Origin of the sequence: Nostoc sp. (genome assembly GCF_036917195.1) — a bacterium.
In the GTDB taxonomy this organism is placed as follows: Bacteria; Cyanobacteriota; Cyanobacteriia; order Cyanobacteriales; family Nostocaceae; genus Nostoc.
The window spans coordinates 57,672-115,342 of record NZ_JBALDG010000039.1 but is presented as its reverse complement, the minus strand read 5'-3'; the positions used below and the strand labels follow the sequence as shown (position 1 = coordinate 115,342).

At 41.8% G+C, this 57,671-nt stretch carries 49 protein-coding genes and 1 tRNA gene (2 of these 50 cut by a window edge); 25 read left to right on the top strand and 25 right to left on the bottom strand.

Features of this window, described 5'->3' with window-relative positions:
- Positions 1-1,526 carry the 5' portion of a GAF domain-containing protein gene (locus V7K40_RS13965; protein ID WP_334960474.1) on the bottom strand. The gene continues 1,042 nt to the left of window position 1, outside the view, so the window shows 1,526 of its 2,568 coding nt (coding positions 1-1,526); it begins with the start codon at positions 1,524-1,526; its stop codon lies beyond the left edge, outside the window.
- A gap of 241 nt (positions 1,527-1,767) precedes the next feature.
- On the opposite strand from V7K40_RS13965, the gene V7K40_RS13960 reads away from it, so the two are divergent.
- The gene (locus V7K40_RS13960; RefSeq protein WP_334960473.1) at positions 1,768-3,636 is read left to right on the top strand and encodes a tetratricopeptide repeat protein; all 1,869 of its coding nucleotides are present in this window, start codon (positions 1,768-1,770) and stop codon (positions 3,634-3,636) included.
- A gap of 232 nt (positions 3,637-3,868) precedes the next feature.
- Here the strand turns inward: V7K40_RS13960 and hisG are convergent, their stop codons facing one another.
- On the bottom strand, positions 3,869-4,513 hold the full coding sequence (gene hisG, locus V7K40_RS13955) for an ATP phosphoribosyltransferase (RefSeq protein ID WP_334960471.1): 645 nt from the start codon (positions 4,511-4,513) through the stop codon (positions 3,869-3,871).
- A gap of 76 nt (positions 4,514-4,589) precedes the next feature.
- On the opposite strand from hisG, the gene rppA reads away from it, so the two are divergent.
- Positions 4,590-5,309 (top strand): two-component system response regulator RppA, encoded by a 720-nt coding sequence (rppA, locus tag V7K40_RS13950; protein ID WP_334960624.1) that lies wholly within the window; start codon positions 4,590-4,592, stop codon positions 5,307-5,309.
- Between the two features lie 296 nt (positions 5,310-5,605).
- Here rppA and V7K40_RS13945 read toward each other — a convergent pair whose 3' ends face one another.
- The 7 genes from V7K40_RS13945 to miaA all read right to left on the bottom strand — a co-directional run bounded on the left by V7K40_RS13945 (position 5,606) and on the right by miaA (position 13,933).
- A complete protein-coding gene (locus V7K40_RS13945) occupies positions 5,606-5,962 on the bottom strand; it encodes a hypothetical protein (RefSeq protein WP_334960468.1) in 357 nt (118 codons plus the stop codon).
- A gap of 202 nt (positions 5,963-6,164) precedes the next feature.
- Positions 6,165-6,236 (bottom strand) — tRNA-Lys (locus V7K40_RS13940).
- Between the two features lie 62 nt (positions 6,237-6,298).
- Positions 6,299-8,545 carry a GAF domain-containing protein gene (locus tag V7K40_RS13935; RefSeq protein WP_334960466.1) on the bottom strand — a complete coding sequence of 749 codons (2,247 nt, stop codon included), beginning with the start codon at positions 8,543-8,545 and terminating at the stop codon, positions 6,299-6,301.
- A 363-nt stretch (positions 8,546-8,908) separates the two neighbouring features.
- Complete coding sequence (locus V7K40_RS13930; protein ID WP_334960464.1) at positions 8,909-9,472, bottom strand: hypothetical protein; 564 nt, start codon at positions 9,470-9,472, stop codon at positions 8,909-8,911.
- Positions 9,472-10,719, bottom strand: coding sequence for a glycoside hydrolase family 10 protein (locus tag V7K40_RS13925; RefSeq protein WP_334960462.1), 1,248 nt, complete (start codon positions 10,717-10,719; stop codon positions 9,472-9,474). Before V7K40_RS13925 ends, V7K40_RS13930 begins: the two co-directional genes overlap by 1 nt.
- Positions 10,720-11,238: 519 nt before the next feature.
- A complete protein-coding gene (gene glcD, locus V7K40_RS13920) occupies positions 11,239-12,711 on the bottom strand; it encodes a glycolate oxidase subunit GlcD (protein WP_334960460.1) in 1,473 nt (490 codons plus the stop codon).
- A gap of 316 nt (positions 12,712-13,027) precedes the next feature.
- Positions 13,028-13,933: a tRNA (adenosine(37)-N6)-dimethylallyltransferase MiaA gene (miaA, locus tag V7K40_RS13915; RefSeq protein WP_334960622.1), complete on the bottom strand. Its 906-nt coding sequence runs from the start codon at positions 13,931-13,933 to the stop codon at positions 13,028-13,030.
- A gap of 182 nt (positions 13,934-14,115) precedes the next feature.
- On the opposite strand from miaA, the gene gyrB reads away from it, so the two are divergent.
- Both gyrB and rpoD read left to right on the top strand, forming a co-directional pair.
- Positions 14,116-16,053, top strand: coding sequence for a DNA topoisomerase (ATP-hydrolyzing) subunit B (gyrB, locus tag V7K40_RS13910; protein WP_334960459.1), 1,938 nt, complete (start codon positions 14,116-14,118; stop codon positions 16,051-16,053).
- A 1,897-nt stretch (positions 16,054-17,950) separates the two neighbouring features.
- Entirely contained in the window at positions 17,951-19,117 is a 1,167-nt protein-coding gene (gene rpoD / locus V7K40_RS13905; protein ID WP_273766849.1) for an RNA polymerase sigma factor RpoD, read from the top strand.
- A 117-nt stretch (positions 19,118-19,234) separates the two neighbouring features.
- Here the strand turns inward: rpoD and V7K40_RS13900 are convergent, their stop codons facing one another.
- Positions 19,235-19,420, bottom strand: a complete 186-nt coding sequence (locus tag V7K40_RS13900) for a chlorophyll a/b-binding protein (RefSeq protein WP_104904897.1) — start codon at positions 19,418-19,420, stop codon at positions 19,235-19,237.
- 807 nt (positions 19,421-20,227) lie between these two features.
- A complete protein-coding gene (gene gyrA, locus V7K40_RS13895; RefSeq protein WP_334960457.1) occupies positions 20,228-22,777 on the bottom strand; it encodes a DNA topoisomerase (ATP-hydrolyzing) subunit A in 2,550 nt (849 codons plus the stop codon).
- 284 nt (positions 22,778-23,061) lie between these two features.
- Between gyrA and V7K40_RS13890 the strand changes: the two genes are divergently transcribed.
- Positions 23,062-23,466 (top strand): response regulator, encoded by a 405-nt coding sequence (locus V7K40_RS13890; RefSeq protein ID WP_334960455.1) that lies wholly within the window; start codon positions 23,062-23,064, stop codon positions 23,464-23,466.
- A 205-nt stretch (positions 23,467-23,671) separates the two neighbouring features.
- On the opposite strand, the gene V7K40_RS13885 is transcribed toward V7K40_RS13890, so the two are convergent.
- On the bottom strand, positions 23,672-24,550 hold the full coding sequence (locus tag V7K40_RS13885; RefSeq protein ID WP_334960453.1) for a tetratricopeptide repeat protein: 879 nt from the start codon (positions 24,548-24,550) through the stop codon (positions 23,672-23,674).
- 145 nt (positions 24,551-24,695) lie between these two features.
- On the opposite strand from V7K40_RS13885, the gene V7K40_RS13880 reads away from it, so the two are divergent.
- The 8 genes from V7K40_RS13880 to V7K40_RS13845 all read left to right on the top strand — a co-directional run bounded on the left by V7K40_RS13880 (position 24,696) and on the right by V7K40_RS13845 (position 34,929).
- The gene (locus tag V7K40_RS13880) at positions 24,696-25,334 is read left to right on the top strand and encodes a TetR/AcrR family transcriptional regulator (protein ID WP_334960451.1); all 639 of its coding nucleotides are present in this window, start codon (positions 24,696-24,698) and stop codon (positions 25,332-25,334) included.
- 303 nt (positions 25,335-25,637) lie between these two features.
- On the top strand, positions 25,638-26,189 hold the full coding sequence (locus tag V7K40_RS13875) for a hypothetical protein (RefSeq protein ID WP_334960449.1): 552 nt from the start codon (positions 25,638-25,640) through the stop codon (positions 26,187-26,189).
- Between the two features lie 101 nt (positions 26,190-26,290).
- Positions 26,291-27,892: an efflux RND transporter periplasmic adaptor subunit gene (locus V7K40_RS13870; protein WP_334960447.1), complete on the top strand. Its 1,602-nt coding sequence runs from the start codon at positions 26,291-26,293 to the stop codon at positions 27,890-27,892.
- Between the two features lie 31 nt (positions 27,893-27,923).
- The gene (locus V7K40_RS13865) at positions 27,924-29,195 is read left to right on the top strand and encodes an ABC transporter permease (protein ID WP_334960620.1); all 1,272 of its coding nucleotides are present in this window, start codon (positions 27,924-27,926) and stop codon (positions 29,193-29,195) included.
- 56 nt (positions 29,196-29,251) lie between these two features.
- On the top strand, positions 29,252-29,923 hold the full coding sequence (locus V7K40_RS13860; protein WP_334960445.1) for a VOC family protein: 672 nt from the start codon (positions 29,252-29,254) through the stop codon (positions 29,921-29,923).
- 178 nt (positions 29,924-30,101) lie between these two features.
- Positions 30,102-30,773, top strand: a complete 672-nt coding sequence (locus tag V7K40_RS13855) for an ABC transporter ATP-binding protein (protein WP_273766836.1) — start codon at positions 30,102-30,104, stop codon at positions 30,771-30,773.
- Positions 30,774-30,870: 97 nt separating this feature from the next.
- Positions 30,871-32,304, top strand: coding sequence for a TolC family protein (locus V7K40_RS13850; protein WP_334960442.1), 1,434 nt, complete (start codon positions 30,871-30,873; stop codon positions 32,302-32,304).
- 1,065 nt (positions 32,305-33,369) lie between these two features.
- Positions 33,370-34,929, top strand: a complete 1,560-nt coding sequence (locus tag V7K40_RS13845) for a GMC family oxidoreductase N-terminal domain-containing protein (RefSeq protein ID WP_334960440.1) — start codon at positions 33,370-33,372, stop codon at positions 34,927-34,929.
- A 167-nt stretch (positions 34,930-35,096) separates the two neighbouring features.
- On the opposite strand, the gene V7K40_RS13840 is transcribed toward V7K40_RS13845, so the two are convergent.
- The gene (locus tag V7K40_RS13840) at positions 35,097-37,358 is read right to left on the bottom strand and encodes a cation:proton antiporter (RefSeq protein ID WP_334960438.1); all 2,262 of its coding nucleotides are present in this window, start codon (positions 37,356-37,358) and stop codon (positions 35,097-35,099) included.
- Positions 37,359-37,715: 357 nt separating this feature from the next.
- Positions 37,716-38,534, bottom strand: coding sequence for a methyltransferase domain-containing protein (locus V7K40_RS13835; protein ID WP_334960436.1), 819 nt, complete (start codon positions 38,532-38,534; stop codon positions 37,716-37,718).
- A gap of 6 nt (positions 38,535-38,540) precedes the next feature.
- Here V7K40_RS13835 and V7K40_RS13830 point away from each other — a divergent pair, with 6 nt between their 5' ends.
- The gene (locus V7K40_RS13830; RefSeq protein WP_334960434.1) at positions 38,541-39,302 is read left to right on the top strand and encodes a class I SAM-dependent methyltransferase; all 762 of its coding nucleotides are present in this window, start codon (positions 38,541-38,543) and stop codon (positions 39,300-39,302) included.
- Between the two features lie 111 nt (positions 39,303-39,413).
- Positions 39,414-40,106: a Uma2 family endonuclease gene (locus V7K40_RS13825; RefSeq protein WP_334960432.1), complete on the top strand. Its 693-nt coding sequence runs from the start codon at positions 39,414-39,416 to the stop codon at positions 40,104-40,106.
- Between the two features lie 24 nt (positions 40,107-40,130).
- Here V7K40_RS13825 and V7K40_RS13820 read toward each other — a convergent pair whose 3' ends face one another.
- Entirely contained in the window at positions 40,131-40,406 is a 276-nt protein-coding gene (locus V7K40_RS13820) for a hypothetical protein (protein WP_334960430.1), read from the bottom strand.
- A gap of 43 nt (positions 40,407-40,449) precedes the next feature.
- Complete coding sequence (locus tag V7K40_RS13815; RefSeq protein WP_334960427.1) at positions 40,450-40,917, bottom strand: VOC family protein; 468 nt, start codon at positions 40,915-40,917, stop codon at positions 40,450-40,452.
- A 77-nt stretch (positions 40,918-40,994) separates the two neighbouring features.
- Here V7K40_RS13815 and V7K40_RS13810 point away from each other — a divergent pair, with 77 nt between their 5' ends.
- Both V7K40_RS13810 and V7K40_RS13805 read left to right on the top strand, forming a co-directional pair.
- Positions 40,995-41,498: a DUF4385 domain-containing protein gene (locus tag V7K40_RS13810; protein WP_334960425.1), complete on the top strand. Its 504-nt coding sequence runs from the start codon at positions 40,995-40,997 to the stop codon at positions 41,496-41,498.
- A 114-nt stretch (positions 41,499-41,612) separates the two neighbouring features.
- On the top strand, positions 41,613-41,834 hold the full coding sequence (locus V7K40_RS13805) for a hypothetical protein (RefSeq protein WP_334960423.1): 222 nt from the start codon (positions 41,613-41,615) through the stop codon (positions 41,832-41,834).
- A 141-nt stretch (positions 41,835-41,975) separates the two neighbouring features.
- Here V7K40_RS13805 and V7K40_RS13800 read toward each other — a convergent pair whose 3' ends face one another.
- Positions 41,976-42,170, bottom strand: coding sequence for a DUF433 domain-containing protein (locus V7K40_RS13800; RefSeq protein WP_334960421.1), 195 nt, complete (start codon positions 42,168-42,170; stop codon positions 41,976-41,978).
- On the opposite strand from V7K40_RS13800, the gene V7K40_RS13795 reads away from it, so the two are divergent.
- Both V7K40_RS13795 and V7K40_RS13790 read left to right on the top strand, forming a co-directional pair.
- Entirely contained in the window at positions 42,086-42,568 is a 483-nt protein-coding gene (locus tag V7K40_RS13795) for a DUF433 domain-containing protein (protein WP_334960419.1), read from the top strand. The two genes, V7K40_RS13800 and V7K40_RS13795, sit on opposite strands and share 85 nt — an antisense overlap.
- The gene (locus V7K40_RS13790; RefSeq protein ID WP_334960417.1) at positions 42,568-42,924 is read left to right on the top strand and encodes a DUF5615 family PIN-like protein; all 357 of its coding nucleotides are present in this window, start codon (positions 42,568-42,570) and stop codon (positions 42,922-42,924) included. Before V7K40_RS13795 ends, V7K40_RS13790 begins: the two co-directional genes overlap by 1 nt.
- 50 nt (positions 42,925-42,974) lie before the next feature.
- Here the strand turns inward: V7K40_RS13790 and V7K40_RS13785 are convergent, their stop codons facing one another.
- The 4 genes from V7K40_RS13785 to V7K40_RS13770 form a co-directional block, all read right to left on the bottom strand.
- Positions 42,975-46,442 carry a CHAT domain-containing protein gene (locus V7K40_RS13785; RefSeq protein ID WP_334960415.1) on the bottom strand — a complete coding sequence of 1,156 codons (3,468 nt, stop codon included), beginning with the start codon at positions 46,440-46,442 and terminating at the stop codon, positions 42,975-42,977.
- 58 nt (positions 46,443-46,500) lie between these two features.
- Positions 46,501-47,520 carry an aldo/keto reductase gene (locus tag V7K40_RS13780; RefSeq protein WP_334960413.1) on the bottom strand — a complete coding sequence of 340 codons (1,020 nt, stop codon included), beginning with the start codon at positions 47,518-47,520 and terminating at the stop codon, positions 46,501-46,503.
- Between the two features lie 182 nt (positions 47,521-47,702).
- Positions 47,703-48,038 (bottom strand): c-type cytochrome, encoded by a 336-nt coding sequence (locus V7K40_RS13775; RefSeq protein ID WP_334960411.1) that lies wholly within the window; start codon positions 48,036-48,038, stop codon positions 47,703-47,705.
- A 55-nt stretch (positions 48,039-48,093) separates the two neighbouring features.
- Entirely contained in the window at positions 48,094-48,318 is a 225-nt protein-coding gene (locus V7K40_RS13770) for a hypothetical protein (RefSeq protein WP_273766817.1), read from the bottom strand.
- Between the two features lie 191 nt (positions 48,319-48,509).
- Here V7K40_RS13770 and V7K40_RS13765 point away from each other — a divergent pair, with 191 nt between their 5' ends.
- Entirely contained in the window at positions 48,510-49,310 is an 801-nt protein-coding gene (locus V7K40_RS13765) for a histidine kinase (RefSeq protein ID WP_334960409.1), read from the top strand.
- 334 nt (positions 49,311-49,644) lie between these two features.
- Here V7K40_RS13765 and V7K40_RS13760 read toward each other — a convergent pair whose 3' ends face one another.
- From V7K40_RS13760 to V7K40_RS13745, 4 genes are all read right to left on the bottom strand, one after another.
- A complete protein-coding gene (locus V7K40_RS13760; protein ID WP_334960407.1) occupies positions 49,645-49,836 on the bottom strand; it encodes a YqaE/Pmp3 family membrane protein in 192 nt (63 codons plus the stop codon).
- Between the two features lie 127 nt (positions 49,837-49,963).
- Positions 49,964-50,362: a phage holin family protein gene (locus V7K40_RS13755; protein WP_298904809.1), complete on the bottom strand. Its 399-nt coding sequence runs from the start codon at positions 50,360-50,362 to the stop codon at positions 49,964-49,966.
- A gap of 257 nt (positions 50,363-50,619) precedes the next feature.
- Positions 50,620-50,961, bottom strand: a complete 342-nt coding sequence (locus V7K40_RS13750) for a 2Fe-2S iron-sulfur cluster-binding protein (RefSeq protein WP_334960404.1) — start codon at positions 50,959-50,961, stop codon at positions 50,620-50,622.
- A gap of 13 nt (positions 50,962-50,974) precedes the next feature.
- Positions 50,975-53,134 (bottom strand): Tex family protein, encoded by a 2,160-nt coding sequence (locus V7K40_RS13745; RefSeq protein ID WP_334960402.1) that lies wholly within the window; start codon positions 53,132-53,134, stop codon positions 50,975-50,977.
- 569 nt (positions 53,135-53,703) lie between these two features.
- On the opposite strand from V7K40_RS13745, the gene V7K40_RS13740 reads away from it, so the two are divergent.
- The 5 genes from V7K40_RS13740 to V7K40_RS13720 form a co-directional block, all read left to right on the top strand.
- Positions 53,704-54,042, top strand: coding sequence for a hypothetical protein (locus V7K40_RS13740; RefSeq protein WP_334960400.1), 339 nt, complete (start codon positions 53,704-53,706; stop codon positions 54,040-54,042).
- A gap of 1,303 nt (positions 54,043-55,345) precedes the next feature.
- Positions 55,346-55,561: a hypothetical protein gene (locus V7K40_RS13735; RefSeq protein ID WP_334960398.1), complete on the top strand. Its 216-nt coding sequence runs from the start codon at positions 55,346-55,348 to the stop codon at positions 55,559-55,561.
- A gap of 309 nt (positions 55,562-55,870) precedes the next feature.
- Positions 55,871-56,254: an EamA family transporter gene (locus V7K40_RS13730; RefSeq protein ID WP_334960396.1), complete on the top strand. Its 384-nt coding sequence runs from the start codon at positions 55,871-55,873 to the stop codon at positions 56,252-56,254.
- Between the two features lie 60 nt (positions 56,255-56,314).
- Positions 56,315-56,644 (top strand): EamA family transporter, encoded by a 330-nt coding sequence (locus V7K40_RS13725; RefSeq protein WP_334960394.1) that lies wholly within the window; start codon positions 56,315-56,317, stop codon positions 56,642-56,644.
- A gap of 86 nt (positions 56,645-56,730) precedes the next feature.
- A protein-coding gene (locus V7K40_RS13720) for an NAD(P)/FAD-dependent oxidoreductase (RefSeq protein WP_334960392.1) crosses the window boundary here: on the top strand, positions 56,731-57,671 show its 5' portion. Its footprint extends 364 nt past the window's final position; 941 of the gene's 1,305 nt are visible here — the first part of the coding sequence; it begins with the start codon at positions 56,731-56,733; its stop codon lies off the right edge, out of view.

Genomic DNA, 57,671 nt, shown 5'->3' with positions numbered 1-57,671 from the left:
CAAGTATCGAGCAGATTTTTTCCTAGAATTACCGGCCAACCAGGCAACACCGCCTCTTGCACTACTGTTCCCGAACCATCAGGCCACAGTTGAAAAATAAAAACTCGGTCAGCTTTTAATAATTTTTGTACCTCAGTAACCGTGGTTTGGAGAATTTCGTCTATTTGTAAAGATTCTCGAATTTTCAGGGTGATTTCAGCAAATAGTTGCGATCGCAGATTCTGCCGCTTTAATTCCTCTTCTATTTGTTTGCGATCTGTAATATCAGTATAAGAACCAACCATCCGTACCACATCACCTGATGCGTTCCAATGGGCCTGTCCTCGATCTAGAATCCATTTATAGCTGCCGTCTTGACATTGGACTCGATATTCATAGACATAAAACGGTGTTGGTGTTTTCTTAGCAAAGTGGTCTTGGAAAGCTTGAAGTACCGAATCTCGCTCATCGGGATGGATTCGTTTTCTCCATTCATCCCAAGCGTTGGAAACGTCGTGGTCTTTATAGCCGAGCATTTCCTTCCACCGAGTTGAGAAGAACACTTCATTAGTCTTAAGGTTCCAGTCCCAAATGCCATCATTATTACCATCTAATGCTAATTGCCAGCGTTCTTCACTCTCTCGTAGTGCTTCTGCTGTTTTCCGTCGTTCAGTAATGTCTTGGAAATAAACAGACAAGCCGTCTTTTGCAGGATAGGCGTGGACTTGAAGCCAGCACTTCTGTGGCGGATAAAACTCCTCAAATTCCACACTCACCTGTTCTAAGATTGCCCTGTGATACTCACGATCAAATGTTGTGCCGATGATTTCTGGAAACACCTCCCAGATGTTTTTACCCAAAAACTCATATTGGGTTTTTTGCAAGAGGCGTTCTGCTTGACCATTAATGTAGGTGAATTGCCACTGTTTATCCAGCGCAAAAAAACCATCAGTGATGCTTTCGAGCAGATTAGTCATCCGGGTTCTGGCGGCTTCAGATTGGGCGTGGGTTGCTTGCTCTTGCACCAATAGTTTCTCAGTAATTTGAGATACTTCTGCTACATGATACCTGAGTTCTAGTTGGTCGATTACCAGGCGACTCAGAGCTACAAGCGCCTCCACTTGTTTTTGGCTCAATTGCCGTGGAACTTGGTCAATTACACACAGAGTTCCCAGCATATCTCCCCTCGGGGTAATTAGGGGTACACCTGCATAAAACCGCACATAGGGATAGCCAATTACTACCGGATTATTGGCCAATTTTTCATCAGCTAAGGTATCCAAAACCACTACAACCTTACGTTGCTTTTGGCAAAGGTAAGAGAACCCAACACTCCGGGGCATTTCTGATACATCTAAACCGACTTTTGCCTTAAACCATTGACGGTTTTCATCAATGAAATTTATCAAGGATATGGGAGTGCCACAAATAAATGCCGCTAACTGAGCAAGATTGTCGTAGGCTTCTTCGGGTTCGGTGTCAAGAATTTGATACTGGCGGAGCGCTTCTAACCTCGCCACTTCCGTATCAATGTGTCCAGCTTTCATTAACTTTTATTAATAAGTCTAAATATAATATTCAGTTAGCAGCGTGGCTATCTCAAGAATAGCTTAACCTTTTTTAATAATTGTTACTTTTTTCTCCGCCTCTGGCTTTTCAGGAAAGTCTGTTTAAAATACTACATTCACATTATTGTTGAGGTTCAACATCTGCGTAATTTTGCAAGAAAAAGAGTGATATATAACTAAAGGAAAACATCTCTGCTTTAAATGAGCAAGGAGTATTTCAATGGATTATTTTTTCGGGACTTGGCTGCAAAACAAACTTCATCGCCAGAGCTTGCTGAGTGCGAGTGTGTTAGTTTCTCTAACTTTGACCTTACCATTCTTTGTAATTAATTCAGGAATATTAAGTGCATCGGCACAGACGCAAACAGATCAAAAACGCACAGACGAGGCGTTGCGTCTGTACCAAGTAGGCGAACAACAGTATAATCAAGGTCAGTTAACAGAAGCATTAGAGACATTTCAACGGGTTTTAGTTATTTATCAAGAAATAGGCGTTAGCGAAGCGGCTCCAAAGGAGCATCGCTCCCACCAAGCAAAGACCTTTAATAACATTGGGGAAGTTTATAACGATATCGGTCAGTATCCCAAAGCCTTAGAGTTCTACCAGCAAGCCTTAGACATTACCAAACAAATCAGCGACAAACAAGGGGAAGGTGCAACACTTAGAGGCATTGGGTCAGTTTACAAGAACATCAATCAGTACCCCAAAGCTCTAGAGTTCTACCAACAAGCAAATGGCATTGCCAAACAAATCGGTGACAAGAAAGAGGAAAGTAAGACCCTCAATGGTATTGGAAAAGTTTACTCTAGCCAGAGTCAATATGCCAAAGCTTTAGAGTTTTTCGAGCAAGCAAATGCTATAGCCAAACAAATCGGCGACAAAAAAGAGGAAATTCAAACGCTTAATGGTATTGGAGAAGTTTACTCTAGCCAGAGTCAGTATGCCAAAGCTTTAGAGTTTTACCAGCAAGCAAATGCTATAGCCAAACAAATAGGCGACAAGAAAGAGGAAAGTCAAGCTCTCAATGGTATTGGAGAGTTTTACTCCAGCCAGAATCAGTACGACAAAGCTTTAGAGTTTTACCAGCAAGCAAATGGCATTGCTAAACAAATCGGCAACAATAAGGGGGAAGATCAGGCCATCAATGGTATTGGGGCAGTTTATAACAACCTCGGTCAGTATGCTATGGCCTTAGAATTTTACCAGCAAGCAAATAATATTGCTAAACAAATCGGTGACAAGAAAGGGGAAAGTGCAAACCTTATGGGTATTGGGTCAGTTTACTCTAGCCAGCGTCAGTATGCCAAAACCTTAATATTATACCAGCAAGCCTTAGCCATTTACCAACAAATCGGCAGCAAAGCGGAGGAAAGTTCGACTCTCAATAGTATTGCGGCTGTTTACTCCATTCAAGGTCAGTACCCCAAAGCTTTAGAGTTTTACCAGCAAGCTTTAGCAATTAATAAACAAATTGGTAGCAAAGCAGAAGAAGGTACAACTCTTGCGAAGATGGGGGCATTTTACAACGGCCAGCGTCAGTACCCTAAAGCTTTAGAGTTTTACCAACAAGCGTTAGCGATTTACCAACAAATCGGCACTAAGGCAGAAAAAGCCTCTATTCTCAACGGTATTGGATCAGTTTATTATGGACAGAAGCAGTACCCTAAAGCCTTAGAGGTTATTGAGCAAGCCTTAGCAATTAACAAACAAATCGGCAACAAATCAGGAGAACGTACAACCCTTAATAATATGGGAGCATTTTACTACAGCCAGAGTCAGTATCCCAAAGCTTTAGAGTTCTTTGGACAAGCCTTAGCAATTAGCAAACAAATTGGCAACAAATCAGGAGAAGGTACAGCCCTCAATAGTATTGGGTCAGTTTACTATAAACAGCGTCAATACAAAAAAGCTTTAGAGTTTTTTGGTCAAGCTTTAATGATTCACCGACAAACCGGCTCCGTTGCGAGTGAATGCATAACCTTGAAAAACATTGGAGCAATCTACGCTACCTATAATCAAAATCCCACATCCTTAGACTTGTATCGGCAAGCTTTAGGAAGTTGCAAAAAAATTGGCATTAAACTTTAATCTAATACCAATTCACAAAAACTGTATTAAGACTAGCTCTTTTAAGGTGAACGTTTGTACTATCAAATAAATGGTATTTGAACCTAATTTTGGTATTTTGGCTCAGGCATGGCTTAATTTACAATCCCAAAATTTGGAGTTTAATAGATAAATTCTTTATTCAATTCCAACCGATGCCTGAAATGCCATAAAAACCTTGAAAGTATATATGCTCACCTTAAAAGGGCTACTATTAAACCCCTAGCAAAACGGTTGACCGCAGCTTGGCAATTACATCACTCAAATTACCTGTGTTCAGGCGGTAACTCAGAGGATGGGCAATTAATCGCGCCGTGCTTTCATACAGAGTAGCAATTTCAATCAAACCATTTTCGCGCAAAGTCCGCCCTGTGGAAACCAAATCCACGATCGCTTCTGACATTCCGGTAATCGGGCCTAATTCCACTGAACCATACAACGGCACTATTTCCACAGGTAAATCCAGACTGTGGAAATATTCACGAGCGCAATTCACATACTTAGAAGCAACTCTACCATGCGGTAGTAAATCTAAAGGCGATCGATAAGAACTAGATGCTTTTACCGCCACCGACATCCGACAATGCCCAAACTGCAAATCTACCAAGTGAGCAACTTGTGGCTGCTTCTCTTGCAGCACATCGTAACCAACAATACCCAGTTGTGCTTGACCATATTCCACATAAACAGGCACGTCGTGCGCTCGCACCAGCAAACCTTTCGCAAGTCCCTTAGTGTCAAGAATTTGAAGTTGGCGATTTCCTGAATCTAAAAAAGCACTAAAATCTAATCCTACAGATTGTAGCAGGCGGATGCTATTTTTAAGTAGTTCCCCTTTTGGCAATGCAACAGTCAGCATTTTTTTTATTGGTATCCTTGGTGTCTTGGCAGTTGAATAATATTGAGAATATCTCTATATGCTTACCACAAGCAGCATGAGAATTTTATTAGTTGATGATGAAGTTGAACTAACTCAACCCTTGAGTCGCTTGTTAACTCGCGAGGGTTACATTGTGGATGCCGCTTACGATGGCACAAGTGGCAGCGAACATGCACAAGTAGCCAGTTATGACCTACTAATTTTAGATTGGATGCTGCCAGGAAAAACGGGGTTAGAGATTTGTCAGGAATTGCGACGCCAGGGCAAAACCACTCCCGTGCTGTTTCTCACAGCCAAAGATACTCTAGATGACCGCGTACAAGGTTTAGATGCTGGTGCTGATGACTATTTGGTTAAACCTTTTGAACTGCGGGAGTTACTAGCTAGAGTCCGTGCTTTATTGCGTCGTTCCGGTTCCCAAACCTATGAAACCACCACTGAACGCCTAACCGTAGCTGATTTAGAACTCGATTGTGAAAATCAAGTAGCCTATCGCCAAGGAAGAATAATTGAGCTATCACAAAAAGAAAGCCAGTTGTTGCAATACTTTATGGAAAACACTGGACAACTAATGACTCATGCCCAGATTATGCAAAATTTGTGGCAAGAAGAACAACCCAGTAGTAATGCGATCGCGGCATTAATTCGTTTGCTACGCCGTAAGATTGAGGTAGGTAGAGAAACTGCGCTGATTCACACAGTCTACGGCAAAGGCTATCGTTTCGGTGCTTCCTCAGTGGAGTCAGTTCACTCGCCTATTTCTAACTCACAATGATTCGGTTCATTGGTAGGAGAATCATTGACCTGTTAGCCTGATTCATCGGGTGTTCGGGCAACACTAAGCATTTTTTATCATAAACTTCTGCTGAGTAACTTGCTGGAAGTTTACCTAAAATGTCTTTAATAGTTACTTCTACACCTGCTCTAGTTTGCTGATGTTTTCGCTAATTTAACACCCTAAAACTAATTTCGCAGCTTTCAAAGTGTCTAAAAGTTATTTCACTACTTGCTTTATTTCCAGCAAAATTTTTGTAGGCTTTCATTTATAGTGTAAGTGCTGATAGCCATTATTTATCTTTTAGCGATACTAGCAGAAATTAATGCTTCTCTATATAACCAAGCTTCTCTAGCTGTTGCAAAACCTAGCATCCACTTATCTTCATTTGTTTTTTTTAGCGTATATCCCATGACCCATGTATTCTCTTCAAACGAATAATGAATTTTATAAAGTACCACAGCACATTTGAAATCTGAAAATGATTTTGGGTAATATTCCACTATATTGCCATCTTCTTTAACGCCATAAAAGCATTTCTTTTCTTTGTCTATATGTATTTCTACGACATCGCCTAAATGCTTTGACCGTAAAAGAATGGTATGTTCTTTACCCTCTTGAAGAAGATGCTCTTTATTATTATGTGTAGGCATTCATCTGTATTCCTTGCTTATATTTTTTTAATTTTTTTTAGCTTACGAATTACTAAAGAAATTGAACATTGCAAGTAGTAATTCTAAAATGGAGTGGAATCAATTTCTAACTTTAGTTGATTTATATCATTCTGTCTCATAGGGTAAATTGGGTTTATCCTTTGAGAGAAAACTGAGATAAAATTTGGATAGCTGGAAAGGATGGGTGACGAGGGATTTGAACCCGCAACCAATAGATTAAGAGTCTACTGCTCTACCGTTGAGCTAGTCACCCGCACGAATAACTATCATAGCAGACTTCTGACAATTTAGCTAGTAGCACGCTCAAAAAACGAATTAAAGGGGGAATTTGATGGTGAAGGTGGTTTGACCGGCTCCACTCTCTACATAAATTGAGCCGCCTAAATGTCTGACCATTTTCTGCACTAATGCCAATTCCAGTCCAGTGCCGCTATGTTTCCAAGGATCATGTTTGGAAAGGTGATAGAAAGGCTCAAAAATCCGTGACAGTTCATTGCTGGTAAGCTCTAGTCCGGAATTGCTAATATTAAGCTCTACTGCATCCCCTGTCAGGTGAGCAGAAACTGTGACAAATTCACCTGCTGGGGTATATTTGCAGACATGGTTGAGTAGTTCGGTGATAATCCTTTCCATATCTGTGATATCTGTCTCTAAAGGCGGCAGTGCATGATCAATACTCAGGTTTAACTGTTGCCCCTGGCAGTTGGTGAGGTCTCGAAAAGACTCGACAATGGGGTGAAGCCAGCTTTGTAAGTCAATGGCAATCAAAGTTGGGGGTTCAGGTTCAGCTTCGAGATATGTGAGTGTGAGTAGATCATTAATTAACTTAGTTTCTCGCCCACACTCGTTATGCAGAATCTGCAAGAGTTGTGGAACTATTTCTATCTCTAATTTTTCTGCTGGTGTGAGGACACTTTCGAGGGTTTGGACTGCAAGGCTGATGCTAGTTATTGGTGTCCGCAATTCTTGGGACAGGTTTTTGAGAAATTGGTTTTTGAGCCGATCGCCTTTTTCTAATTCTTTTACCTGTGCCTGGTTTTTTTCGTAAAGCTGGGTTTGACGAATAGCGATCGCACATTCATTTGCTACCTGCTGCACTAGCTCGATTTCAAATTTATCAAAGCCCTCTTGTGTCGGTCTTGTCAACCAAATATTTCCCAAAATCCCTTGAGGATCGAAAATTGGACAAGCCATCTGGGACATAACCAATAGGTTTGGTTGCCATCCCGGCACAATTTCCAAAAATTGTAATGGTTGTTTTTGCAACAGCGGCTGATAAACTTCAAGACGGTCTGCAATCTGTCTGGTCAATCCTTTAGACTGGGGTAGGTTAATGGTATGCTCGTAAGTAATAGTTACCAGGGTTTGGCAGCTGCTATAGAGTTCGATTTGGCAACGAGCAAGGTTCAGTAACTCTGCTAATTCCTGAGTCACTGTCTGTAACACCTGAGGTTGATCCAGACAGTCGCGGATTTGTTCTGTCATGCGTCGCACCAAGGCTTCAAAGTTTCGCACCTGCTGCAACTGATTTATGTGCTTCTGTTTTTGCAACTCTAACTTTGCTTCGAGATCCTTAATCTGCTGATGAAGTTCTGCTTGCCTAGCAGCAATGCCGATTTGAGTTGCCAACTGCTTGAGTAAGTCAGTTTCTGTTTGCTGCCATTGACGCGATTGGTGGCAATGCTGGGCAATCAACAGCCCCCACATATCTTGCTCTTTGAAAATCGGCACGACTAAATTGGCTCTGATCTGCAAAGATGCCAGGAAATCTATATGGCAAGGATGCAACCCGGCTGCATAAATATCCTCGACAACTTGAATGCAATCTTGCTTGTAATCTTCTCGATATTTGCCACCCAAGCAGGGATCGGTGAGCTTTTTTCGCAACAGTGGATCACTCGCAGCCACAGTTGATTCGGCAATGATTACCCCACTTCCATCAGCCTCGAAGCGATAAATTAACACGCGATCGCAATTCAAAAACTGCCGCAGTTCAATTGTTGTCTGATGCAGAATTGTCTCTAATTCAGCAGATTGGTGAATTCGTCCAGCGATCGCTTCTAGCAATCGCTCCCGTTCAACTTGGAGTCCGACTGCTTGTTCTGCTTGCTTAACAGGGGTGATATTGCTACTAGTACCAATCAGTCGATAAATCCTATTAGCATCCCTTAGTGGGGTGAGAGTCGTGCTCCACCAAGTAGGAACCCCCTGGAATTGCAAACATTGTTCGTAAGAAATAGTTTGACCGAAGTGCACACATTCAGCATAATGCTGACGCACCTTAGCAGCATCGGTGGGGGAGAGAATATCCTCTGGTTTTTTGCCTCGAAGCTCATCTGAGCGAATGCCTATCCACCGCTCATGAGTGGGATTAAGTGCCACATACCGAAAATCTCCATCCTCCAGAACATCTACTACAAATATTGATGCCTGCACAGAATCGTACATGCTCAGTAGAAACTGCTCACTACTACTTTTATCATCTACTTCGGTGCCGAAGAGAATTTGAGGAGGTGATAATTTTGTCAACTTTATAGTTGATTCCGCTGGATTTATATTCATGCGAGAGTCCCTTTCTGGTATTACTGACTCTTCTAGGCGCTCTCTTGTCGTTACGCTTGTAGTAGATGCACTTTAGCGCCTACAGCAAAGTATTGTCAGCTGTTGCTCATCGAAATTTGGATCTTTCTTTACTTCTTGTCAGAAATCTAGGAAAGCTAATAGGAGTCAGCTTAACAAATCCTGCTTTTTGAAGGCGAAAATACATTTGCAGGTTGGGGCAAACTTACTGAAGTTAATTTTTGACAGTTTCTTAGGATTTTTGCATATATCTAAGTGTAAATATCAGTATACATCAATTATTTTTATATTTCTTAATAAGTTTTTGTTTAGTATATCTGAGGAAAGAAGTAGGGAAATGAAAACTCACGCTCGCAATTTGTGAGCATTCATTCCTGTGAGGATACCAACCAACAACCAAGTGATGGCTAATCCTATGACTTCGCCCAAGAATAACTGCGTCAGGCGGCGCAAGATCATCCCGACAGCAGAACCCACAGGGACAGCAACAGCCCAACTTGTTGAAGAGACAAATATCCATCGCCACGCCATAGGCTGAAGAATTGCTAACCATTGTGCCAATCCAATCCCCAAGCCGCCAAGTGCCCCATAAATCGCCCCAAACAGGATTCTCACAGGGAAAATCTGAGTGCTAGGTACTATCCAACCCACTGCACCAATACCGATAGCAGTGATGATACTCCAACCCAAAAGACTTGACAAAATCCACCTGATACAAAATACAGGTTCTTTCAGAAGACAACCTTGAGGAAGTGCGATTGCAAATCCACCGATGGCTGCTTCTACCACTCCAATATCTGGTTTCTCGCCGACTTCAATTAAGAGTAAACTTAATAAAAAACCGCAAAAAGTAGCGAAAGTCCATAGCAATGTAAAGCTAAATCTAGGATTTTCCGGTGCGAATGGCATCAAACTTTCTTTATTTTTAATGGTTTGACAGTTTTAGCATTAAACATATCAAAAAAAGCTTTGCGTCGCTGTTGGGGTGATTCCGGTACGATGTAAGCCCACAGACTCTCCCAGTAGAAAAAAGAGATGCCATCAAAATTGCGATCGCGCACTGCTTGAACCTGTTCTCTAACTTGTGCGATTTTCACAGGATTACGCACTGTTCCTGTTGATATACCAATTTCTACAGGAATTAGACTTTGAGCCAATTTCACAGATGGTTGTTCCAGTTGAGCGATAAAAGAGTTTTTGTCATTTCGATAAACCTGCAAAATTAACTCATCAACTAAACCTTTTTTTACCCAATTTTCCCAATCTTGCAAATAGTATTTGTAGGCAAAAGCTTGATAGTTGGGAGACACAGATATTTTGACTTTGGGCTTAACTGCCTTCACGGCTTGATAGATTTCTGCCATAAAATCAGTAATTTTGTCTGCTCGCCAACGCATCCATTCTGAGTTAAAAGGATCAGTTGGGGGATTTTTGCCTTGATGCTCTTGTTGGTAGAGTTCAATAGTGAAGCGATCATAACCAAACTGTACTGGCATTCCAAAGTGGTCATCAAGCTGAATACCATCCACATTGTAATCCTTAACTACTTCCAAAATTAGCCCTTGGATAAACTCTTGTACTTGTGGATGTAAGGGATTCAACCAAGCCAACTTACTTACCAAAACATTGTCGAGTTCTTCCGGTGGGGCATCTTGGGTAGACTTTATACCTTGTTGCCCAATTGTCAACCAGTCGGGATAACGCCTTGCTAATTGTGAATAATGGGGCGTCATAAACCCATATTCAAACCAGGGGATGACTCTCAAATTTTTATTTTTAGCAAGTGTGACTATCTTTGTTAAAACATCCTGTCCAGCGTGCATGAAGTTGAGCAAAGGTTGAGTCTCTGAGCCTGTAGTCATTTGAGCTACAGCACTTTTATAAAAAGTATGTCCTCGGTTCCAAACTACAGGATAAATTGTGTTAAAGTTGAGAGCCGATAATTGATTTAGAGCACGGTTAATACCCCAAGGTACAAATAGTACACCACTAGCAACATTAGTGAGCCAAACGCCGCGAATTTCTGTAGTTAAAGGACTTGTTTTTTGGCAATAGACTGGGAGTGAAGAGACTGAAGAGAGTGAAAAAATTGTTAAAGTGACTACTAATCCCAAACACAGTAAGTAAGAAACATAACGGCGAACAACCCGATTCATTTATAAGTGTGACCTAGTGCGATCGGAATATATATAACTACAAAATAAACTTGTAATCCTCCGGATGATGTAAACAAATGATGATTTTACGCCATGATGTAAATTAATAAATGTGCCTTAGCAGACTATTCTCGCTATTTTTAATTCTGTGAAATAAGTAGAAGGGCTTAATTAAATTAAAGCTCGTAGTAAGCGGCTCTAGCCCCTTAAAACCTTATACCAAGCGATAAATCGCTCACTATGAACAAAAGTTTTATCTTACATTTAATTACATCTATCTACTTATACCAATTCTGTATGAAGATGCGCCAAACTACATGAGGAACGAACAGCAAAGAACGTAAAGGACACAAAGAAAGAAATAAGAAGCCAAGAAAATTTGGCGCAGCCCCACAAAGAAATGGTATTACAACAGGCCATGCTGTGCGTGGTTTCCCCACGTTAGGCGCACCCCTCAAACTCTTGTTTCCAGTCTGAGACTGGGAACGAGAGTAAATACGAATGCACCTTTGCAGAAAATTAAAATCTTTCCACACCTTCAAATTGCTTGAGTGCCGATGCATTTGCTGCTTCACCACAAGTTCGTGGTGTAGGAAATATCTTTTCAGGATTTGCTAACCCTTTAGGATTAAAAACTTGCCGCACCCATTGCATAGTTTCTAAATCAACTTGGCTAAACATCTGTGGCATATAGCACTTTTTCTCTTCACCGATGCCATGCTCACCAGAAATACTACCACCGACTTGGACACAAAGTTTGAGAATTTTTCCCCCCATTTCTTCTACTTGCTCTAATGCTCCAGGTATAGAATTATCATAAAGAATTAACGGGTGAAGATTGCCATCGCCAGCATGAAATACATTAGCAACACGATAACCGTATTGCTCACTTAATGTCTTAATCTCGTGCAAAACATAGGGCAACTGAGTCCGAGGAATTACACCGTCTTGTACATAGTAATCTGGACTTAAATGTCCAGCCGCAGCAAAAGCTGCTTTGCGTCCTTTCCATAATTTCAATCGAGTTTCTGGGTCAGTAGCAGAAGTGACATTACGCGCCCCATTCTTTTTACAAATTTCAGTAACTCGCTGCTTATTTCCTGCGACTTCTACTTCTAAACCGTCAATTTCTATTATTAAAATAGCAGTAGCATCACGGGGATAACAATTAGTTGCTACAACATCTTCAACTGCATTGATGCTGAAGTTATCCATCATTTCCATGCCACCAGGAATAATTCCAGCGCTGATGATATCAGAAACAGTTGCTCCAGCAGCTTCAATGCTAGTAAAATCTGCCAGCAACACACAAATTGATTCTGCACTTTTGAGAATTCGCAAAGTAATTTCTGTCGCAATTCCTAAAGTACCTTCAGAACCAACAAACACACCTGTTAAATCATAACCAGGCATTTCTGGGATTTGTCCGCCTAAATCGATAATTTCTCCTGACGGCGTAACAATTTTTAATCCTAAAACGTGGTTAGTGGTGACTCCATACTTGAGACAATGGACGCCACCAGAATTTTCGGCAATGTTACCCCCAATAGAGCAGATAATTTGACTAGATGGGTCAGGAGCGTAGTAAAAACCAGCACCACTAACGGCTTGTGTTACCCAACTATTAATCACCCCTGGTTGCACAATTGCCCGTTGATTTTCTAAATCAATGCTGAGGATTTGCCGCATTAAAGAAGTGACAATTAAAACAGAGTTCTCTAAAGGTAAAGCCCCACCAGATAGACCAGTGCCAGAACCGCGAGCGATGAAGGGTATAGAATATTGATTGCATATCTTCACCACTTGGGCAACTTGTTCTGTAGTTCTGGGTAATACCACCACAGCTGGACGTTGGCGATAGCCAGTTAAACCATCGCATTCATAGGTAATGAGTTCCTCGCGGCGTTGGACAACACCATTTTTGCCAAGAACAGCCTCGAATGCTTTGAGAATCGGTTTCCAGTTGAGTTGCTTTTTATCTTGGATAAGCATAGTTTTTTAAAGTTCAAGGTAGATGTATGACGTATTGCTGGCTTTTTTGGAACGCTTTAATTACTATTGTTGCAAAAATAGTAGTCAAGAGTGAGTAAAAAGTGATGTCTGACGACAAACTGCTCTGCGTCTACGCATTTGATGTAAAGTAAGTGCGATCGCACTCATCTTCAGCAATAATTTGGATAGGTGGAGAGTAGGCGATCACATTACTAGCATTTATTTTTTGAGGTATGTATTGAGACAAAGTAAAGCTTAGGACACTTGCTGTAAAGACGCAAGGTTTTTTTGCGTCTTTACATAAGCAAAAAAGTTCTCAGGAACTTGTACAACTTATAAACTCATTTATCCGATGCCAAACCTTCTCTAATAAATCAGGATCATCTGCATCAAACCATTCAATTTGCGAATATGCTCGAAACCAAGTGCGTTGTCGCTTGGCAAATTGCCGTGTATGCAAAATTGTTAATTCTTTCGCTTCATCGAAAGAAATATCTCCAGCCAAATATTGCTTAATTTCTTGATAACCCAAAGTATTCAACAAAGACAAATCAGCGCCATATTTTTGACAAAGATACTCCACTTCACCGACCAAACCATCTGCTATCATTTGCTCGGTACGCTGTTTAATCCGATTTCTCAACTTTTCAACATCGCAATCCAAACCTATTTGCAAAATTGGATAATTTGGTGGATTCTCCCCTTGTTGTTCTGAAATAGGATATCCAGTAACATAATATACCTCTAATCCTCTTAAAGTTCGCACTGAATCATGAGCATGAATTTTTTGTGCTGCAACAGGGTCAACTTGTTGTAACATTGCGTAGAGTTGAGGCTGACCGAGAGATTCAAGTTGCGATCGCAATTCTATTTGTGGTGCGACTCTAGGAATTCTCATCCCTTGGACAATGGAGCGTATATATAAACCAGTACCACCAACTAGTAAAAGTGGTGTAACACCAACAGAAGCAATTAAAGCTTGTGTTTGCTCTTGGTAGTCTGCTAATGTCATCATGTCTGTTGGATCGCAGATATCTATTAGATAGTGCGGCACTAATTTTTGTTCAGCCACCGTTGCTTTAGCCGTACCAATATCAAACTCACGGTAAACTTGACGAGAATCGGCACTGAGAATTAGAGAACCCAACCGCATCGCCAAAGCCAAAGCCAAACCTGACTTACCCGTTGCCGTCGCCCCACATATCACAATTAATTTAGTCATTTCTTCCCCATCTCCCTTATCCGGCTCATCCTCTTCCTCTTCCACGGCAGTGCAACCCCTGTATAAACTTCTCTTGAAAATGCCCTACAGACGCCAGCAAGGCTTTTGTGTTACAATTTTGGAGTGTTTTGACTTTTATTTGCCTTTTGGCGAGTTCAACCCCACGCATCAGGAGAGTTTACATGACGAGCAGTTACAGTGCCGATCAGATTCAAGTTCTGGAAGGTCTGGAAGCCGTCCGCAAACGACCAGGAATGTACATCGGTACTACCGGGCCGCGAGGACTCCACCATTTAGTTTACGAGGTGGTGGACAATTCAATCGATGAGGCTTTAGCGGGTTATTGCACCCATATAGAGGTGGATCTCAACGCTGATGGTTCCGTGACTGTAACAGATGATGGTCGCGGTATTCCCATCGATACTCACTCGCGCACGGGGAAATCGGCTTTGGAAACCGTGATGACGGTACTGCACGCTGGTGGTAAGTTTGGCGGCGGTGGTTACAAAGTTTCTGGAGGATTGCACGGGGTTGGTATTTCTGTTGTTAATGCCCTATCTGAGGTTGTAGAAGTTACGGTTTGGCGAGATAAAAAGGTTCATATCCAACGCTATGAACGCGGTATCCCAGTTACTGAACTGCAAGTCAAGCCTTACAAAGAAGCTAGAACCGGAACTTCTGTCACCTTTAAGCCAGATACCCAAATCTTTACAATTAGCATTGAGTTTGATTACATCACTTTATCAGGTCGCCTACGCGAGTTGGCGTATCTGAATGCAGGTGTCAAAATTACCTTTACTGACCATCGTTTAGAACTGCTAAAAAGCGATACACCGAAAGTAGAATCCTACAATTACGAGGGTGGTATCAAAGAATATATCACTTACATGAACCGTGAGAAGCAGCCGCTGCATGAAGAAATTATCTATGTGCAGGGGGAACGGAACAATGTACAAGTGGAAGTTTCTTTGCAATGGTGTACTGATGCTTACACGGATAATGTTCTAGGTTTTGCCAACAATATTCGCACGGTTGATGGTGGTACGCACTTAGAAGGGTTGAAAGCGGTTCTGACTCGGACATTAAATGCGATCGCCCGCAAGCGCAATAAAATTAAGGAAAATGAACCAAATCTCAGTGGTGAACACGTCCGCGAAGGTCTAACTGCGATTATTTCCGTTAAAGTCCCAGACCCAGAATTTGAAGGACAAACCAAGACTAAACTTGGTAATACCGAAGTTCGGGGAATAGTCGATTCTTTAGTGGGAGAAGTCCTCACTGAGTATCTAGAATTTCATCCCAGTATCGCAGACTCAATTTTAGATAAAGCTATCCAAGCTTTCAAAGCCGCAGAAGCAGCCCGTCATGCGCGGGAATTAGTTCGACGCAAATCAGTACTGGAATCTTCGCCATTACCTGGCAAATTGGCAGATTGCAGTTCTCGTGACCCCAGCGAATCTGAGATATTCATCGTGGAAGGGGATTCAGCCGGTGGGAGTGCCAAACAAGGACGCGATCGCAGCACTCAAGCTATCTTGCCTCTACGTGGTAAAATTCTCAACATTGAAAAAACCGACGATGCCAAAATTTATAAAAATAACGAAGTCCAAGCGTTAATTACAGCCCTCGGTTTAGGTGTCAAAGGTGATGAATTCGATTCCACCCAACTGCGCTATCACCGCATAGTAATCATGACGGATGCTGACGTAGATGGAGCGCACATCCGGACTTTGTTGTTAACATTCTTCTATCGATATCAGCGATCGCTGATCGAACAAGGCTTTATTTATATTGCTTGTCCTCCACTGTATAAAGTAGAACGGGGACGTAATCATGAGTACTGCTATAGCGATCGCGAAAAAAATCAAGCAATCAGCAAATTTCCTGCTAACGCTAACTATACCATCCAACGCTTCAAAGGTTTGGGTGAAATGATGCCACAACAACTCTGGGACACCACCATGAACCCAGAGACTCGCAAAATGAAGCAAGTCGAAATTGAGGATGCCGCAGAAGCTGATCGCATCTTCACAATTTTAATGGGCGATCGTGTCGCACCCAGACGAGAATTCATCGAAACCTATGGTTCTAAACTCAACTTCACCGATCTAGATATCTAATATCAATTCCCTGACACTACTCCAATAATTTGTGACATTGGTAATGGGTGAAAACGTATCACCCATTACTTTTTTTATAGTGTCTAAATCCCCATCTAATACCAATTCACAATTCGCAATTCGCAATTCGCAATTAAAAAACTTAGATGCAGCAAGACTTTCATGGTTTACATCTGTTTCATTATTTTAGTGAATTGGTATAATCTATAGTACTCCTAAATCATTCGTAAAAAACAAGATCCTCGACTTCGTAAAAGTTGTCGGGAATTTGTGGCTTTCAAGTATTGATTAAGATTTCTGGAATAGACTTTTGGTAAAGACTTTATATCCCAATACGCCTGGGTTAAGGCTTGATCCTCCCTAACCCTTCTTAAAAAGGAGGGAATTAAAGCAAGCCTTTTTAAGGGGAACGGGCGCAGTCTTCTCCCTACAGCCCTTCTCAAAATAGGAGACGCTCTTGCATTCTGCGTTCGGGCATCCTACCGCAGGTGCTAGCCTTTGGCAATGTGAGAAGGGCGTTAGATGAGTGCTCATAATCATATAATTTGCTTATTGTCAATATTTTACAAAAATTTAATTTCTATTATTAGCAATACTACCAACTTTATTGGAAATTTAGTCAGACAATACTCTTTGCACTAACTGGCTAATTAATTTCGCCCACCAGCTATAAACACATTTGTTATGCTTTAATAAAATAACTAAATATTATCTATCAAACAACAATTAATTAAATATCTTGAGGATTTCTCATAATAAGATGACAGAAACTTACTGAAACAAAAGTATTTAAATTTACAATTTTATTACTTAAAAAAGCTTTGTAACCAAATCATCAGGCAATATTCTGGGTTCTCTCTGTTCGAGGTGATGGCTGTTGGAAGCAGACACCATCTGGCTGAAAACTTGTTAATATCTTCATGTACTACGGTAGCGATCACTATTGTATCGTATGTATCTAATGAACTTTTGTCTTAAATAGGACTATATTGGTAAGTTCGCAGACAAATCGTTTTTGAATTGATTAAAATATCTTTGTATACAATAAGAAGAGTTTGTCAAGTTTCATAGGGCTGAAATCGCCACAGTGCGCTAACCTGTGAATAAGGCCGAATTAGTTAAACCTAAATTGATCTGCTATCAGGTTGATTATGCCACAGCCTCAACTCCTCAGTTAAGGTAATTAGTACGCAGAAGGTTAACTGCTTTCAGGCAAGCACCATCACCCTTGTTGTATTTACCCAAGGTCAAGACCTGCTTTAGTCTAAGGAATGCGTAATTTATGAAGGAAATGTAAAAATGGATAAATTAAGACTTGTCGTCTGAGTTAACATACAATGCCCTCTTTCTAAGTAATTAATGTTGTGTAAAATACATGAAATTCGGCAAGAGCAAGCGTACTTACTTCGTAATGTAATAAGAGCGTCACTGCAATTCCGAAAAGTGGAGAAAAAATTTCAGGGTATAATTCCCGTTTTTAATGTCTTTTTGGTAATGGTGGCTAACAATTGCTGTGGGAGTTCATGATTAATACACAAAAAGAGTGCAATTTCTGTGAAACAGGCTACAATCGGAAGAGTCTTTATAGGAAAATCTGCCAAAAGTCTGAAATTGTTTGTATAGATTGGCAAGTTTGTTGATAAAGGCGAGTCTTTTTTTTGACCAGTTAGTTGAAAGCAGTATGTGATAGCAACACATATAACATTTACTAAGGTGAGTAAGTCGCCTTTAATAGTTGCTTAAACTAAAAAACCCTCCGACTGGAGGTGCAAAACGTCCGAAAATATTTTTGGCAAATCTGCCAAAAAGCTTATTTTCGATTGACAACTAGCTCGTTTAAAAGAGCAGTAAACACATCTTGAGTAATTGATTCTGCAAGGAGCATGAGGAACGCGGCATGAACCAGGCTAACAACGTACTCGAAAGCTATCAGCCTGACCTAGAAATAATGAATCAGCCTGAGCTCGAGTTAGAAGAACTCTTAATAGACGATGAAGAGGACTTGCTGATCATCGATGAAGGTGACGATGAATTTTTAGAGCCTCAGTCTGATGAGGACGACGCAAAGTCTGGAAAAGCCGCTAAATCGCGTCGTCGGACACAAAGCAAGAAAAAGCATTACACTGAAGATTCAATTCGGCTTTACTTGCAAGAAATTGGTAGAATTCGGCTGTTGCGGGCAGACGAAGAAATTGAATTGGCACGGAAAATAGCCGATTTGCTGGAATTAGAGAGGGTGCGGGAAAGACTCTCAGAACAGTTGGATCGCGATCCTCGAGATAGTGAATGGGCAGAAGCAGTGCAACTACCACTACCAGCCTTTCGTTATCGCTTGCATGTTGGTCGCAGGGCGAAAGACAAGATGGTGCAATCTAACCTGCGTCTTGTGGTTTCAATTGCTAAGAAATACATGAATCGTGGTTTGTCATTCCAAGATTTAATTCAGGAAGGCAGTCTCGGTTTGATTCGTGCCGCTGAAAAGTTTGACCACGAAAAAGGTTACAAATTCTCTACATACGCTACCTGGTGGATTCGTCAAGCAATTACCCGCGCGATCGCAGATCAATCCCGCACTATTCGCCTTCCAGTTCACCTCTACGAAACCATCTCTCGGATTAAGAAAACTACCAAGCTGCTGTCTCAAGAAATGGGTCGCAAACCCACTGAAGAAGAAATCGCCACTCGCATGGAAATGACCATTGAGAAGTTGCGGTTTATTGCTAAATCCGCCCAGTTACCCATTTCACTAGAAACGCCCATTGGGAAAGAAGAAGATTCTCGATTGGGCGATTTTATTGAATCAGATGGTGAGACACCAGAAGACCAAGTTTCCAAAAATCTTCTGCGGGAAGACCTTGAAAAAGTCCTCGACAGTCTCAGTCCTCGTGAACGCGATGTTCTCAGACTGCGTTACGGCTTGGATGATGGTCGGATGAAGACCCTTGAGGAAATCGGACAGATTTTCAACGTCACCCGCGAACGGATTCGTCAAATTGAGGCAAAAGCACTCCGCAAGTTACGCCATCCAAATCGCAACAGCGTTCTCAAGGAATATATTCGATAATTATTAGTCATTAGTCATTTGTTTAAAGCGAATGACTAATCACAAAGAAATAAAAAACCTGGTAGTGAATTAGCACTCCAGGTTTTTTTATTTATAGGTCATCTTGAATATTAAAACTTATAGGATGCCCCAAAAATGCAGAAAGCCTTGACCAGAAAAAAGCTCAACCAAAACGGCTGCCAAAAAGCCAATCATTGCCAAGCGACCGTTCCAGATTTCTGCTTGTGGGGTAAAGCCCCAGCGCCAAGCGTTGCGATCTTCAATTACAGGAGTAGTTACTTTTGTTGTGCTTGCATTTGTCATAGTTGGGACTCCAAACTTAATTCTTAAGGTTTGTTGCTTTATGTAAACTAATATAACAAATATTTTTCTAAAGGCAACATTTTTTATACTTTTATTTCTATAGCTTGATATAAGCTTGACATAAATAGAGACAGCAATTTATACAAATTAAAACATCTGCCTTCGGTTAGATTTACAGAGGTAGAAAAAATGATTTTTGGATTTTTCCCGCCATAAACAATATTAACTTATTGCCATTAATTATCAAATATTTTATTTGGATTGGTTGATTTTCCAAAAAGTTTGTTATTTTACAATTTTAACCTATTGATAATTAATGGAGATATTTGGAGTCAAAAACACTTAGGAATGTCGATTAAACAAAATGCAAAACTATTTTTCGATCTGATTTGTCACGAAAAACATGACTCTCGCGCTTAACGCACCATGTTATGAGCGGTGCGTTAGGTTAAAGCCGTAACACATCCTAACTTTTGATTTACTTTATAAATGGTCTTTTAGAGGTCTTTTGATTCAGCTCGTTAAACGAACACCACATGAGCTATCGAACTCACGTTTGCTTAAGGGACTTCCAAATAAAAAAATACTCCGCAAGATTAGATAATTTATTTGTTGGAAATCCCTAAGTAAAAGTTGCTGCCCAGATCCCCGACTTCTTGAAGAAGTCGGGGATCTAAATCTAACTTAGGTAAGCACCATCTCAATATTTTATGCTGCCAATTTGGGAGGCGGCAGCCCTTTCAAAAGGCATTTCCAGTCGGAGACTTTTAATAAGGCCAACCCTACAAAAATAGAAACTCACCTTGATTACGATCGCACTTCGGCAACGGTGATGATTTTTTCATCGCGGTTAAGTTGGAGGATGCTTTCACCTTTAACATCTCTACCTAAGATCGGCACTGTTTCCACAGGTATCCGCACCACCCGCTCTTTATTCGTCACTAAAGCTACCTCACCAGAGGCGATCGCCATGACCATACCAGCTAAGTTGTCAGTTTTGCTGGCAAATCTCAGCGCTTGCGTGCCTAAATCACCGCGATTAGCCCCTCTTAACTGACTCGCAGCCATTCGCTTGGCATATCCTTCTTGAGTAACTAGCAGCAGCTGGTCATCTTTGGCGACAGTCACACAGCCAACCATTTGCTGATTTTTCAATAACCGAAATGCTTGTAAACCCATCGCTGTGCGACCCATAATCGGCAATTGTTCATCATTGACTGCAAAGCGCAACAGTCGCCCACCTGAACTAGCTAAAATCAGATGCTCCCCTGGAGTGGTGAACTGGGTAAATGACAATTCATCATCGTCTTTGAGCTTCAAAATCGTGATTCCGCGCCGAGTCAGGTTAGTAAATTCTCCTAGAGACAAACGCTTAATTCGTCCCTGTTTTGTTAAAAGAATCATCTGGCTAGTTTCGAGATTTTCCGGCAGCAAAAAGCGGCTGACCACAGCTTCTTGGGCACCTTGAGCAGTACTACTGAGCATAGTAATCAAAGGTTTTCCCCGTGGAGAACGTCCAGTGGTTGGAGGAATTTCTCTCACCTTTATGGGATAAACTTTGCCGCCAGTAGTTAGTATTAGCAAGTCTTTCTCTGTGTCAGTTAACACAGTTTGGATAATGAAGTCATTATCATGTAGACCATTTTCAGCTTTTGACTTTCTCGCAGATGGCTGAGTGCGGCGCACATAACCCCGTTGGGTAAACTCTAAAACTGCTTCCTCTGCTGGCTGTTCTAATTTTGGATTTTGGACTTCGGATACGCTCAGTCGAACGATTTTGGATTTTGGATTTTCCTCACCATCCTCTACTCGTTGTCCCCTTATGCCTTTGTCCTCTTGTATCCTTGTCTCACTGCTGGTAGGCGCTAACTTGGTACGGCGGGGATCGCTGTACTTGCGCTTGAGCGATCGCAAATCTTTTTTCAGCGCCTTGAGTAATTCTCGGCGATCGTTCAGCAATTGCTCTAACAATCTAATTTGTTCACTTAGCTGCTCAAATTCCTGCTGCAAATTTTGCTGTTCTAAACTGGTGAGGCGGCGCAATGGCATAGCCAAAATTGCATCTCCTTGTACCTCACTCAAATCCAGTTGGCTACAAAGATTAATTTTTGCCGTACTACCATCGGGAGCTTGGCGTAAAATTCCAATTACCTGATCCAAATTAGACAGTGCTTTGAGTAAACCTTCTACCAACTGCACACGACTTTGGGCCTTCCCTAACTCGTAATTGTAGCGACGGTTCAGCGTCTGTTCTCGAAAACTCAAAAACTCCTGCAACAGTTGACGCAAACTTAACTGGCGCGGTTGTCCATCTACTATTGCTAGGAGAATTGCCCCAAAAGTCATTTGCAAAGCAGTTTGGTGATATAAATGCTGGAGAACTTCTTGGGGATTGGTATCGCGTTTGAGTTCAATTACTACCCGCATCCCTTCGCGATCACTCTCATCTCGAAGATCAGAAATTCCTTGCAGGCGACCTTGATTTACTAAGTCCGCTACCTTCTCAATCCAGGCAGCCTTATTCACTTGATATGGCAATTCTGTAATGATAATTGCCGTCCGTCGCTTGCTTCCCCTAGTGGCTGGAATTTCCTCTAGAGTCGCAACTCCCCGCAGCAAAATCCCACCCTTACCTGTGGTGTATGCTTCCCGAATTCCAGTCTCATCAATTATTTCTCCACCAGTGGGAAAGTCTGGCCCTGGAATTAACTCGAATAACTTTTCATCTGACAAATCTGGGTTGTCGATTAAGGCAATTAACCCATCGACAATTTCCCCCAAGTTATGCGGTGGTACATTTGTCGCCATGCCCACGGCAATACCAGAACAGCCATTGAGCAACAGAAACGGCAACTGAGCAGGTAGCACTGTTGGTTCTTGCTGGGAATTATCGAAGTTGCCAACAAATTCCACAGTTTCTTCGCCAATTTCTGTCAGCATTCCCTCATGGCTGATGGGTGCCAGGCGCGTTTCTGTGTAGCGCATCGCCGCTGGCGGGTCATTATCGACGCTGCCAAAGTTACCGTGTCCTGCTAGTAAAGGATAGCGGCTAGAAAAGTCCTGCACCAGCCTCACTAAAGCATCGTAAACTGATTGGTCGCCGTGAGGATGGTATTTACCTAACACATCACCCACCACACGGGCACATTTTCGATAAGGTCTATCTGGTATCAAACCAAGTTCGTGCATTGCATACAGAATGCGACGATGCACTGGTTTTAAGCCATCACGCACGTCTGGTAGCGCTCGCCCGACAATCACGCTCATGGCATATTCTAGATAAGACCGTTGCATCTCGGTGTGCAGGGCTGTTGTAATGACCTGTCCCGTTGAGAGAAGGTTTAACTGTTTTGCCATGAGTTTTTTCCCTGAAATTTAACTACACAAAAGCCGGCGGAACCCAATATTGCAGCAACCACAGCATAACGGATCAAATAGGATTCATGACAAAATTTTGATGGTTACAGAAGAAAAAGCAGTAGTATCATCCTTGATAACGAGGATGCAGATTGACTATTAAAAAGGATGCACACGAGTATAATCTATATACACTTAGTAGCCATGATACTTACCATGATTGGATTTGTTAATTTTAAATTCTTGAATTCTTGAATTCCCTCACCTCTATAAGTAAAATTCTCATGAAAACTGTTTTAATTGTCGAAGACGATTTAATTAATGCTCGCGTTTTTTCCAAGATTTTGTCCAAGCGTGGCGGCTTGGGTGTGAAACACACTGAAAATGTGGAAGAAGTCATAAAAATTGCCCAATCTGGAGAAGCAGACCTAATTTTGATGGATGTTTCTTTGTCTAGAAGTGTTTACCAAGGTAAGTCTGTTGATGGAATCAAGATTACACAAATGTTAAAATCTGATCCAAAAACAGCAAACTTACCTGTTATTTTGGTGACGGCACATGCTATGGAAGGCGATCGCGAGAACTTTCTCAAGCAAAGCGGCGCTGATGGCTACATTTCTAAGCCAGTTGTTGACCATCAACTGTTTGTTGACCAAATCATCGCACTTCTACCCACAGAGGACCACTAAGAATTAACGACTTATTTCAGGAATACTCGCCCAAAAACGTTTTTGGGCGAGTATTCCTGGATTTAGTTAGTATATATGTACTACAAAAAGGTGCGATTAAGCAAGTGGTAATCGGAAAGTTATGAGTTAGGAGTTGAAATATTGAACTGCCAACTCCTAACTTTTAACTTCTAACTCCTAATTCAGCACTCATAACTCAGTATTCCTATTGGGTAGGCTGTTGTTCAGGGGCTGATGATGAGTTATCTCGTTGCAGTAGGGCTGCTTGAATACCGGGTGATTCTAGAAATTTTTTCGTATCAGACAGTAGGCGATCGCCCCAGAGATTTTCTTTGAGGAAATCCAAACTAGCATAGCGCTGATCGATGCGGAGTGCAGCTTCTCCAAAGGTTAGTCCTTGTTGGCGATCACCTTTAGTATACAGTGCCACTGCCAAGGCTAATAAAGGTTCTGCGGCTTGCTTCTCTAGGGTTACAGCAGATTGCCATCGCTTAATTGCTCCAGGGGTATCACCCTGTTCGTAGTTGATTAAGCCAATATTGTTCAGCGCCGGCCAGAATTTTTTATCTTGTGAGACGGCTTTATTGTACTGTGTGATCGCATCTGGGAATCGACCCAGCAGAAAGTAAGCATTACCCAAATTAAATAACCCTTCTGGATCATTGGGTTTTAATTTCAAACCGTCTTGGTAATTGACAACAGATGCCTGGTAATTTTTCTGCTGAAAATTAGCTGAACCCAAAGCAAACAGAATCTCACCATTTTTGGGGTTGATAGATTGCGCTTTTTTCAGGCTAGTGATCGCTGCGTCAAAATCTTTAGTTTGTAGCTGCAATCCACCTAAGAGCAACCACACCTTCTCATTTTTGGAAGCCAGGTTACTAGCCAGCCGCGCTAGTGGCAAAGCTAATTCAACCTGTTGAAACTGAGCGAGTTGAGCCGCTTCCTGTGCCAACCTCAACCCCTGCTTCTCTGCATCTACTTGCAATGTATGGGGTATTAATGCCTGCGCGTTAGCGGCTTGTGGCATACTCCACAAACTACAGACCATTAGAAGAGAAATCAAACGAACATATTTAGGCACACTACCGCCTTTAAGCCACTAATCAAAGAATCTTTCAGCTAGCTTAAACGATCTGGGCTGTTGACGGTAGTAAAATCTTACGTCATTAGTTCTTGACATCCCAAGCACAAAGGCAATAAATTAATAAGTAACCACTTACTTATTTATGCCTCGGATACCTAGAATCACCAATCAGCAAATCTTAGAAGCGGCTCGGCAAGTTTTCCTGCAACAAGGATTTGGTGCTTCAACCTTAGAAATTGCTCAACAAGCTGGTATTTCTGAAGCTTCAATTTTCAAGCGATTCTCAACGAAAGAAGAATTATTTTTTGCGGCGATGGGAATTCCAGAAAAACCCCTGTGGGTGAACGAGTTGGAATCTCTTTGTGGCAAAGGCGATCTCAAAGAAAACCTTATCAATATTTGTCTCCAGATTATGGAATTTTATCACCAGGTGCTGCCTCGGATCATGATGCTGCGATCGCGAGGCAATGCGATCACAGAACTTGGAGGTAAAGAACCAAAACCCATGCGAGATGTCAAAGTACTGACTGCTTTCCTAGAGCGTGAGATCAACCAAGATCGCCTTCGCCCTTGCGATCCCCAGACAGTGGCTCATATTTTACTAGGATCGCTGATGAACTATGTTTTCTTAGAGCAGATGTCATCTAAAGTCAGTATGGCAACTGCTGAATCAGGAATAGAAACTTACTTAAATTCTGGAGCTCCTACCACGGAAGTATCAGTATTTGTCCTAAGTCTTGTGGATATAGTCTGGCAAGGAATTGCACCAAGCCAGGATTAAGTAAACTGAGGCAAGGAAGCTCTTACACAGGGACGCAAAAAGATTTTTAGAAATATTTTCTGGCATCTTTCCTTACCCACTCCCCATTAGAAAACTGGTGACTTTCGTCATACATTAGTCTGTAATTACTAGTGACTTTCGTCATACATCAGTTTTGACTTTTTGAGCAATAATTATTATGTATGAATTTATACGAGATATTAAATATTAGACATCTTGATGCCAAAACAAAAGCAACTGTTTAAATCACTGAATCGGAACCTCAGCAAAATAGAACTTTAATCTAAATAAGGAGTCAATTCCATGTTTAAAGCAAACCGTGTATCGATAGTTTTAGCAGCTGCTGCCCTGATCATTGTTCCCACTCTCTTGACTGCGCCTGCAAGTGCCCAGACAAAAGTCTACGTTGTTGGTGAACGTGATCAAGATTGGGATCGCGACGGCAGACGCAACTATAGAGAAGACAGCAACCCTGGAGACAGGCGCAATTGGAACCGCGACGGCAGATCCTATCCTGGAGAAGTCAGAAACCTGAGAGACAGGGGTAATTGGAACCGCGACGGCAGATCCTATCCTGGAGAAGTCAGAAACTCTAGAGATCGGGGCAATTGGAACCGCGACAACCAATCTTATAGCAGAGTAGTCAGACTTGGTAATGGTGACATCAGATATCCCAATGGGCAAATTATTCCTGCTAGATCCATAGCCAGACTGCGTAATCAAGGTTATTTCAGACTTCCCAACGGGGATATTCTTCTTCCCAATCAGGAAATTGTTCCTGCTGAGAGATTAGTTAGAGAGCGTGATGGTTACTACAGACTTCCTAGTGGATTGGTACTGCAAATAAACCTTTAAAACACTAAAAACTCAAAATCATTGTCAGTATAGGGCTACCAGGTTATAGTTTTAGCCGTGAATAACTAGCTCGGTAGCCGTTCTTTATAGACAAAACGGATATGAAAATTGATACATCAAATACCGTAGATTCCTCAATTTTGGTTCCAAAGGTAAAGAAAAAAAAGGGCAGACGTAATTGGCTCTCTTGGCTAATTGCTCTTTGCCTTTTGGGTGGAATTGGCTATGGAGTTTATTACCAAGTAACAGTTGTTTCCCGTCAAGAAGCCAGACGCCGGGTGCTGACAAGGCCTGTAGAAAGGCAGAGTTTAACAATCACAGTTTCAGCGAACGGAACGGTCAAGCCTGAGCGGTCAATCAACCTCAGCCCGAAAAATTCAGGTATCTTGAAAACACTGTTGGTAAAGGAAGGGGATCTCGTCAAACAAGGACAGATTGTAGCTTACATGGATGATTCCAACCTGCGGGGGCAGCTTACCTCCGCTCAAGGACAATTGGCACAAGCCGAGGCGAATTTGCAAAAGGCGATCGTAGGCAATCGCCCTCAAGATATTGCTCAAGCACAAGGAGTATTAGACGAAGCTGAGGCGAATCTGCAAAAGGTACAAGCAGGCAATCGCTCTCAAGATATTGCCCAAGCACAGGCCCGCTTGCAAAGCGCTCAAGCCACCCTTCGCCAAGCAGCAGATGATTTTGTTCGTAATCAGCAACTTTACAATGCAGGTGGTATTTCCCTTCAGACTCTTAATCAAAACCGTGCCACTCGCGATAGCGCCCAAGCTAGTGTAAATGAAGTACAGCAAGCACTAGGGTTGCAAAAAGCTGGGTCACGTCCAGAAGACATCGAGCAAGCCCGAGCTGTGGTGAAGCAGAGACAGCAAGCTTTAGCGCTTCTGAAAGCAGGAACGCGCCAAGAAGATATTAACGCAGCCCGCGCCCAGGTAACATCTGCTCGCGGATCGCTGCAAAACATCCAAGCCGAAATCAATGACACGGTAATTCGCGCCCCCTTTGATGGTGTGGTGACCAAGAAGTTTGCTGATCCAGGCGCTTTCGTGACACCTACAACAGCCAGTAGTGAAGTAGCTTCTTCTTCTTCTTCTTCAATCTTGTCTCTAGCTTCAACAAATGAAGTTGTCGCAAATTTAGCGGAAACAAATATTTCCAAAACCCGCCTTGGTCAAAAAGTCTCGATTAAAGCAGATGCCTACCCAGGAAAAACCTTTGAAGGTAAAGTCAGCCAAATTGCTGCCCAAGCAATAGTAGAGCAAAACGTCACCAGTTTTGAAGTGAGAGTATCACTTTTAGACCCTCAAAGACTACTGCGGTCAGGGATGAATGCGGAAGTAGATTTTCAAGTCGGTCAAGTGGAAAATGTTTTAGTAGTGCCAACAGCCTCGGTGGTGCGCCAAGAAAATGCCACAGGTGTGTTTGTGCAAGGAAAAAATAACAGACCTGTGTTCACTCGCATTGAGACTGGCGTCACCGCGAATAACTTTACCGAAGTTAAGTCTGGATTGACAGGAAACGAAAGGGTATTGCTCAGTTTCCCACCAGGGTCACGTCCGCAATCAACACCAAGAGGAGGAGTTTTTCCTGGTCTAGGAGGAGGAGGAAGAGGAGCCGGCGGTGGTGGCGGTGGCGGTCGTTCAGGTGGTGGTTCTGCCGGTGGTGGTCGTTCTCAAGGCGGTGGTTCCCCTTAAAGTGAGTTTTAAATAAAACCTTATGTTTAAGATATTTAAGGGCTTTTACAAAGCTAAGAATACCCGCACAGTACCGTTGCTGGAAATCTTGACAATGGCGGCAGAGACTCTGTGGAGTAACAAATTACGCACAGGTCTAACTATGTTGGGCGTGATTATTGGGATTTCTTCGGTCATTGCCATTACTTCTGTCGGTCAGGGAGTGCAAAAGGGGGTTGAGCAACAGATACAAGCATTGGGTACAGATGTGATCCAAATCTTAGCGGGTGCTGCAAGAAGCGGGAATGTCCGTCAAGGAGTAGGTTCTAGCAGCACCTTGACTTGGGAAGATGCTAAGGCAATCGCTACACAAGCGCCATCAGCACAGATGGTTTCTGCTTATCTCCAACGGACTGCCCAAGTTGTATATGCAGGACAAAACACCTCAACAACCATTTATGGCACTGATTTGAACTACCCAGAAGTCAGAAATACTCACCCCCAACAAGGGAGATATTTTACCCAAGAAGAACTAGATACTGCCGCACAGCTTGCCATTCTTGGCCCCACAGTTCAAAAAACACTCTTTGCACAGGGTGTAAATCCGATCGGTGAGAGAATCCGAATTCAGGGAGAGGCTTATGAAGTAATTGGGGTGATGGAACCTAAAGGCGCTCAGGGACCGATGGATCGAGATGACCAGATTTTCATCCCTCTAACTAGTATGTCCAAGAGACTGGTTGGTAACAATGCCCTGGTAGGCGTTTCTGTAAGTGGAATTTTAGTCAAAGGCGCTAATCAGGAGCAGTTAGAAGCCGCTCAGTTTCAAGTCACTAATCTCTTACGGCTGCGTCACAACATTTATCCGCCGCAAGCTGATGATTTTCGGCTGACTAATCAAGCTGATATTGTTAGTACGTTTACTAGTATTGTGGGTTTATTTACAGTAATGGTAGTAGCGATCGCCGGAATTTCCCTGGTGGTTGGTGGAATTGGTATTGCCAATATTATGCTAGTTTCCGTGGTTGAGCGAACGCGAGAAATCGGGATTCGCAAAGCCGTAGGAGCCACCAATTCAGCCATCCTTAATCAATTTTTAGCGGAAGCGATCGTGATTTCCATTGTCGGCGGAGGTATTGGCATGGCGACTGGCGTTTTATTAGCTTTTGTAGCTGCAAATACTTTCAAATTTCCGTTTGTAATTTCTTTATTGTCGATCATTGCTGGCTTTGTACTCTCGTTAACCGTTGGCTTACTCGCTGGGGTAATTCCAGCCCGGAACGCATCCAAATTAGATCCAATCACCGCTTTACGTAGTGACTAAATAATTCAAACTGGAAAATTTAAAAATTAAAAACTTCTCTGAAAACAGGTAAATATATGCAACTTGAATTAGATCATATCTTTGTCTGTGTTGAACCAGAAGCACCAGCAGCAGATATACTAACTGCTTTTGGACTCACAGAAGGTAGTCGGAGAATTCATCGAGGTCAAGGGACTGCAAATGTTTGCTTCCTCTTTAATAATGCTTATCTTGAGTTACTTTGGCTTTTTGATGCTAACGAAATTCAGTCTCCTCTTGTTCGCCCTACAGGTTTGTGGTCACGTTGCCGTTGGCAAGAAACGCAGGCTTGCCCTTTTGGCATTTCCTTGCGGCCAACAGCATCAAATTTACAAGAAATACCATTTCCTACTTGGGATTACCATGCAGCATATCGGACACCAAAAGCTTCTATTCCGATCGCAACCAATAGTGACAATTTATCAGAACCATTGATTTTCATTTCACCTGCAACCCAAAAACCTACAAATTACCCGTTAGAACGGCGACCTTTTTTAGTTCATAAAGTTGGATTCAAAGAAATTACAGCATTACTAGTCACCTTACCCGGTGTTCAAAACTTTTCTGCTGAAGTGAGAACACTAATTGATCTGGGATTAGTGCAATTTTCACAAGGCCATTTTTACCAACTAGAAATAGAGTTTGATAACGCCAAGGAAGGTAATTCACAAGATTTTGGTTCGCAACTACCAATTTTGATTAGATGGTGATTATGGTTTTTGATTGCAATAACTACATTTTATTTACTGATAATTTTACATCTTAATATTGCAGATTATTTGCAAATAGCCTGGGGACTAAATTTTAATTATTCGCAGGTTATCCAGTCAATGTAATTTTTGAAAAATTAACAACCAACAATTAACAATTTATTAAGCCGAAATCAACATGACAACTATGATTTGGATGGAATCGATTACCAAAACCTATCACTTGGGAGAAGTTAGTGTTCCAATACTCAAGGGAATTCAACTCTCCATAGAGGAAGGGGAATACGTCTCCATTATGGGTGTATCAGGTTCGGGTAAATCGACGCTGATGAATATTTTGGGATGTCTGGATCGTCCCACAACTGGAGACTATATTTTTGAAGGCAGAAACCTGACGACTTTTGATGATGATGAATTAGCCTATATCCGCAACCAAAGAATAGGTTTTGTTTTCCAACAATTTAACCTATTGGCGCGGGCGACAGCGCTGGAAAACGTCATGTTACCAATGATTTACGCTAACTTGCCTAAGCCAAAACGCCGTCAAAGGGCATTAGAAGCCTTGGAAAAGGTAGGACTAGGCGCACGGATATCTAACCGTCCCAGTCAACTCTCTGGCGGACAACAACAACGGGTAGCTATTGCTCGTGCTTTGGTCAACCGACCTGCATTAGTTTTGGCAGATGAGCCAACTGGAGCTTTAGATACTGAAACATCTTATGAGGTGATGAGTTTGCTAACAGAACTTAATGACCAAGGGATCACAATTGTGATTGTCACTCATGAGCCAGATATCGCTGCTCAAACCAACAGGATTATTCGAGTTCAGGATGGTTTGATTGTAGGTTAATTTGTTAATATCAACCTTGGGAATTTAAAATTTAAACCTCTGTAAGTCAATCAGGTGATTGTATCCTCAAAGAAACCTAATTAATGACTACATCATCATGAATCTCAGCTTATTCTCTGTACATTCTACCTGGGTCACCGTAGCGTTGGCGGTAGCCTTGCCGTCAGGCATCGCTATTCTTCCAACTTTAGCAAGTGCAGTAACTCCCCCAAAAGCGCAGAATTCCTCAAGCTCTGTACAGGTTCCCGATTCCCTCAACCCCAATTCCAATCCTCTCCAATTTCCTACCAAACCGGAGGAAGTAAGGATTCAACAAACTGTGCCAATCAGTTTGGCACAGGCTTTGGAACTAGCAAAACGCAACAATCGAGACTTACAGATAGCCCTATTACAGTTAGAACGCAGTCGCTCGGCGCTACGCGAGTCTCAAGCTGCCTTGTTTCCTACTCTTGGTCTTGACAGCCGTGTGACTAATAATGGGAATGGTTTTACTAACAATTCATCTCAAGCCAGCACCACATTCAATGGTTCAGCACAACTGAATTATAACCTTTATACCTCCGGTAATCGAGAGGCAACTATCCGAGCAGCTGAAGAACAACTACGTGTAGATGAATTTAATGTTGAAACTCAGTCTCTTACAATTAGGTTGAATGCCAGCACTCAATACTACAATTTGCAACAAGCTGATGAATTAGTAAGAATTAATCGGTCTGCTGTGGCGAATGCCCAGGCTAGTTTGCGGGATACTCAAGCTAGAGAACAGGCTGGAGTGGGTACGCGGTTTGATGTGCTGCAAGCTCAGGTGAATTTAGCAAATGCCCAACAAGACCTGACAAATGCTATCTCACAGCAGCAAATTGCCCGTCGTCAGCTTGCCACCCTGTTAAGTTTGTCGCAGTCAGTTAATATCAGTGCAGCAGATCCCGTACAACTAGCGGGTCTTTGGCAGCCAACACTGGAACAAACTATTGTCCAAGCGTTTCAAAATCGTCCAGAATTGCCACTGTATTTGGCACAACGTAATATTTCCGAGCAACAGCGACGACAGGCGCTTTCACAGCTAGGGCCGCAAATTAGTTTGGTAAGCAACTACAACTTGCTAGATCGGTTTAATGATGGCGTCAGCATTACTGATGGCTATTCAGTAGGACTCCAAGGAAATGTAAGTTTGTTTGATGCGGGAGTAGCAAAAGCGCGTGCGGATCAGTCGAGAGCTAATATTGGGATTGCAGAGTCTCAATTTGCTAGCCAGCGCGACCAAATTCGCTTTGATGTAGAACAGTACTATTCTCAATTGCAATCCAATTTAAATAATGTGCAAACTTCTAGTGTGGCTTTAAATCAAGCCAGGGAAGCTGTGAATTTAGCAAGGCTGAGGTTCCAAGCTGGTGTGGGCACTCAAACCGAGGTAATTGATGCTGAAAATGACCTGACAAGAGCAGAAGGTAATCGAGTCGCAGCTATTTTAGATTACAATCGCGCTCTAGCTAATTTGCAAAGATCAGTCACTTCCAGAGGTTTGCGCTAAGGTCAAATCATTAAAGAAAAGTTTGCTTAGTACAGCATTTCATTAATTGCCAGCGAATTAAAGAAAGGCAATACCCTGCAATGCCAATGCATCGGGATGCATTATTAATGCGTCGGCTTGCATTGTTCACAAAGACAATCTAGTAGACCCTGCCGGGGAGGGAACAAGGCGATGCAAGTGAGGTCGGGCAAAAAACGTGCGATTGCCTTCGGCACAACCATACAGCCAATCACTAATAACTATCTTCAGTACAAAAATGCATTCATTACTTAATAAAAATTAAGTATAAACACATAAAAGATTGCAGCCGAAAAACGCTGTAAGTTCACGTCCATAATCAGAAATGGCATACGGTAATGGTATTTAATAATTTATGTACTTATAAGCGAATGTTTTAAAATGAAAACTCGTAATGCTTTCGTCATATTAACGATTTGTGTACTGTTGGGACTCACAACTACTTTCTTCGTGAATTAGCGATCGCAATCAAAGCAGTGTCTAAGGCATCGCGTGTTATAAAGATTGGTAGGGAGAAGATTATACATAAAAATGATAATGTGTAATCAAAAATTTCTCTGGAGTTGCGGAATGCCCTTGAAAAACCATGCATATTCAGTAAAATATACTGCACTTATCAGGTAGTACATGGAGCCACTAACTGCTGGTGTGATTACGCTAGGCGCAGTGCCAAAGGCAATCGCAACAAAGCCTTCGAAAATAGCTTTTGGAAAGACAATTGAGAAGCTGACACAAGCAACTCTAGCAAAGATAAAAGCGCTAGGTGACAAGATTTGGAACAAGCTTTGAGGTAAGCAAGAGGCAGTAATAGCTTTTGTAGAGGCAGAAAAAGGGTCAAGGGCTGATTTAGATCAGGCAGTTGGTTACTTACAAGAGATAATGAAATCTGACCCGAATTTTGCACAATAAGTAGAAAAATTAGCGTCAGAGATTCAGCATGAATCTCTGTGTTGGTCGTAATGTAACAGTCAGATTCGTAAACTTCAAGCTTTAACTAATCTTCAAGTTACAGTTCTTAAAGTAGTTGAATTTATAAGCGAGGATGTCATGGCTCAATATGACTATATTGTGATTGGTGCGGGTTCGGCAGGCTGCGTTGTCGCCAACCGGATGACACAAGATACTGAAACAACCGTGTTATTACTCGAAGCTGGCAACCCGGATACTAAACCAGAGATTCAAATCCCGTTGTCATCCCCCGACCTACCCGGCTCGGAGGTGGACTGGGGATATTTCTCCCAACCAGAACCGTACCTGAATAACCGCAAAATCTTTTGTCCCCGTGGCAAAGTCTTGGGTGGCAGCAGTTCGATTAATTCCATGGTTTATATCCGGGGCAATCATCACGATTATGACCACTGGCACTCATTGGGGAATCCTGGTTGGAGTTATCAAGATGTATTGCCCTATTTCAAGAAATCTGAGAACCAGCAACGCGGTGCCGACGCATACCACGGAGTTGATGGGGAGTTGAGCGTCACCGATCTCCAAGAAAGTGCTGTGGTATCCCAACGATTTGTAGAAGCAGCCGTGGCAATCGGATATAACTACAATCCTGATTTCAATGGGATACAGCAATCAGGTGCGGGACTTTATCAGTTAACGGTCAAGGATGGAAAACGTCACAGTTCTGCTGCCGCATTTCTGGTGCCAATTCTCAAGCGTCCTAATTTAACAATAACCACAGGAGCTTTAGTGACTCGGTTATTGTTTGAGGGAACCCGCACCGTTGGGGTGGAATATATGCATCATGGTCAGCTGCACCAAGCATGGGTCAACGAAGAAGTGATTTTAAGTGCTGGTGCATTCGATTCGCCCAAGCTGCTGATGCTTTCCGGCATTGGCAATGCAGAACACCTGCAAGCAATGGGGATTCCTGTGGTCGTTGATTTGCCAGGTGTCGGTCAAAACCTCCAAGACCACTTTCTCGTTCCTGTGGCACATAAGGTAATCCAGGAGTTACACCCGGCAATGACCAGTAATTGTACCGCTGAAGCTGGATTGTTTTTGCATACCCAGAGTAATCAGGATGCTGCGCCAGATTTACAGTTTTTCTTTGGTAGGATTATGTGGGCAGTTCCTGCCTATGCCGATTATCGCATGGGATTCACGGTTGTGGTCAGTCCGACTCATCCCCAAAACATTGGGAGTGTCAGTTTGCCCTCACCTGACCCCAAAGACCCACCGATTATTCGGATCAACTATCTGCAAAGTCAATCCGATGTGCAAAAGGTCATTGAAGGAGTTAAAATAATGCGCAAATTGTTTAATACAAGTGCCTTTGATGAGTTTCGAGGTGAGGAAGTCGGTCCCGGTGCTGAGGTGACTAGCGATGAGGCACTCATCGATTACATCCGCTCAGTTTGCATTTCGGGGTATCATCCTGTCGGTACCTGTAAAATGGGAACTGACCCAATGGCGGTTGTCGATCCCGAACTCCGGGTACGCGGTGTTACGGGGTTGCGGGTTGTTGATGCATCGATCATGCCAACTCTGGTCGGGGGCAATACGAACGCGCCAACAATTATGATCGGCGAAAAAGGAGCCGATTTAATTAAAGCCGCTCAAGGCGTTTCACAGCAAGTACACAAAGTAATGGCAAACTAACTCGCTGGCGCGATCGCCTAAAGATAACGATGATTCACAAAAGCAAGATTCCGGAAACGCTCAACCGGGATTCCAGGGATCTAGCTCTTGAAGACACTCAAGCCTGTTCCCTGTTAAGAGTTCGCTGCTCTATATTCAAGCAAACTAAATGCATTTAATTAGAACGACTATGGCGTAGTAATTACCGCTACTGGGCAATGGGCTTTATTCAGAATTGCATCCACTCTATGACCGAAGAAAACGCGACCCGTTACCATTCGGATACTACTCCCGAGAATAATTAGGTCAACTTCCTTGGTTTGGGCAAACTTGAGGATTTCCCTTTCTGGGCTGGTTCCTTGAAGAATATAGGTTTTGACATCAGCACCCAGATTGCGGCCAGTTGCTGCTTGCTGTTCGAGCAGCTCATGGGCAATTTCTTTGACTGGAGCTAGCGATCGCTGTTCGTAAAGAATATACTCAACCTGTGGCATATTAATCACGTTAACGATCATAACTAATGCCCCTGTTTGAGCAGCGATCGTACTTGCCATCTCTACAGCATTTTTGCTATATTCTGTCCCTACCGTTGGCACCAAAATCTTTGTCAGCTTTTGTTGAGCGATTTTGCATATCTCGCCTTTGGTTTGGGGTAGGTGCGACTTCACCACCATTGTTGCACAAGGCGCTTCTTGTACTACGCGGTCTACAAGCAAATTGAACAATGCTTTCTGGGGGCGTATCTGTTCAGAGGCTCCCAGTACAATCAAGTTATAGCCTTTGTTCGCTTCATTCAGAATTACCTCCGCTTTACTGCGCCCAGACTCCGTTTTTGGTTGCAAGATAGTATCAGCAGGTAGCTGCATTTCCTCAGCAACAGAAGCCAGAGCTTGATCGGCGGCGGTGTCTTTTACCTGGGTTGCCGTCCGACGGGCTTTGTTTTGGGGCTGCTTGTCACTCAGGGCATATAGAGATGTAACTTCTATCGAGTTTTGGTGAGCCATGTAACCGACTAGTTGCGCCGCGAGTTGAATGTTAGGGCCACCGCTAGTTGGTATTAAGACACGCTGGATTTGCTTGATAAAGCTGTGGCTATCCTGTTCTTCTCGTTCCAAACGTCGAGCTTCCTCTTCACTCATAACCACCTTCGACAAAGACCAGCGCAAAAGGGGTGGAGCCATTAGGGAAGTGACGATCGCTACCATGACAATAATCGAGTACATCTGTGGATTCAGCACTCCCAGAGATAAACCAATCGTGGCAACGACAATTTCCATCGCCCCGCGAGCATTCATCCCGGAACCCATCGCCAAACCTTCCCAATGACTCAAGCCGCCGACGCGAGAACCAAGGTAAGCACCTGTAAATTTACCAACACAGGCGACAGCGAGAACAATCAAGCCAAATAGTAACGTCTGGGGGACTAACAGGGTTAGCAAGTTAACTTTCAAGCCAGCTGAAGCAAAGAAAATTGGCGCTAGAAAGGCTGCTGTGAATACTTCTAACATGTGTCCAGCTTCATTGCTAAAGCGACGGGATTGACCTGCCAGAATCCCCAGCACGAAAGCACCTAATGCTGCTTCTAGACCTAATGCGTGGGTAAGTGCTGCTGCGGAGAGCGAAAGAATCAGTACAACCGATATACTAGCGGAGATTCCGCCAACGTAGTCATCAACCCAGCGCAAAATCTGGTCTATAATAGTACGCCCAATGGTGAAGGCGATCGCTAGAAACAATACTGCTGCACTTACAGAATGGAAAATTGTCCCAAAGTCAAATTTGCCACTAGTAGCTAAACCTGAAACCACAGAAAGTAAAATCCAGCCGATGGTGTCGTCAGTCATACCAGCAGCTAAGGTGACTTGACCAATGTCACGCCGAATCAGGTTTAAGTCCATCAGCACTTTAGCAATCACTGGTACTGCTGAAATACTCATTGCTGTGGCGATAAATAGACTGAATACTAGTCGCTTTTCTGGCTCGGCTAAAAAATTATCTGGCAATAGCCAGCCCAGTCCAAATCCGGTGATAAACGGGACAATAATTCCGCCCAGTGAAATCAGCAGAGCCGTTTTACCCTTACTAAGAATCAGCTTGAGATCCGTCTCCAACCCAGTCACAATCAGTAAAAATAACACGCCTAACCAAGAAATTACCGAAAGTAAATTCGATTGTTCTTGACTTTTGGGAAAGATCTGCGCCTGTAAGTCTGGAAGGAGCAAACCAAATAGAGAAGGGCCAAGCAGCACACCCGCCAGTAATTCCCCAACAACAGGCGGGAGGTTAATTCGGCGCATCAACTCACCTAATCCCCGCGCTACCAGAAGCAACAGTGACAGTTGTACCAGCACCAACAGCAGTTCATGATGACCGAGAGGTTTAATTAAACCGTCACCTGCTACTTTCTGTGCAGCGAGTACAGGCACTAACATTAGGGACAGGTTTTGCATATAAGCGTCCAAAGATTGGATTACAAATTTTTCAAGGGGCTGCTTCAAGTAAATCTGAAAATGTTTAGTTTTACATCGGTCTAGGAGGTTAAACTGTCAGAAAATTTTGGATTTTAGACTTCGGCTACGCTCAGTCGAACGATTTGGGATTTTGGATTGACCCCACGGATAAATCCGCAAGTCTCAATACAGTTCAGTTAAGCATTTATTTCTTCTCTCGGTGTTCTCTGCGCCTCTGTGGTTCGATAAAAAATTGACTTTGACAAAAGATTTTAGCCTTAACCCAAGTGTATTGCACTTGCTCTGTACCTTCAAGAAATCATTGGTCAGTTCAGAAACAAAGCTTTGCTCATCAACTTATTTTCGAGCGCGAACAAAGAACTTTGTAGTGTCTTCCCAAATACCTTGAGCAGTTGTTAGTTTTTCAATTTCTGCTTTGTACTCAACTTGCAACTGATTTAATTGTTCTTCTAATAATTTTGACAACAAGGGATTACCTTTAAAATTTATATTAATTGCTATCTCAGATAATCTATTATCCCTAAAAGGTCGATAACGTCCTGATGGTTCAATCTTAATTTCGATATCTCTAAAACCTGCCTGATTGAGCAAATTCCGACATTTTTCTGGAGTCCCCAGTGGCTCAAGGATATGTGGTAATGATACGCCCAAAACTTTAGCGCAGATCCTCTGCTGAAGAGATGCCATATAAGCAGTTTCGGGAGGACAGGTAAATGCCACATACCCTCCTGTTTTCAAGTAGCCGTACCACTTTTGCAAAGTAGCAAGAATATCAGGAAAAAGTACAATTGCATCACAGCAAAAGACAACATAAAAACTACTATCACTAAAGTTGAAATACTCTGCATCCGCCTCAATCAACTCAATGTTTTGTAATCTTGCTGCTGCAATCTTCTGTCTTGCTTGATGCAACATTCCAGGGGTGATGTCAATCCCAATTACATAGCCCTCTGAACCAACTTTTTCAGATGCAGGAATCGCAACTAAACCTGTTCCAGTCGCTACATCAAGAATTTTCTGTCCCAAATCTAGCGGCACAAATTCAAGTAGAAGCTTGGCTTCTAGAGGATGGCGAGTACCTTTCTCGTAGTCATAAGTAGTTCTACTGCCATAAAATTCTCTTAGTTGCTGCTTATAGCTATCCTGATCAGTCATAACCAAATGTCAAATTTTCTCCACTTTATAGTAACTCTTGTTGTGATGTTGAGTTGCTTGTTGCTGAACCCAACCCTGACAGCACAAGCTGCGTCTTCATCCACCACTGTTTACAAACAACGGATTATTCATAGTCCAGATGGTATCGGCAAATCTTATATGGGGCGAGAAATTGCTAAAGTTATGGGATACACAGGTGCTGGCTGGCTAGAACGTCCAAGCCGAGAGGGACAGGAACAGCCAAGTAAGGTAGTCAACGTCCTCAATCTGAAACCTAATGATGTGGTGGCGGATATTGGTGCTGGTACAGGTTACTTAAGCTTTCGGATTGCGCCGCTATTAACAGCAGGTAAGGTGTTGGCTGTAGATGTTCAGCCCCAAATGTTGGAAATCATTGAGTTGTTCAAAAAAGAGAAAAATATCAGCAATGTTGAGCCTGTTTTGGCAACCCTTACTGACCCAAACCTACCACCTGAAAGTGTCGATTTGGCGCTGATGGTAGATGCTTATCATGAACTTGAGTATCCCCAAGAAGTAATGCTAGGAATTGTCAAAGGACTGAAACCTGGTGGTAGGGTGGTTTTGGTTGAGTATCGTGGTGAAAATCCCTTTATCATGATTAAACGTTTGCACAAAATGACTCAAAAGCAAGTCTGTAAAGAAATGCAAGCTGTTGGTTTGGTTTGGCGGGAAACCAAAAACTTGTTACCTCAACAGCATTTAATGATATTTGAGAAACCTGATTCTAGCGATTTTTTGACAAGATGAGGCTTGAGGCTTGCTATAATTCCCTCCTTAAAAAGGAGGGTTAGGGAGGATCAAGCCTTAACCCAAGCATACCAAGCCATAATAAAATAATATTCCTTGCCAGAGCAGAAAATGATGATAAACTTAGCACTCAAGCAGCGAATTCCTCCTTTAGAGAATGGCGATCGCCTCACTCGTTACGAATTTGAACGGCGCTATCAAGCAATGCCTCGTCATCAAAAGGCAGAATTAATTGAAGGCGTTGTATACTTAGCATCCCCATTACGCTTTGAAAGTCATGCTGAACCACATGGTCATGTAATAGGTTGGTTAGGAGTTTATGAAGCATCAACTCCTGGTGTGAGATTGGGAATTGAACCAACAGTCCGCTTAGATCAAAACAATGAACCGCAACCTGATGGAGTGTTATTAATCACACAAACAGCTAAAGGACAATCTCGTTTCAGCGATGATGATTACATAGAAGGTGCGCCAGAACTGGTAATAGAGATAGCAGCTAGCAGTGTTGCTATTGATTTACATGACAAGAAAAAAATCTATGGTCGTAATGGGGTAAAAGAATATATTGTTTGGCAAATATTTGAAAACAAATTAGATTGGTTTCGCCTGCAACAAGGAGAATATGTGTCCTTAGAAGTAGATACAGATGGAATTATCAAAAGTCAAGTATTCCCTGGTTTGTGGTTGTCAATGTCAGATTTACTTACTGGCAATATGCAGCAAGTATTGGCTGTGTTGCAGTTGGGATTAAATTCACCAGAACATCAAATATTTGTGCAGCAGTTGTCTGGGGAAGGAAGATAGTCACAGCGATTTTTTGACATCAGTCTATTTTTTGGGAATGAGACTGGCGCTTTTGGTTGCACTATCCCAAACAATCCAGCTAAGAGAATTATCTAAATCATCGGCGCTATTTGAAACTTTAAAATACAGCTTTTCTGCACCTTTAGTTTCAATGGCAAAATCGGCATTTTGAGCATAAACGACTTTAAAACCTTTGTCTCGCAAACAATACATCGCCCAAGCTTTCAATGATTGCTTGTATGGTTCGTGTGGAATTGGTGGTTTTGTGATCGTCTCTTCAATTAGTTTAAATATTTGCATGAGTTTCCCGCTCATAGTAGATACTTTTGCGATCGCCTTTAAGTTAACTAGCTTCTGGATCGCAACGAATTTCAATCATAAAGCCATCTGGATCGTAAAAATACACTCCTCTACCAGTAGGGCGAGTGACTGGGCCATGAGCGATCGCTATTTTATTTTCTCTGATCACTGTCACCGCTTGCTCAAATAACTGCGGATCTATGTCAAAGGCTAGATGGTAGGCTCTAGTGAAAGTCTTTTCGGGGTCTGGATTTGGTGGTGATAACTCTGGTTCCCCAAATAAATCCAGTATCGTCCCATCTGGGGTAATGAAGTTGGCTACTTTCCCAGATGCGACAAGTTCCACCAGAGTTGCGGGTACTTCATCGCCTGTCAGTTCATGCAAACCCAAGATTGTGCCATAAAAGTAGCGGGAAGCTTGCATATCCTGGACGTTGAGGGCAATGTGATGCACTTTACGCAGATTGCCTGGAGCAAGGACACTGTTCACGGATTGGGTGCTAGATAGCATAATAAAACAAAATTTCCCTACAGAGATAGAAGCTCGACTTTTTTATTAAAGTTTATTATTCATAATAAACACTTCGCATGGCTTTTGATTATTCTTTAGACTTTAAAAATCTCGATTTTCGCCAACATCCCGAACTCTATCGTGTTGGCAAGGGTGAGCAGGGTGTACTTTTGGTTGAACCATACAAATCGGAAATTCTTCCCTACTGGCGGTTCAAAACTCCTGATATTGCTAGAGAGTCGAGTGAAAAAATATACGAGCTTTTTCTTGATTATTTAGAGAAAGATGATTTTGTCGGCGCAGATATGGCCCGGAAGTTTATCCAAATGGGCTATACTCGCTCCCGCCGTTATGCTAATCATAAGAGTGGCAGGAAATATAAAAAAAATTTGGAAGATTCTAGTTCAAAAAAAGAGATTCTTCCTTATGAAGTAGACTCAGTTAAAGCGGAATCAGCAGCAATATTTAAAGCCAAGTGGGTAGAAGCAAAGACAAATGAGAAATATCAACAGCTTTTAGCCAAGCATAAACAGATGTATGAGAGCATCTCACCTTTGCAAATAAATACACCTGGTGATTAGAAATCGCAGCTAGACAAAGGAAGTCCGCCTGTGCGGACTCAGGAATTTGAAACCCACGGAGGTGGGTTTTGTCTGTATAGCCGCGAATTCCATTCGCCAGGGTGAGTCTTTGAGGTGGATGAACGAGTATTTGAGGTGGATGAACGAGTATTTGAGGTGGATGAACGAGTATCTGAGGTGGATGAACGAGTATCTGAGGTGGATGAACGAGTATCTGAGGTGGATGAACGGAGTTCTGAGGTGGATGAACGAGTATCTGAGGTGGATGAACGAGTATCTGAGGTGGATGAACGGAGTTCTGAGGTGGATGAACGGAGTTCTGAGGTGGATGAATGAGTATCTGAGGTGGATAAACGAGTATCTGAGGTGGATAAACGAGTATCTGAGGTGGATAAACGAGTATCTGAGGTGGATGAATGAGTATCTGAGGTGGATGAATGAGTCTTTGAGGTGGATGAACGAGTCTTTGAACTCCGTTCACGTTTTCAGAGCTAGCTTGAGAAACGCTGTTGCCTGTGCGCGGCTCACTGTGGGAAAATCTTCTAGAAAGTCGTCGAGGCGATCGCCTGCTTCGAGATAATCAACCAATGTTTGTACTGGTACGCGAGTTCCGTAGAAAACTGGTGTACCAGAAAGGATGTCGGGAGAACTCTGTATTAGTTGAGGTTCCATATCGCATCTGGCAGTGTGATATTGAAAGATTGCATAAGCTGGTTACATTGTTAGCGATTAATTTAAGATTAACGCGATCGCATTTCCCCCTCACCAAGCCAACCAAAATCATACTGTGCAACAATAACTGTAGCTTAGTCGGAGTACAAAATATGGACTGGCGACAGTACATTCATTCAGATCCGAAAATTCTGCTGGGTAAGCCGACTGTGAAAGGAACTCGTTTATCTGTAGAGTTCTTATTGGGTTTGTTTGCTGCGGGGTGGACAGAACAACAAGTGCTAGAAAACTATCCTACTCTAACCTCAGAAGCACTAAGGGCGGTATTTGCTTTTACAGCAGAGTGTATGCGTGAAGAATCTTTGTACACTCTCCCGCTTTTGTCTGAGGCGGGGTAATGCGGTTTCTGGCAAATGAAAATTTTCCCATAATGAGCGTTAGATATTTGCGCTCTGCGGGTTGCGATGTGGCCTATGGAAGCGAAGACGCAGCAGGTGCAGAAGATTCTGAAGTTCTGACACGCGCAGTTCGTGAGGAGCGAATCATTCTGACATTTGATCGAGATTATGGTGAGTTAATTTATCGCCTGCGGATGCCATCACCAATAGGTGTTGTTTATTTCCGTTATTTTCCTGCTACACCACAGGAGCCAGCCGAAGATTTGCTGCGCCTGCTAAGTATTGAAGGTATATCTTTAGAAGGCAGTTTTACTGTTGTAGAGCGTACACAGTTACGTCAGCGCCCACTGCCCTAATTTACCTTATTTCTCAAACAGTCTTTTCTTTTCTATCCCCGCATTTCCCTTTATTCACCCATTGAAACTTGACTGCGGTCAAACAACCACCCATCGCCGACAATCTCCTCTAGGCGTTGATTGAGTCGGGGGAGGAAATATTCTGGATCATTTAGCCGTCGCTGGACAAACCAAGCATCAAATGCTTCCTGTGTATCAATTCCTTGGGCATCCACAGCCCCTGATATCATCTCGAAACTACGCTCTTGAAGTTCCTCTAACTGGGGATGACCTTCACTTTGGTAGTTGCAAAAGAACATAGCCGTTGTTCCTAATAAAGCTTCTAGTTCATCGCCTTGAGGCACTCTATTATATAAAACACGAATTAATTGAATGGTATCTGCTAAAGGGGCTTGAATTCTCAACGTTAGCCAGACTGCTTGAGCTAGGTAAACCAAACCGTTGCTTTCATCAACTACGCCCAGATAGCTAAGAACTGTAGCCATGTGCCCATAAGCCTTAACCTGTGCAAATAATTCAACTGCTTGCAGATATAACTCTATTTGTCGAGGTATATCTTCAGTTTTCCCAGCAACATAACCTATATTCGCCAGATTATCAGCTTGACCTAAAATATTGCCAACGTCCTTATTTATGTTTAAAGATTGATCTAACAAAGATAGCCCTTGCTCAATATCTCCTTGATTGACAATTGCATTTGCCATATTGTTGAGTATCGTGGCTTTATCTTTAAATTCGCCAATATGTTCTATGATTTTTAAAGATTCCTGCCAGAAAGAAAGCGCTTGTTCTATGTCTCCTTGACGAGCTATTACTTCCGCCATGTTATTAAGAGTAGCGCCTTTGCCAAGGTCATTACCAATGCGCTCATCTATTTCTAAGGATTCCTGCCAATAAGAAACCGCTGTTTTGGTGTCTCCCTGTTGGGCAATCAACCATGCCATGTTGCTTAGGATTATGGATTTTTCTTTCAAGTCGTCCGTAGGACAAAGGTCTAAAGCTTGCTGATAATTAGCAAGAGCGTCTTCAACTAAACCTAAATTGTATTTAGCACGGGCTATACTTCCCAATATACGGTAGTCCTGAACAACTGCTAAGATTTGCTGGCATAGTTCTAGAGCTTCTAAAAAGCGAGAATTGTTTGCCCAATCAACAGCGACGATATCACCAACGCGGATGGCAATCTCCCATTGTTCTGCCAGCAGTCCTAATCGTATAATCTCAATTGCTTCCTCATCCGCGCAGAACTTATTTGTCTCTTTGCACCAAATTTGATAGACTTCCCTCACTGCTTGCTGTCGCGCTGCTTGCCATTCTTCCTCACTCAACACTGTTTCTAGCAACGATTCTAAAATTGTCGTCACTCGATAATTAGCTAACTGGTTGGGGTGAGTGGTGGCAGACTCAACTAGACTGAGGCTGGTTAGCTTTTGCAGAAAAGAGGCAGAGGGGGAAATGGCATTGATGATTTCAATAGTAACGGGCAAGTGAAACACACTCAACTGTGCGAGAAACTTTTGTTCTTCCAATTCCAAAGTATCCAGCAGAGTTTGTGCCAAAATATTCTCACGGAATTTCTGCTCAGTCGCTTCCAGCCGATTCAGTAATTCATCCGCCGCCAATCCTGGTTGCTGAATCACCTCCAACAACCACTTCAACAAGCGGGGATTACCATCGGCAATCTTAATAATCCGCCGAGTTCTTAACTGTTGCCTAACTTCTTTATCTAAAGGAAAGCAGATTTTATCAATATCACTGCTGCTCATCCCTGCTAAAGATTCCAAATGCAGACGATGAGGTGGCAAAGTGTCTTCTTTCAAATAGCGACAGGTGACAATCAGCCGACTTTCTGCCCCGGTTTCTGCCAATGCTGCACAAATCGCCCCTAAAATTTCGTAAGCCTCTGCCGTCATCCGCAGTGAGCCATCTTCAAGGTTAGCTATGGGGATGTTTTGCTCAAAGTCATCCAGCACCAACAGTAAGGGTTGGTTGTGTTCTTTTTCTATTGCTTCAAAAAAGTTTTGCAACCGTCCTTTAAGAGATACCTTTGGTTCGTTCAAAAGTGCAGGCACATCTGCAAACCGCTCAAACTTATTAGAAAGCTTATTCAGCAAACGCCTCTCATCCAGAGGCCCAATCAACACGACTCGCGCAAAGTTAGAACGCTGCACTTCCACCCGTGTACATAACCGCGCCGCCAAGCTACTTTTACCCAGTCCCCCCATCCCCACAATAAACACACCAATTTGATCGCTAGTTTCCCGCAATGCCTTGAGACACCGTTGCAAATGCCGCCTGCGTCCGACAAACTCAAATTGACTGGCAACTTTAACTTGATTATTCTCATCCAGAAATTCTTGCTCTGGCGCTGCGAACTTCAGCTTTTCACGATTTCTTGTTCTTAGCGCTGTCACCAGTTGGTTAATGGGACGCGTATCCCGATACATCCGCAACAGATGCCAGTCGGTGCATTCTTTGCCAATCATCTCCTGCTGCGCCGCTTTGACTGCTTCTTCAACAGTTGCCCCCGTCGCCAAAGCTTGATAAAGTGCCTGTGCTGCTACAATACCCGTGCGGTCATACACCGGACGCGCCCAGCCTAAAACTATACCTGCCCCTGCCTTTACCAATGCTTGCGCCATCGAGGGTACTGTCCCCTTGTTAGAAACCTGTCCCGTATGACAACCAGAGAGAAAAGTTACACGCGGCCAGCGTCCGCGAAAGGCTTTAGCTAAATCATTGACGGTAGTAAGTTGCATATTCCCCACCTCATCTTCAGTGATGAAGCAGGGGGTATTGTCTGCCAACGTTGCACCTTTTGGCAGCAAATAGTCATAATCTTTTTTGGTATAAATTATCCCGTGTCCCGTGAGGTGAAAGACATCAAAATAGTCTTCTGGGTAGGATTTCACCAAGTTGGCTAACTCCGCAACCGAGCCACTTTCCTCGACAATCAACGCCAAAGGCTGCTCTTTAGTTGCTTGTAAAATGTTCGCTTCTTCTCGCTCAAACCCTAGTGGTGGAACTCTGGGATCTTCAGGAGAAGTAGCCATAAACAGCAAGCGCAACGGACGATTTTGCAAGCCAATCACTGGGGTTTGACGCTGCTGCACAGAACGCACCGGTAAAACGGAAAGATTCTGGCGTTCGATTAAAAACCCTGCACTATCATGTAGCAATTCCCAAGGTAAATGTGCCAATCCCAACGCTACCCGTTCTGTTTCCGGGTTCAACCCCTTTGCTTCGCTGGTTTGAATCAAATCTAGAAGAATCGTTTGCTCATCCGCCTCATCCAGCGCCCTTCTCAGCCATCCTTCTTTACCATCCAGCCATTGATAAAGTTGCCGTCCCAACTGGGTGAGATAGGGTAAATAATCTTTTTGTTGAGCATAGTAATTTTGCTCACACAAATCAATCAGCGCTGCCAACTCCGTTTTATCCAGGCGACGTGAGCCATAATCACAGCGCAGTTCAAAAGTTTGCTGTTGACTGAGGGCGAAGGTGAAGTTTAAGGGCATGGCTGACAGCAATAGTTTCCACAGTAACCTTCACCGTATTATCACCCAATTCCTGAAATTATCGCCGATATTCGTCGCCGCAATCGCCGATTAGCTGGTACAAATCGCGTGATTGGCGAGATACTGCATTGATGCGATCGCGATCGTCAGCATCTAGACTAAAACTAAATACTTTGGCGTTATCTTCTATATGTTCAGATACACCAAGTCTGGCACCAACGATCACACCTCCCACAGTTGGCTGATCTAAAATGTAACGTGCTGCTACATTGGAGATACTGACCCCATGCTTATTAGCAATTTCCTTCAGGATAGCCAGCAACTCTTGAAATAATTGCCAACCACCCCAAGCATCGATCATGTTTTTATATTTTTTCAAACTAGCAGTAGACAAATCAAATCCTCGCGGTTCCGATTTACCCAAATAGTTTTCTGATAATAAACCGCCGCACAGTGTACCGTAAGTAAAAAGCTTTATGTCATGCTGTTGACAAAACTCCACCATATTAACTTCAGGACGGCGGTCAACAAGCGAAAATTGTACTTGGTTAGAAACGATTTTGATGCCCGCTTCGGTAATAATCTTCAAGTTTTCCGTGTCAAAATTAGTTAAACCTAGATGCTTAATTTTACCCTCAGTCTGAAGTTCTGCCATATATTTGAGGGCATCCAGGTAATTTTTATCTTGATATTCCCACCAGTGGAATTGCATCAAATCTAACGATTCCACATTCATCCTTCGCAGGGAAATATCAATATTTTCCTCAACCAGTTTTTTCGTCATTTTGCCTGGACGAGGCACCCATTTTGTAAAAGCTTGCACCTGAGATAAAGCATCTTTCCCACGAGTATCAATTAGTTCACAGCGAAACTCACCAATAAAGTCTTCAGCGGGGCCATAATGGTCTGCTAAATCCCAAGTGGTAAAGCCTGCATCTAAATATTTGAACATAGTCTCAATAGCGGCTTGGGGATTTATCTGTCCGTGTCCGCCAGAGACTTGCCACATACCATTTAATATGCGGCAGATGTTCAAATCGGGAGTGAATTGGAGACGGCTAGCTGCGGGTAAGTTCATTTTCAAGTCAGGAGTGAGAAGTTGGAAGTGACAAGTTAGGAGTTAAAAGTGAGAAAAGTTAATAATTAGTGAGTTGACAAGTAGGTTTTTACAGCCTTTTTAACTTTTCTACTTTATTATGAATGATTTAAGACTGCTAGAGTTAATAACTACTAAAGTCTTAACTCCTAACTCCTAACTTTTTAACGCCAGCCTTTTTCAGCTTGTTCGAGAACGTAAGCAGCAACGTCTTGAATTTGCTGTTCAGTGAGACGCTCTTTATAGGCTGACATATTATTTTTACCATTGGTTACTATAGATGTAACTGCCTCTATTGAATCCATACCATACTTTTTCAGAGCTTGCTTTTTGAGATTTTTACCTCGCCTAACTACGTTACCGCCGTTGATATGACAACCAGCACATTCAACACTAAATATTTGTTCACCCTTAACTGTATCTGCTGCACTAACAGACAAAGTAAAAGTACTGATTAATAACAAAAACGTTACGAATACTAATGTGAGTAATTTTTTCAATTAACTTCTCCCTATTTTGACATACTGGTTGCAGGTATAAGTGTCAGAACCAATACTATAGGGATTCAAAGTCAGTTGTAAATCCCGCAAAATTTGCACAATCTTCTTGAAAGGCTTCTGCATCACTAACATCCTCAATTTTATAAGACATAATGCGCGTACCATCTGGCATTTTTTTAGAACCAATCAATTCACCTTGATATTTCTGGGCGATCGCTTTAAATTCAGTACCATAAAGCTTCCAAGCATCCCCTGAACAAGTAATGTTTACTCGCCACATATTTTACTCCCAATTACTACCAACAAATATTCATCATCTCACAAATGGTCAACATGCTACACATCATCTCTTAAGGGCTGTTATTTTCTATCTAAAGGAAGTGCCTAGCTATATTAGCCTACGCCATAATATGGATGTGGCAACACATCTAGAAAATTTTATCCAAATTAGTTAAATCCCAAGAGTTGAAAATGCCTAACAATATCAAACAACAAATTCAAGCAGACCTGCAACAAGCTAAAGAAACCGGGCAATTAAGAACTGAGCGGATTCGAGAAATTGTCAAATCCGCAGTTTCTCAAGTAGGTTCTGAGTTTAAACAAGGTTCTACTGAGCTTCGTAGCCTTGTTAGAGATGCAGTTTCTGCTGTAATAGAAAACTTCCAAGAAAAAGGTAGCGAACTCAAAGATGAAGTGACAGCTTCCATTGAAGGAGCGCTGGAAGGAATTAATAGCAAAAGACACGAAAGCATAGCTCAAACTCAGACAGATATCAATCGGTTACAGGCTCAACTGGATGGTGAAGAAGAAGAACTACAGCAAGAGATTGATGTAATTTTGGCAGAGATTGAAGATACGGGTAAGCAAGAACCTGCTACTACCAAAACTGCAATTGATTCTGCTGTTAATGCTATTAAAGATAGTGAAGAAGTAGGATTGTTAAAGAAGCGTTACGCGCAACTGCAAGCGCAGCTAGCGATTGTTCGAGCGAATTTAGCTGCACGCTATGGCGGACGTTCTATGGAGGTTCAAGATTATCTAGACGAGGCTAAACATTGGTATGATAAAGCTCGTCCTCAAGCAGAATCTATGGCTGTACAGGTAGAACAAAAGCGATCGCAGCTAGAAGAGCAATTAGGTGAAGCTGGTACATCTTTAGCGAGAAAAGAGCGTCAAATCAAACAAACGTTGAGGCAGTTACTCTTAACGGCGGCTGACTTGTTCAAAGAGAAGCAACCTGCTGATAAAGAACGGGATACTATTCATAAATAGACTAGACTGCTTTTTCACAAAAACCCTGATACATATAGATTTTTCGTAGGGGCACGGCATTGCCGTGCCCCTACCAACGTATTTGTATAATTATTAAAGACTCAGTTTTCGTAGAGTGCGTTAGCCTTTGGCATAATGCACCATTTGATAAGCTAAAAAATATCTAAATTGCTTGAATTAAATTAAACTCTTATCAGGTGTGGAAGATGCCCACCCTAATTATGCAAGTTAAATTTGGAATAGCTTATAAATTCTAATTTTCATAGTAAAATGGTGCGTTAGGCTAAAGCAATAACGCACCTTACTTAAGATTTATTAAAATTAATCTTGCGTATTAGTAAATACGTCCCTCTTGATTAACTTGTTCTTCATGCTTGGCAATCACCCAAATTGCATGAATACTACCGGGTAGCCAACCTAAAACTGTAAGCACAATGTTAATAATCAAGGTTGGGCCAACTCCAACTGTCAGGAAAACGCCTAAAGGAGGCACTAACAAACCAAGAAGAAAACGAACTAATTTCATGATATTACAACTTTGTGATTTTGTTTAGTTACATTCTTTTGAAAATGCCGAATTAGGAAATCCACCTTCGGATATTTTCTTTGGAGTAGAGACGCGATGAAATTTGTATTTCTACTCCCTCTAATATTTATCTAGAAGGTAATTCACCTTGGCTTTTTACATCACCACTGCTGGCTAAAAGATTTTTTTCAACAAAGTAGTTGTTAATGAAGGTGTTAGCAAAAGTTAGAATTACTGGCCCAAGAAGGAAACCAATAATCCCACGAACTCCGAACCCAGGAACTAGCACTGCTGCTAACCAGAAACAAAAACCGTTGACGATGAGCGAAAAAGCTCCAAATGATAGAAAGTTAAGTGGTAAAGAAAGAGTAGACAGAACTGGTTTAACTGAACCGTTAATCAGACCAATTATTAAAGCGGCAATCAAAGCTGCGGGGAAATTAGCAATATTAACGCCTGGAACAACTAAATCAACAATCAACAGGCTCAAAGCTGTAGCTAGTGCGGTTAATAATGGTGTTAACATTTTTCTTACCTAATCACTAAAGATTTTTTGTAACTTCTTATCTCATCTTTAACTATGTGCTAGGTTTGAACCTCTCTTGCAAGATAGAATTTTCTTCTACCGTTAGGCCGATAATTTATGAAATCTAGCGGTTATTGTATAGATGCAAAACATATGCAAAACTTAAAAGTGCTGTGATACCTTGTTTTTAAGGATGTGTTAAACAAATTTAAAGCATCCTTAAAATTTAAGATTAATTTAATGTCATTGGGTAACAATCACTCAGATTTTCCAAACTCAGGCTTATAGTAAAGGGCTGATTTATACAAGATTTGTTCTTGATGGGTTTCTAAAGTGCAATTAGACAAGGGGTAAGTTACACAAGTAACAACATAACCAGCCTGTATTTCAGTTGGGCGCAGAAATTTTTGCTCACTTTGATCAACTTCACCGCTAATCAGTTTGGCGACACAGGCAGAACATTCACCTTGCTTACATCCAGATGGTAGGCGGATACCAGCATCTTCTGCAATATCCAGAATATATTGATCATCTGGTACTTGAATGGTGCAATCTAACCCAAGTGTAGGATTGATGAATCGAACTTGATAAACTACCATCTGCTGTTTCTAATTATTGTTTAACTGCTTTTATCGACAAACTAATCCGCTTGAGTTTCTCGTTGATTTCTAACACCTGCACTTTGACTACTTGTCCAACTTTGACAACTTTGTTGGGATCGTCTATAAATCGATCAGCAAGTTGGGATATATGCACCAAGCCATCTTGATGTACGCCGATATCGACAAACGCGCCGAAGTTGGCGACGTTCGTGATGATTCCCTCTAGTTCCATTCCCACCTTTAAGTCATTAATTTCCTTAATTCCTTCTTTGAAGGTGGCATACTTAAACTCTGCACGAGGATCTCTACCGGGTTTTTCTAGTTCGCTGAGGATGTCGCGCAGTGTAGGTTCGCCAACGCTATCGCTAACGTATTTCTTTAGGTTGGTCTTTTTGAGTTTTTCGGCAATTTGTGTGACCTGATTTAATGGCACATTTAGATCAGATGCGATCGCTTCTACTACAAAATAACTTTCTGGATGCACTGCTGTATTATCTAATGGGTTGTCACCGCCGCGAATCCGCAGAAAACCCGCAGCTTGTTCATAGGCCTTTGGCCCCAGTTTCGGAACTTTCAAAAGTTGTCGGCGATTTTTAAAGGCTCCATGCTGGTTGCGCTGGGCGACAATATTATTGGCAACTGTTGCCGTAATCCCAGAGACGGAAGTCAGAAGTTCTTTGGAGGCAGTGTTCAAGTCTACGCCGACGTAGTTAACGCAACTTTCTATAGTGTCATCCAATTTCTTCTTCAATAACTTCTGATCGACATCGTGCTGATATTGTCCCACACCAATGGATTTGGGATCAATTTTCACAAGTTCCGCTAAGGGATCTTGTAAACGGCGACCGATGCTAATGGCACCGCGCACGGTAATATCTAAATCGGGAAACTCTTCCAACGCTACAGTACTTGCAGAATATATAGATGCGCCAGACTCATTCACCATCACCTTAACTGGTTTGCGTTCTATAGTTTGTAATACTTGCGTCACAAACTCCTCTGTCTCGCGGGACGCTGTACCGTTACCGATGGCGATTAATTCAATTTTGTACTTTTCAATTAGATTTTTGACAATTTGTGCAGCTTTGAGTCGTTGTTCAGCCGCTTGGTAGGGAAAAACCGCTTGATATTCCAAAAATTTCCCTGTTTGGTCGAGGACTGCAACTTTACACCCAGTTCTAAATCCAGGATCTATCGCCAATGTTGGTTTCATCCCTGCTGGTGCAGACAGCAGCAACTCCCGCAGATTAGTTTCAAATGTCTTAATTGATTCTATATCTGCATAAACTTTTTTCTCAGAAATTACCTCTCCCATTAGAGAGACTTTCATCAAACGGTTAAATGCATCTTTCAACATCGCCTGATAAAAATCCCGAATTGTCCGAACTTTGGTTTTAATTTCTTTCGACTCAAGATAGTAAAGTACCGTATCTTCATCAAAAGCAATTTCAAAGCTTAATATTTTTTCCGTTTCACCTCGACACAACGCCAGCATATTGTGGGGTGCAATATTTTTTACCCTAATTTGATAGTTACGGTACATCTCAAATTTGGTTGTACCTTCGGGATAATCATCTTTAATGCGGGAGACGAATACCCCTTCTTCTAAAAGATAATTGCGGATATATGCCCGTAATTCCGCTTTTTCAGCCACTTCTTCCGCTAAAATATCAGCAGCACCTTTGAGCGCCTCTTCTACTGTTTTTACTCCCTTGCTTTCAGAAATATACTTAGCCGCTTCTTCTTCCAGTGAAGCCGTTGCAGCATTTTTCACATTTAGCGACTTGATAAATTCCGCCAGTAGTTCGAGTCCTTTTTCTCTGGCGATGGTGGCGCGGGTGCGTCGCTTTGGTCGATAGGGTAAGTATAAATCCTCAAGTTCAGTTTTTTGTAAGCAGGATGAGATTTTAGCTTTGAGTTCATCTGTAAGTTTAGCTTGTTGGGCGATCGCACTTAAAATCACCGATTTTCGTTCTTCCAGTTCTGTTAAATAAGTATATCGATCAGCCAATTCACGTAGTTGCACTTCATTCATCTCATCAGTGCGCTCTTTACGGTAACGTGCAATAAAGGGAATTGTTGCACCCTCAGCCAAAAGTTCCAGCGCGTTTTGCACCTGATGAGGTTTGAGGTTTATTTCAGTTGCCAGTAGTTGAGGAATGTTCAGCATTAGGTGTCTAAAATGAAAAAATGAAAATGCTACTTCTAAAGGTAATATGCTAGATCCTTATCCTGGCGCAAGGCCAAAGTTTTAAGCTAATTTACCAGATGATTACTCATAACAGGATAATTGGTGAAATAGACAAAACCCACCTACGCAAGTTTTAAACCTGATCAATCCGCGTAGTTAAACGAGAGTTTGTATACCATAGCGCAACTCTGCTGAGTCGGGAAAGCGGCATAAAAAACGTCACCGTCTATTCTGCACTCTTACACTTAGGGACTTCCAGTTAAAAAAACATCCCATCGTAGGGGATCTTGGCCAAGATCCCCTACAAATGTACAAATAATTTTGGATAATTTATTTTTTGTCAGTCCCTTAAAGCTTGCTGGGCGTAGCCACCCCTACTCTTAAAGCTTGCTACACCCAGCATTGACCACAAATGAAAGAGTTATTCACTAAGGTTTTGGGTGGTTCATCTGTCGGAATGATTATTCAAATTGGTGTAATATACGACCTTGCCTAATCTTGACTTTCTATAATATTTATTTCGAGCGACTGTTGTAGCTAAAACCTGATTGGATGTAAAATTAACCCCAATTCCAAAAACAATTTCAATTTGTTTTATAAGTACAACAATTTTTAGTTCAGAGGTTAGTAAGATGCCTTTGTCTTTCTTGATACCACTGTGTACTGCTTTAGCCACTGGCTACTTCTTTAAAAAGAGTACTGATGAAATTGCATATCTTGCAGGTGTATTTGCAGCGATTAGCTTTATTTTAAGTTTAGTATTAGCACCCTGGCAGATTCAGTTTGGATTGTTAATCATTGTCTTAATCATTACTAACAGACTTTTGCAGGAAAATGAGTCCAAACAAACTGAAGCTACAAGAAAACAACCTAGAGAAATTAACTAATACTAGCTACCACGAACTAATTTTTTCTTAACTTTAAACTACTGGAAATTATCAGACAGTTAACCTACTAATGTGCTTAAAAACGGAGATTGGTAATTTTTTGATTAGAAATTATCCTGCGTGAGTATAGCCTTGACCACTTTAGACTTATCTTTTTAAATAGAATATTTTTTAATAATGGCAAGTTTAATCTTCTAGTTTAGCACATAAACGTTATGGTTAAGTTAATTCTTACTGGGTTTTCCATGTGTAAAGCGACAGCAAGTTTTGAAAGTATACTTACAATCAATTTTAGGATCAAAGAAAGTTTGATACTAGGATTTAGAAATAGGGTCTTCCGACTTACTGAAACTCTGAATTAACTCTCAACTAAGTTTTGTCTGAGATATCTGAATTTGATGATTTTCGTGGATAAATAGAAAACGATTCAGACTCTCGGTTAACAACTGCAATTTTTGCTGTAATAGATGTATTTATGTAATACGAAAAACTATTACTTGTATTGTTGTCCAAGTTTCAATTCTGCTTTCTCAAACTCTTAGCTTTGCACTTCTAGGGTCTGATACTAAATCGCTACTTTTGCAAGTTGATTATCCAGAAACGGCTGCATAAATGTACAAATCCTTAAAAAGAAAAATTCATCTACAGGAAAGTTTAGATTTAATTTCGATTTGATGAAGTTTTTGTTTAAGTATATTTTCGGGAAATGAATTTTTGATGAAGTATGACGATAAATTTGCAACACCCTTTTCTCGTGGTATTCTAGTAAGTAATTATATGTAAAAATAAATTTGAGATAAACCTCTAGTTAAAATTACGTATAATTAAAATTAAGAACAATTAAGCCTAATACTAAATAATGTAAAAACATCTCAAATCCGCTTAAATCAACGCAAGCTGCGAGTTAATAATCAAAGGCTAGTTTACATTAGCCGTTAGTATCGTTAAAAACTCCATTTGCATATTCAGTAAAATTCCCCAGAAACCTGTAAAGCGGATTACGTAGACTGATTCATCTGTCTTTGATTTACGCAGCCAAGCAGACTTCTGTTCATTTTGTGTGATTATGCACAATAAGAGTACGTATACACACTCAATTTGAGTACAAATTTTTATTAATCGGCTTAGTTTCCAGCCGAGGTTACAGATATGTCTGTGAGCCTGGAGAAATTCTATGGTGTATCAGTAGCATACAACTGATGAAAGTTAATGAATGGATTAATCAAAAATTCTGGTAATCTATTTTTATTCCCTTAGCTCCATCTAGTAAACATGCGGGTCGAATCAAAATTCAGCATAAGTGATGTCTACGACGGGCTACTCAGCGTCGCGCGTTGCTAAACTTTGTCCACAAATTTGTGGCAAAGCCTTCAATCTTCCCTATGTCTGCATCCACTATGAAGTAGATATTGCGATCGCACCAAAAGTAGTCTTAAAGCATAACTGCTTGATACGGAAGATTTCTCCAATTCACAGTTGGGCAAAGCCTAAATTGATTGTGCCAATTGCCAAGCAATAAAACTGGTTTATCTGGGAGTATAACCTAGTAAACTAATTTAGCGTGCTCTACTTTGATTATATAGGATGCTGTCATAATACAGCAACCATCCTGCAAGATGCATAGTATTTAGTTGCTAACTCTAGGACATGAGCTTCAACGGTAATTTTGATATCAGTCCCTGTAACATAGCCTTCCTAATTTTGTTGTCTATTTACTGAAGTGGAAATCGAATTGCACAGAAGGTGTGGCCGAAATCCGAAACGTTCAAAACGATGGGTTGTTTACTGTCCGCTTCATACCTCTTATCTCGATTGAGACAAATGTACGATGAAATCTATCTCGCAAATTTCAAACTTTAAAATAATTCCTTATATCATCCTGTTGATCAGTATTTTATTTAGTATTTCTGGGCAATTGCTGATGAAGCATACCATGAGCCAGACAAATCAGGGACTATTTACTTGGGTATTTCTGGAACAATTAGCATTAGCTGTTAGTGTTTATTGCTTAGGAATAGTAAATTGGATATTGGCTCTGCGCTCTGTAAAATTGAGTATTGCTTATCCACTGACTAGTTTAAATTATGTAGGTATACTTTTAGGGTCATATTATTTTTTTGATGAGGTGATTACACTAACTCGAATAGCAGGAGTAATCACTATTTTTTTAGGTGTTCTTTTAGTGGCTATTCCACTTAAAAAGTCTATATAAATTTATAGTTAATTTTCTAACAAGTATCGACAAATGAACATAGTTATTTGGCTACTTTTAATGCTTGTTGTTGTATTAGGAACAACAGCTAACCTATCACTAAAATATGGACTTTACATTTCTAGCTCTACTAAAGGAGAAAGCACATCTATCCGAAATGTGTTATTCTCTCGTTATTTTTTGATTTGGTTTATCTGCTATACATTTATGATTATATTGTGGCTTTATGTATTGCGGACAATTCCTCTGAGTCAAGCATTTCCAGTTCTAGGATTAATGTATGCACTTATACCGATTGCTTCTCACTATCTCCTAAAAGAGCAGGTTGTGTTTAGCCAGTGGTTAGGAATTTCTATTATCATAACTGGTGTAATTCTTGTTGTAAATTAATAGCTCAATATACAAACACTCAGGTTATTAATATTAAAAACCTCTGAAGATAAATCTCAAAAACATTCTTACAAAAATCTAAATTTATGAATATAGGCATTATTGGCGGGGGTATAACTGGGCTAGTATTAGCCCAACGTCTTTCACATCAAGGACATACTGTCACTGTCTTCGATAGCAGCAAGCAGCTTGGTGGACTTACCACCTATCATGATTATGGGTTGTTTACCTGGGATCGTTTTTATCACGTTATCCTACCTTCTGATACTCACTTAATAAATTTTCTCAGAGATATTGGTCTTGGAGATAAACTGCGTTGGCATCGAAGTTTAACAGGTTTCTATGACAATCAAAAATTTTATTCTATTAGTAACAATATAGAATTTCTGCGCTTTCCTCTGTTTGGACTTATAGGTAAAATCAGATTAGCTTTCACTCTCCTGTATGGTTCACGCCTTAATAATTGGCGGCGCTTAGAGAAGATTTTAGTCAAAGATTGGCTATTGAAACTTGGTGGTAAAAGCACATACGAAAAGCTCTGGAAACCCTTGCTTCTATCCAAATTAGGAGAGAACTATAAACGAATATCAGCAGTTTTTATCTGGGCTTATATCAAACGACTATTTTCAGCGCGGGATTCATCATTAAATAAAGAACAACTTGGTTATGTCTCAGGTGGTTATAAAACTGTTTTTGACCATATAGAAAAATTAATTTACGCGGCTGGAGGTCATATCCATACAGGTGTTGCGGTAGAATATATCGCACCTCATCCAGGGGGTGGAATGTGGGTAGAATCTCAGGGTAAAAAGGAACATTTTGATAAAGTCATTTTTACTGGCCCAGTTAATATTCTGCAACAGGTTGCTGCCAATGAACTGGTGAAAGTTTCAGACACTGGCGAAACAGTAGAATACCTGGGTGTAATCTGCATGGTACTGATTACTCGCAAGGCTCTAGTTCCTTATTACGTGGTAAATATTGCCGATAGAAATGTTCCCTTTACTGGAGTTATCGGTATGAGTAA

Coding starts and splice junctions, on each gene's coding strand:
- V7K40_RS13960 (WP_334960473.1), top strand. CDS start 1,768: ATGGATTATTTTTTCGGGACTTGGCTGCAAAACAAACTTCATCGCCAG.
- hisG (WP_334960471.1), bottom strand. CDS start 4,513: ATGCTGACTGTTGCATTGCCAAAAGGGGAACTACTTAAAAATAGCATC.
- rppA (WP_334960624.1), top strand. CDS start 4,590: ATGAGAATTTTATTAGTTGATGATGAAGTTGAACTAACTCAACCCTTG.
- V7K40_RS13945 (WP_334960468.1), bottom strand. CDS start 5,962: ATGCCTACACATAATAATAAAGAGCATCTTCTTCAAGAGGGTAAAGAA.
- V7K40_RS13935 (WP_334960466.1), bottom strand. CDS start 8,545: ATGAATATAAATCCAGCGGAATCAACTATAAAGTTGACAAAATTATCA.
- V7K40_RS13930 (WP_334960464.1), bottom strand. CDS start 9,472: ATGCCATTCGCACCGGAAAATCCTAGATTTAGCTTTACATTGCTATGG.
- V7K40_RS13925 (WP_334960462.1), bottom strand. CDS start 10,719: ATGAATCGGGTTGTTCGCCGTTATGTTTCTTACTTACTGTGTTTGGGA.
- glcD (WP_334960460.1), bottom strand. CDS start 12,711: ATGCTTATCCAAGATAAAAAGCAACTCAACTGGAAACCGATTCTCAAA.
- miaA (WP_334960622.1), bottom strand. CDS start 13,933: ATGACTAAATTAATTGTGATATGTGGGGCGACGGCAACGGGTAAGTCA.
- gyrB (WP_334960459.1), top strand. CDS start 14,116: ATGACGAGCAGTTACAGTGCCGATCAGATTCAAGTTCTGGAAGGTCTG.
- rpoD (WP_273766849.1), top strand. CDS start 17,951: ATGAACCAGGCTAACAACGTACTCGAAAGCTATCAGCCTGACCTAGAA.
- V7K40_RS13900 (WP_104904897.1), bottom strand. CDS start 19,420: ATGACAAATGCAAGCACAACAAAAGTAACTACTCCTGTAATTGAAGAT.
- gyrA (WP_334960457.1), bottom strand. CDS start 22,777: ATGGCAAAACAGTTAAACCTTCTCTCAACGGGACAGGTCATTACAACA.
- V7K40_RS13890 (WP_334960455.1), top strand. CDS start 23,062: ATGAAAACTGTTTTAATTGTCGAAGACGATTTAATTAATGCTCGCGTT.
- V7K40_RS13880 (WP_334960451.1), top strand. CDS start 24,696: ATGCCTCGGATACCTAGAATCACCAATCAGCAAATCTTAGAAGCGGCT.
- V7K40_RS13875 (WP_334960449.1), top strand. CDS start 25,638: ATGTTTAAAGCAAACCGTGTATCGATAGTTTTAGCAGCTGCTGCCCTG.
- V7K40_RS13870 (WP_334960447.1), top strand. CDS start 26,291: ATGAAAATTGATACATCAAATACCGTAGATTCCTCAATTTTGGTTCCA.
- V7K40_RS13860 (WP_334960445.1), top strand. CDS start 29,252: ATGCAACTTGAATTAGATCATATCTTTGTCTGTGTTGAACCAGAAGCA.
- V7K40_RS13855 (WP_273766836.1), top strand. CDS start 30,102: ATGACAACTATGATTTGGATGGAATCGATTACCAAAACCTATCACTTG.
- V7K40_RS13850 (WP_334960442.1), top strand. CDS start 30,871: ATGAATCTCAGCTTATTCTCTGTACATTCTACCTGGGTCACCGTAGCG.
- V7K40_RS13845 (WP_334960440.1), top strand. CDS start 33,370: ATGGCTCAATATGACTATATTGTGATTGGTGCGGGTTCGGCAGGCTGC.
- V7K40_RS13840 (WP_334960438.1), bottom strand. CDS start 37,358: ATGCAAAACCTGTCCCTAATGTTAGTGCCTGTACTCGCTGCACAGAAA.
- V7K40_RS13835 (WP_334960436.1), bottom strand. CDS start 38,534: ATGACTGATCAGGATAGCTATAAGCAGCAACTAAGAGAATTTTATGGC.
- V7K40_RS13830 (WP_334960434.1), top strand. CDS start 38,541: ATGTCAAATTTTCTCCACTTTATAGTAACTCTTGTTGTGATGTTGAGT.
- V7K40_RS13825 (WP_334960432.1), top strand. CDS start 39,414: ATGATGATAAACTTAGCACTCAAGCAGCGAATTCCTCCTTTAGAGAAT.
- V7K40_RS13820 (WP_334960430.1), bottom strand. CDS start 40,406: ATGCAAATATTTAAACTAATTGAAGAGACGATCACAAAACCACCAATT.
- V7K40_RS13815 (WP_334960427.1), bottom strand. CDS start 40,917: ATGCTATCTAGCACCCAATCCGTGAACAGTGTCCTTGCTCCAGGCAAT.
- V7K40_RS13810 (WP_334960425.1), top strand. CDS start 40,995: ATGGCTTTTGATTATTCTTTAGACTTTAAAAATCTCGATTTTCGCCAA.
- V7K40_RS13795 (WP_334960419.1), top strand. CDS start 42,086: ATGTTTGTACTGGTACGCGAGTTCCGTAGAAAACTGGTGTACCAGAAA.
- V7K40_RS13800 (WP_334960421.1), bottom strand. CDS start 42,170: ATGGAACCTCAACTAATACAGAGTTCTCCCGACATCCTTTCTGGTACA.
- V7K40_RS13790 (WP_334960417.1), top strand. CDS start 42,568: ATGCGGTTTCTGGCAAATGAAAATTTTCCCATAATGAGCGTTAGATAT.
- V7K40_RS13785 (WP_334960415.1), bottom strand. CDS start 46,442: ATGCCCTTAAACTTCACCTTCGCCCTCAGTCAACAGCAAACTTTTGAA.
- V7K40_RS13780 (WP_334960413.1), bottom strand. CDS start 47,520: ATGAACTTACCCGCAGCTAGCCGTCTCCAATTCACTCCCGATTTGAAC.
- V7K40_RS13770 (WP_273766817.1), bottom strand. CDS start 48,318: ATGTGGCGAGTAAACATTACTTGTTCAGGGGATGCTTGGAAGCTTTAT.
- V7K40_RS13765 (WP_334960409.1), top strand. CDS start 48,510: ATGCCTAACAATATCAAACAACAAATTCAAGCAGACCTGCAACAAGCT.
- V7K40_RS13760 (WP_334960407.1), bottom strand. CDS start 49,836: ATGAAATTAGTTCGTTTTCTTCTTGGTTTGTTAGTGCCTCCTTTAGGC.
- V7K40_RS13755 (WP_298904809.1), bottom strand. CDS start 50,362: ATGTTAACACCATTATTAACCGCACTAGCTACAGCTTTGAGCCTGTTG.
- V7K40_RS13750 (WP_334960404.1), bottom strand. CDS start 50,961: ATGGTAGTTTATCAAGTTCGATTCATCAATCCTACACTTGGGTTAGAT.
- V7K40_RS13745 (WP_334960402.1), bottom strand. CDS start 53,134: ATGCTGAACATTCCTCAACTACTGGCAACTGAAATAAACCTCAAACCT.
- V7K40_RS13735 (WP_334960398.1), top strand. CDS start 55,346: ATGTCTACGACGGGCTACTCAGCGTCGCGCGTTGCTAAACTTTGTCCA.
- V7K40_RS13730 (WP_334960396.1), top strand. CDS start 55,871: ATGAAATCTATCTCGCAAATTTCAAACTTTAAAATAATTCCTTATATC.
- V7K40_RS13725 (WP_334960394.1), top strand. CDS start 56,315: ATGCTTGTTGTTGTATTAGGAACAACAGCTAACCTATCACTAAAATAT.